The organism is Gordonia heveisoli, assembly GCF_030315745.1.
Lineage (GTDB): Bacteria > Actinomycetota > Actinomycetes > Mycobacteriales > Mycobacteriaceae > Gordonia.
In genome coordinates, this window is record NZ_JASXSH010000004.1 from 172,273 (window position 1) to 229,057 (window position 56,785).

Here is a 56,785-nt window from a genome sequence, read left to right on the forward strand (position 1 = left end):
GATCAGCTCACGGATGTATCCGTTCGGGATCTGCAGGTCGTCGAGGGCGTTGAGGGTGGCCTTCACCGCACCGCAGCTGTCGTGGCCGAGGATCACGATGAGCGGCGAGTCGAGTACACCCGGGCCGAATTCGACCGACCCCAGGACCGACGAGTCGATGACGTGACCGGCGGTGCGCACCACGAACATGTCGCCGAGGCCCTGGTCGAAGATGATCTCGGCCGCCAACCGGGAGTCGGAGCAACCGAAGAGCACCACGTTGGGCTTCTGCCCCGCAACGAGGCGTTCGCGATCCTCGATACCCTGACTGGGATGAATGGATTTCCCGGCGACGAATCGATCGTTACCTTCGCGCAGAACCTGCCACGCCTCTTTCGGGGTTACATCAGCCATGCCCACTAGTGTGCCACCGAGCATCCTGCTCGGCTGGTTCGATACCCACGAGCGGGATCTTCCGTGGCGGAATCCGGACGTCAGCGCCTGGCACATCCTCATCAGCGAGATCATGCTGCAGCAAACTCCGGTGGCCCGCGTCCTCGGCCCGTGGCGCGATTGGGTGCACCGCTGGCCGGTACCGTCGTCGATGGCCGCCGAATCTGCGGGCGAGGTGCTACGCGCGTGGGGCAAACTGGGCTACCCCCGTCGAGCTCTCCGCCTCCACGAATGCGCGAAAGTCCTTGCGCGCGATCACGATGATCAGGTTCCCGACGACGTCGAGGCTATGTTGGCGCTGCCCGGCGTCGGCGACTACACCGCCCGCGCGGTTGCCTGCTTTGCCTTCGGACAACCGGTTCCGGTGGTGGACACCAATGTTCGACGGGTGATCGCACGCGCGGTACACGGTCGCGAACATCCCGGCAATCCGTCGAAGGTCGACCTTCGAGAGGCCGACGACCTCGCTCCCCGCACTAGCGGCGGGTTGTATTCGTCAGCGGCACCGCGGTTTTCCGCGGCACTCATGGAACTCGGCGCACTGGTGTGCACCGCCCGCAATCCACGCTGCGACGAGTGCCCACTGTCGGCGTGCGAGTGGGTGCGGCGCGGCCGTCCGGCGTATGACGGGCCACCGCGCAAGACACAGAAGTTCACCGGCACCGACCGCCAGGTGCGCGGTCTGCTGCTCGATGTTCTGCGCAGCACGACGGGCTCGGTCGAACGGGCCCGGCTCGACCTGGCGTGGACCGCCGACGCCGCGCAGCGCGACCGAGCACTGGATTCACTTCTCGTAGACGGACTGATCGAGATCACCGCCGGCGATCGTTACTGCCTCGCCGGCGAATCGCCCCTCTCCGATCGCGACGCAGAGCGGCAGGTCAAACCCTAGAATCTGGCGGGCGCGCGGGATCGTTACCGCTCGAGAATGCGCGGGGACTTGCTAGTGTCTGGGTTCATGACGACTCCCCCTCCTCCGGACCAGTCCGACCCCACGGCCGGTGGCCCGCAACCCGATCCGACGCCGCCCTCGTACGGGCAGCAGACGCCGCCCCCGGCACCCGATTACGGTCAGGCGCCGCCCTCGGCGCCGGACCACGGGCAGGCTCCCCCACCGGGATACGGGCAGACGCCGCCACCGGCTTACGGACAGACGCCCCCACCGGGATACGGGCAGACCCCGCCGCCGGCGTACGGACAGACCCCGCCACCCGGCGGATTCGACGGGCCGCCGCCCGCGCCCGGATATGGTGCGCCCCAGGGGGGCTATCCGCCCGCCCCCGGTTACGGGACCGATCCCACCAAGGTCGACGTGGGACAAGCCTTCAACTGGGCGTGGTCGAAGTTCAAGAACAATGTCGGCGCGATGGTCCTACCCGGTCTGGCCGCGCTGGCGCTGATCATCATCCTGACCGTCGTAGCGGTGGTGGGCGCCGGATTGTCCTCGACCGAGAAGACGATCGAAGGGCCATACGGCAGCTACACCGAGACCGAGTTCAGCTTCGGTGGCACAGTTCTACTGTTCCTGCTGTACCTGGTTTTCATCGTCGCGCTGTTCTATCTCCAGGCCAGCATCATCTCCGGCGCGGTCCGCGTGGCCAACGGTGAGCCGGTCACCGCGAGTTCGTTCCTGGTGCCCACTCGGTTTGGTCCGGTGCTGATCACCGCGATCATCGTCGGCGTCATCACCTCGATCGGCATGGCACTCTTCGTGATCCCCGGCCTGATCGCGATCTTCTTCCTGCAGTTCGCAGTGGTCGCGACCATCGATCGCGGCCTGTCACCGATCGACGCGATCAAGGCATCCTTCGACGTGGCCAAGTGCAAGGTCGGCGACTCCCTGGTCACCCTGATCCTGACCTGGCTACTGACCGCCGTCGGCGCCATCGTCTGCTACGTCGGCCTGATCGTCTCGGTCCCGTTCGCCCAGTTGTTCTTCGTGCACTGCTGGCGTCGCCTCAACGGTGCGCCGATCGCTCCGCCAGATCCCGCCTGAGCCCCTTCCTCCGACCAGCAGCGGCCGGTCCGTCACACCAGACGGGCCGGCCGTCGCATGTGGTCTGGGCGCTAGAGGTACGACGCGTCGGCAAGGCACGATCAGCCCTTCTCCTCGACCATCGCGCAACGGGTTCAGCGCCAGACGGGTTCAGCGCCAGACGAATTCCGGCCCGGACAGAAATGCCTCCACCGCTCCGCGATACAGCTGCGGGGCGTCATCGTGCACCAGGTGTCCGGCACCGGGGACGTGGAGGTATCGGGCAGCGTCGTTGATCGCACACATCTTGCGCATCTGCCCGGGCGGGGTCACGGTGTACTCGGCCTCGATCACCAGCGACGGGACCTGTACCTGCGACCACTGCGTCCAGAAATCCCGGGTCCCCCATTCCTCTGCGATCGCCGCCCAGATCGACAGTTTCCCGTGCAGGCGACCGTCGTCGAAGGCCTCGAAGAAGTAGCGCCCGGCGACCGGCCCGAACATGTCTGTCGCCTGCTCCAGGTCGGTGAATCGTTCCGGCCACGAGTCGAACCACGGCGTCCAGCTCGTCGTGGTCCGGCCACGAAAGTCGGGTGCCATATCTTCGACGACGACCGCCGAGACGAGTTCGGGATAGGCGGCCGCCGCACACCACGCGTGCAGCGCACCCATCGAGTGGCCGATGAGGACCGCCGGGCCGAGATCGATCCAGGTGAGGATCTCCCCCAGATCGGCGACAAAGCGTTCGGTCGCCAATTCTGCTGGGTCGTCCGGGAATTGGGTGTCGGCGCCCAGATGGTAGGCGGCATCGAAGGTGAACACCCGGCCGTAGCGGCGCAGCCAGGGAATCTGCCTGCGCCAGGTGCGCCCGCGGCCCATCAGCCCGTGCAGCAGGACGATCGGACCCACGCCGAGGTCGTCGGCGCTCTCATGCGCCGTATGCAGTTCGTCGACCGGGACAGGGCCGCCATGATCGCGTAGCCCGAGGTCGGCGTGGGTCGAAACGAAACGATTCGTCACCGCGTAACCATATTCCTCCGGCGGTCGCACCGCCTATGGTGGACGCATGTCTGTTGTGAAGATCAACGCCATCTCCGTGCCCGAGGGTGCCGGCCCGGAACTCGAGAAGCGATTCGCCCACCGCGCCCACTCCGTCGACGGCTCCAAGGGTTTCCTCGGCTTCCAGCTGCTGCGCCCGGTGAAGGGCGACGATCGCTACTTCGTGGTCACCCATTGGGAGTCCGACGAGGACTTCCAGGCCTGGGCCGCCGGCCCCGCCCGCGAGGCCCACGCCGGTGAGCGCGCCAAGCCGGTGGCCAGCGGCGCCGACCTGCTGGAGTTCGAGGTCGTGCTCGACGCCAAGCCGAGCGCCTGACGTAGGCGACCCCCTGACCGACCATCCACCCGGCGAGGCCTTCGTCTCGCCGATGTTCCCGCTCGGCACGGCTCTCCTTCCGGGAGAGCCGTTGCCGTTGCGCATCTTCGAGCCGCGCTATCGCGAAATGCTCAGCGACTGCCTCGATTCCGACGAGCCACGCGGCTTCGGTGTCGTCCTCATCGCCCGCGGGTCGGAGGTCGGCGGAGGCGAGGTTCGGCACGACGTCGGCACCTTCGCCCGCATCGAGACCGTCGATCGCGAGTCCGACGGCCGCGCTGCACTGATCTGTGTCGGCACCCGACGTCTGCGGGTGCTGGACTGGCTGCCCGACGATCCCTATCCCCGGGCCCGGGTCGTCGCGCTGCCCGAATCGGAGTTCACCGCCGAGGACCATGCCGTGCTCGGGCCGCTGGCCGGACGCATCCGTGATCTCATCGGCCGCATCGGCGCCTCGCGGGGTGTCGACCCGACCGAGCTGCAGACCGTCTTCGACGCCGACCGGCTCCACCGACCGGACGGCCCGGCCGAGTTGTATCGCTGGGCGGCACATCTGCCGGTCGGCGCCCTCGACCGGCAGTATCTCCTCGAAGCCACCGATACCGCCGCCGCGATCGCGGTGCTCACCGACGCCGTCGACGGTTTCGCCGCCCGCGTCGAATTCGACGTCTGATCGTCGGACTCAGTCGCGCGCCTGCTTGGTGATCATCGGTGGCCAGTACATATCCCGATTCAGCTGGGATTTCGGGAAACAGGGCGACCATGCCGACAGCGAGATATCGCCCTCAGCGTTGACAGTCGCGTCACGTCCGAATCCGTCACGATTGCCGACCGCCACGCTGTCGTGGTCATCTCGCCGAATCTCCCAGCCACCAGCCATCAACGTTGATTTCACTGCACTCCAAGCAGTCTTCGTATCAACATCGGGTGGCGTCAGCAGCCACATCGAGTACGACCAGGAATACGGCTGCTCTGATTCACCATCGTTCATATCGCAGGGCTCGATCCGCAGCGCCCCCCTCCGGCAACCCTCGACAGCGCCGATCCGCTCAACCCGGCCACCAACGGCGCAAACAGCCCGTCGAAGTCGATCTCGCGGATATCTCCCGCCAAGCCCGTCAGCTGATCATCACGTGCGTGAATCGCCGCCTTGTCGAGCGCAACAACTGGCGCCATTCTCAACCCCCATGTTCGACGCGAATGTGCCGGGCGCTACCAGAGCGAGTTGCTCGAGTCGCCAGCGCGCGACGCACACGAGCACACCTCGCCGCAATACCCACCCCTGGCGGCAAACTTAGAACGTGTTCTAGTATCGGGTGTGCGGTAGTTCACACCGCTGTCCGCGCCACGCGCGGCCCCCGAGACCTTCGTAGCTGACCTCGAAGACACAGGAGCACACGATCATGACCGAAACCGTGGAGACCGGCGTCGCCCCGATCATCGGCGGCGGCGACCAGCCCCAGCTGTACATCGGCGGGACCTGGGTCGACCCCCACTCGACGCAGACCCTCGAAGTGTTCTCCCCGGCCACCGGCGAGCGCGTCGGTACCGTGCCGCACGCCGACGAGGTCGACGTCGACACCGCAGTCCGCGCCGCGCGAGCCGCATTCGAGTCCGGCGTGTGGAGTTCGAAGTCGCCTGCCGAACGTGCCGACGTCATCGCGAAGGTCGCCGACCTGATCGATGAGCGCACCGCCGAGATCACCGCCCTGGTCTCCGCCGAGATGGGCGCCCCGCCGAGCGCGGTACAGACGCTCCAGCAGCTGTCGGGTACCGGCATCCTGCGCGGCTACGCCGAAGCCGCCCGCAACTATCCGTGGGTCGAATACCGGACCGGCATGTTCGGCAGCACCCGCATCACCCGTGAGCCGATCGGCGTCGTCGGCGCGATCATCGCCTGGAACGTGCCGCTGTTCCTGTCCTGCAACAAGCTGGGTGGCGCGCTGGCCGCGGGCTGTTCGGTAGTTCTCAAGCCGGCCCCGGAAACCCCGCTGACCGGCAACTACATCGCGCAGCTCTTCGTCGAGGCGGGTGTTCCCGAAGGTGTCATCTCGGTGGTTCCGGGCGCCACCGAGACCGGGCAGGCACTCGTCTCCCACCCGGAGGTCGACAAGGTCACCTTCACCGGTTCCACCGCGGCCGGCAAGGCCATCGGCGCCGCCTGCGCCGAGTCGCTCAAGCGGTGCTCACTGGAACTGGGTGGCAAGTCCGCGGCCATCATCCTGGACGACGTCGACATCGCCGCCAACGCCTTCATGATCGCCTTTCTCGGTCTGTTCAACACCGGCCAGGCCTGCGTCGCGCAGACCCGCGTACTGGTACCGCGCAGCCGCCACGACGAGATCGTCGGTGCACTCGTCGAAGCCGCCAAGCTGATGAAGGTCGGCCTGCCCAGCGATCCCGAAGCCCAGCTCGGACCGCTGATCTCCGAGCGTCAGCGCGCCCGGGTCGAGGGTTACATCGAATTGGGTAAGAAGGCCGGTGCCACCGCGGTGCTGGAGAGCGAGCGGCCGGCGGGTCTCAACGACGGCTACTTCCTCACCCCGACGATCTTCACCGGCGTCACCAACGACATGACCATCGCCCAGGAGGAGATCTTCGGCCCGGTGCTCTCGGTCATCGCCTACGACGACGTCGACGAAGCCGTTGCCATCGCCAACGACTCCGACTACGGTCTGGCAGGCACCGTGTGGACCGGCGACGTCGAACGCGGCATCGCGATCTCCGAGCGGATCCGCACCGGCACCTTCGGGATCAACTTCTACGCCATCGATCCCGGATCCCCCTTCGGCGGATTCAAGAACTCCGGCATCGGCCGCGAATGCGGGCCGGAGGGACTCGAAGCCTTCCTGGAGCACAAGTCGACGATGCTGCCCGCCGGGTACGAGCCGAAGCAGTAGTTCCCGACCGAACAACCGGCGGCTCCCGTTGGGAGCCGCCGGTTGTCATGTCTGGAACCGTTGACGTGCGGTTGCGTGTTCCCTGAGGCGTCAGCCCGAGCCGCCACGGGCCGGTTCTGACGATCAGCCTAGTTCGATGACCTCGACGTCCAGATCGGCGGGCAGCCGATGGGTGACGACGACGACGTTCCGCTCCGGGCCGAACAGTCCGCCGTCCCCGTCCAGGATGGTGCGCAGCAGCGCATCTGCATCGGCCGCGTCGAGGTGTTCGGTCGGCTCGTCGAGTAGCACCACCGGAGCGGGGTGGACAAGGGCCCGGGCCAGCAACAGACGCCGCCGCTGGCCCCCGCTGAGGGCGTCGGCGCCGCCCGTCAGGACGGTGTCCAGCCCGGCAGGAAGACCGCCGACCCAGTCCGACAACCCAACTGCGGCCAGCACCACCGACGCTTCCGCCGCCGACACATCACCGCGTGCGACACGCAGATTCTCCAGCACCGACGTCGAGAAGATGTGGCCGTCTTCGGCGAAATAGCAGGTTGCCGAGCGCAATTCGAGTTGCTCGCCGCCCCCGACGACGCTCACCTCCCCGACACGCGGTGCGAGCAGACCGGCCAGCGTCAGCAGGAGCGTCGACTTTCCGCTGCCGCTGGGTCCGACGACGGCGAGTCGTGAGCCGGGGCGCAGCCGTGTGCGCACACCATTCGCGGGCCCCAGGACCGCCGCCGACGACCAACCCCAACGCATGTCGTCGATGTCCACGGTGACCGGGCCCTGGCGTACCGCGACGTCGACGACGCCGTCACTATCCGCGTGCGAACCATCGACGAGTGCCATCACCCGTGCCGCACTCTGCCGACTGCGTTCGAGTTGGATCCCAGCCTCGGTCAGCGGGGCGGTCGTCTCGAACGAGGACAGCGGCAACAGGATCAGCACCCCGATGATCATCGGGGTCAGACCATGTCCGGAGGCCACATCGGCGAGCGACCCCGACACCTGCCCGGCCAGGTCGATGGCGATCAGGCAGGCGGCGAGCAGCGACACACCGAGTGCCAGTGGCGTTGCCGCGGCGGCCGCGGCCTGCCATCGGAAGCCGCGGTCCGCGGCGATGATGGCGTCGGCGTCGGCGCGGCCGACCGCACGCAAGACGACGCCCCGACGGCGTGCGACGATCAGTTCGGGTGCATGCCAGAGCGCCGTCGACGCCGCCTGCGCGACCTCCGTATTCGCCTGCGCCGCATCGGCGATCGCCTGCGCCGACCCGCGGGCGGCCAGCCAAGGCGCGAGTACGCCGCTCACCAGCAGGGCCACCGCGAGGACGATCGCCGCAGATGTCGACACCAGGGCCATCACCGCCACCGCGGCAGCCGAGGTGGTCAGCCCGACGCCGATCGGGATCAGGCCGCGGATCAGTGCGTTGCCGATCTCGTCGATGTCTTCGCCCGTGCGGGTGAGCAATTCCCCGCGGCGCAGCGTCACCGAATAGGCCGGCGACCCGGAAGCCAATGCGCGATAAACCCGTTCGCGAGCGGTGGCCATCGCCCCGAGCGCAAGGTCATGGGTGGCCAACCGTTCGAGGTAGCGGAACACGCCGCGGGAGATGCCCAACGCACGAACCGCGGTGATCGCCACCGAGAGATACAGCACCGGCGGCGCCTGCCAGGCCCGGGTGATCAGCCACGCCGACAGCGCCGCCAGCCCCAATGCCGACAGCGCGCCGCACACCCCGAGGAACAGCGACCAGAACACGGGGCGTCCGCGCAGGCCGAGAAATCCCAGCGCACGCAACAGCGGATCGTCGCGCCACCGCGATCCGACCGGCGCGGGTGCGTGCCTGGAGTTCGCCATCTCAACCGACACCGACGACCTCCGGGAAATACACGACCCGATCGGCGAAATCGCGTGCGAGGTGACGATGCGCCACCACCAGCACGGTGTCACCGGCGCGGGCCCGTTCGCGCAGCGCCGCCAGCACCGTCGTCTCGGCGGTGGCGTCGAGGTGGGCGGTGGGTTCGTCGAGCAGGAGCAGTGGTGCCGGAGCCGCCAATACCCGGGTCAGGGCCAATCGCTGCCGCTGTCCGGCCGACAATCCCACCCCGCCGGCCCCCAGCACCGTATGCGTACCGTCGGGAAGCTGTGCCAGCACCTGGTCGAAACCCGTTGCCACGCAGGCACGCTGCAAGGCGTCGGGATCAAGGGCACCGAACAGTGCCAGGTTGTCGGCGACCGTTCCGGGCACAATCACCGGATGCTGGGGCAGCCAGGCGAGTTGTTCGTGGAAGGCTTCGGGTTCGAGCTCGGCTACCGAGACCGAACCGACGAGCACCGACCCGTCGTCGGGGGCGACGAGTCCCATCACCGTGGCGAGGGCGGTCGATTTGCCTGCGCCGTTCGGCCCGGTGAAAACCGTCACCGCGCCTGGGTCGACGACGGTCGACAACTGATAGGGCGCCCAGCCATCGCGTCCGTGTACCCCGACGTCGAGCAGGCGGATCTGCTCGCCCGCAACGGAGATCGTCCGATGGGACCCGGTGGGGTGCAGATCAGTTCCCGGCCGGCCGATGAGGTCGAAGACCTCGCCGACCGCCGTCAGTCCGTCCTCGGAGTTGTGGAACTGGGCGCCCACCCGCCGCAGCGGGAGATAGGCCTCCGGCGCGAGGATCAGTGCGAACAGACCGGCATAGAGCTCCATGCTGCCGTTCACCAGGCGCAGTCCAATGCCAACGGCGACCAGCGCGACGCACAGGGTGGCGATGAGTTCGAGGACCGCGCCGGACAGAAACGCCACCCGCAGCGACGACATCGTGCTGCGTTTGTGTGCCGCACCGAGTTCGGCGACCCGCCCGGCCGGGGCCTGCGCTCGGTTGAGCGCACGCAACGTCGGCAGCCCCGAGATGAGGTCGAGCAACTGGCTCGACAACTTGGTCATCGTCGCGAGTTTGCGTTCGGTGCGGTCACGGGTCATCAGACCGACCAGGATCATGAACACCGGGATCAGCGGCAGGGTGATCAGGATGATCAGGGCCGACGGCCAGTCGACGAATCCGATGACGATGACCACGACCGGCGTCACCACCGCCGAGACGATCAGCGCCGGTACATATCCGGAGAGGTAGGGGCCGACACCGTCGAGGCCCCGCAACACCACCGTGGTGGCCCGCTCCCGCAGGCCGACCAGTCCACGCGGTGTGTGCCGCGTCGGATCGGTCAGGGTGTCCAGGACTCGTGCGCGGAGTTCGGCGATGGTCTTGGCCGCGGCCCGGTGCGCATACCGTTCCTGACCGAAGGTCATCGCGACCCGGACGATCAGCGCGAATGTCAGCATCACCAGGTGCACACCCTGATCGCCGATGCTCCGACGACCCGGTTCGGTGATCAGTTCGGCGGCGATCGCGGAGACCATCCCGGCCGAGACGATGATCGCGACCGCTTCGACGACGGCGAGGAGAACACCGACGCCGATGTAGGTCCGGGCCGTCGGCGAATACCGCAGCAGCCGTGGGTCCAACGGCGGCCGCGACCGCGGTCGACTCACTCGGACCGCACGCGCAGCGACGGCAGTCCGACCGGATCGGGGATGTGTTCGACCGAGATCCGCTTGCGGAACACCCAGTAGCTCCACGCCTGGTAGCAGATGACCACCGGGGTGATGAACACCGCCGCCCAGGTCATGATGGTCAGCGTGTAGTGACTCGACGACGTGTTGTCGATGGTGAGGTTGAAAGCCTCATTCGTGGTGGACGGCAACACATTCGGATACAGGACCGAGAAGAGGGTGGCCACCGTACCGGCGATCGCGATCGAAGTGGCGGCGAAGGCGATGCCCTCCCGACCCGCCGCAGTGGCCGCGACCATCACGACTGCGGCCGCCGCCGCGATGAGTACCGGAATCCACGTCCACCCGTTGCCGTAGGCCAGTTGGGTCCACAGCAGGAAGGCCGCCGCGACCACGAGTGTCGGAATGGCCAGGCGGGCGGCGAGTTTCATCGCATCCTGCTGCAACACCCCGGCCGTCTTGAGCGCCAGGAAGACCGCGCCGTGGGTCAAGAAGGCCAGCAGCGTGGTGGCCCCGCCCAACAGCGCATACGGGTTGAGCAGATTGAAGAAGCCGCCGGTGTACTGCGCATCGGCGTCGATCGGCAGACCACGCACCACGTTCGCGAACGCGACGCCCCACAGGAGCGCGGGGATCCACGACCCCAGCCCGATGCCGATGTCGGCCCAGCGGCGCCAGGTCGGGTCGTTGATCTTCCCGCGCCACTCGATCGCGCACACCCGCACGATCAGCCCGATCAGGATCAAGAAGAGCGGCAGATAGAACGCGCTGAACATCGTCGCGTACCAACCGCCGAACGCGGCGAACAACGCGCCACCGGCGGTCAGCAACCACACCTCGTTGCCATCCCACACCGGGCCGATGGTGTTGAGGATGGCCCGCCGGCGCTTGTCCGGGTCGGCGAGATCCGCGTCGGCGGAAACCTTGTCGTCGCCACCGGTGTGCGTGCGGCCGAGGAAGGGCATCAGCATGCCCACCCCGAAGTCGAAGCCTTCGAGAACGAAGTACCCGACGAAGAGCACCGTGATGATCAGAAACCAGAATTCGGGCAGTCCCATGGCGATCCTCCTCAGTACGCGAACGAGAGTTCGCCGGACTTCTCGTCGTCGGACGGTTCATCGGGTGGCGAGGCATCCTTGAGGGCAGGTCCCTCGATGACGTAACGGCGTTGCAGCATGAACCAGATGACGCCCAGGGCGCCGTAGAGCAAGGTGAAACCGATGAGCGTCACCCAGACCATGCCCGCCGAGTGTCCGGAGACACCGTCCTGGACGAGCATGTGGATCCGAAGCGGATCGAGGTCGTCCTGCCAGTTGGGTGCGACCACCCAGGGCTGGCGGCCCATCTCGGTGAAGATCCAGCCGGAACTGTTGGCCAGGAACGGGGTCGGGATCATCAGGAGTGCGATCAGCCCGAACTTGCGGGACACGACCACCCGTTTGCGTCGGGTCAGCCACAGGCCGCCGAGAGCGACGACGACCGAGCCCAGCGCCCAGGTGATCATGGCCCGGAAGGCCCAATAGGTGACGAACAGGTTCGGCGCGAAGTTCTGGCCGGGCATGTTCAGTGCCTGCTGATACTGCTCCTGCAGCTGGTTGACGCCCTGCAGCGGGGTGTCGAACCGATGGTCGGCGAGGAAGGACAGCATGCCCGGGATCTCGATGATGTGATCGATGTTGTCGCAGTTGTTCTGCCGGCCGACCGACAGCACCGAGAACGGGGCGCCGCCGGTGGTGGAGTCGCACAACGATTCCGCGGCAGCCATCTTCACCGGTTGCTGCTTGAACATGATCTGCGCCTGGAAGTCGCCGGTGATGATCACCGCGATACCGGCGGCGATCGTCACCCACAACGCGAATCTGGTCACCGGACGCCACAGTCGACGGGCATCGTCCTCCAGATCCTCGGGTGTGGCGTCGATATGGCTGGGCGACACCGACTTCGGCAGATCGGTGGTGTCGCCGGTCTCGATGGCCGCACGTAGTTTGCGGGCACGCCAGGAATTGCGCGCCATCCACCAGATGCCGATCGCGGCCACGAAAGTCCCCGCGGTGAGCAGCGCGCCCGCGACCACATGCGGGAAGGCGGCCAGAGTGGTGTTGTTGGTGATGACGGCCCAGAAGTCGTTCATCGCCGGCCGGTTGCGCGTCTCGTCCCACACCACCCCGACCGGATGCTGCATCCACGAGTTGGCGGCGATGATGAAGTAGGCCGATGCATTGACGCCGATGGCGGCCAACCAGATACAGGCCAGGTGGACGCGCCGCGGCAGTCGTCCCCAGCCGAAGATCCACAGTCCGATGAAGGTCGACTCCAGGAAGAACGCGACCAGCCCTTCCAACGCCAGCGGGGCACCGAACACATCGGCGACGAAGCGGCTGTATTCACTCCAGTTCATGCCGAACTGGAATTCCTGCACGATGCCGGTCGCGACCCCGAGCGCGAAGTTGATCAGGAACAGTTTCCCGAAGAACTTCGTCGCTCGTAGCCATTGCTCATTGCCGGTGACATGCCACACCGTCTGCATGACCGCGATCATCGGCGCGAGACCGATGGTCAGTGGGACCAGGATGAAGTGATAGACCGTGGTAATCCCGAATTGCCATCGGGCCACATCCAGTGCGTCCATGTCGCCTCTAATCGAGTCGCGGCAGCCCGTGGGCTGTTGGAACCGGTAAGAATTCATACCTACTACTTGACGTAGTAGGTATGCGGGCGACGCTACGCCTGGTCGCAGACGGCATCAAGCGACCAAGGTCCCACCGCCCACGGATCACAGTGTGGGTTGCATCTCACTTGGTCAACGCATTGTCAGTCAACAGAAATGGCGCGGTCCACCAAATCGGCAAATCGGTGCTCATCGGCGTCGTCCGGCATCACATACCGGTTGATCGCGGTGACCCGCGCGGCGAGCGTCACGCTGCTGACCAGCCACACGGCATCGGCCGCGATGAGGTCCGCCGGGAGCAGGACCCTCGTCTCGGTCTTCCACCCTTCCTGCTCGGCGAGCTCGAACACCGCATTGGTGGTGGTGCCGGGCAGGATGCCGATCTCGACCGGCGGGGTGACCAGGGTCTTGTCGTACACCGCGACGACCGTCGACCGCGGCCCCTCCAGGACCGCCCCCTCCGCGCTGGTGAAGATGACGTCATCGAAACCCTGGTCGGTCGCGTGCCGCAACGCGGCCATATTCGTCGCGTAGCTCAAGGTCTTCGCGCCCAGCAACTGCCACGGGGCATTGGCGGCGAGGTCGATGGAGTAGCCGCGTTCGAGTGTGACGACCGAAACACCGTCCCGACGCGCCTGTGCGATCCGGGCGGGCAGTTCGGTGATCGTCGCATAGGCGGTGACCGACCCCGGCCTACTCTCGCGGCCACGGGAGTACACCAGCCGCAGCAGACCTTCCGGGCCGGAGTCGCCGACCGCGTCGCGCCACTGTTCGGCAGCGATGTCGATGACCTTGTCCCACGCGGTCAGATCGGGCGCATCCAAGCCCATCGCGGCGGCGCTGTTGGCGAAACGCTCCAGGTGGCGGCGCACCTTGCGGGGCCGCCCGCCGCGCACCAGCAGAGTGTCGAAGATGCCGTCTCCACGCACCGCCGCCAGATCGTCGGCGTGTAGCAGCGGGGCGTCGAAATCATGCACTTCGCCGTCAAGGGTGACCAGAACCGACTTCGTCATGACACCAACCTAATGTGAGCGCCGGGCGGGCGGCGGCCGCCCACCCCTCGACGTGTCGCCCCGTAGAATCGGTGCGTGGCCCCCTCCCCCATCCTGACCAGGTATTCGACCGCCGGCGCCGTGCCCGGACCGGGCGGCGCGACACCCCCTGATCTCGCCTGGCACCACGGCGACCCCTTCGGGGAGCAGCGCGCGGCAACCACCGGCGTCATCATCGTCGACCGCTCCGATCGCGCGGTGATCGAACTGTCCGGCCCCGAGCGACTCACCTGGCTACACACGATCTCCAGCCAGCATGTCAGTGGCCTCGCCGACCGGCAGAGTGCGGAGAACCTGTCCCTGGACGCGAACGGCCGCGTCGAAGAGCATTTCCTCCTGACCGACATCGACGAGGTCACCTGGATCGACACCGAGGCACAGCGAGGTACGGCACTGCTGGATTTCCTCACCAAGATGGTCTTCTGGGCCAAGGTCACCACCGGCCCCCGGCCGGACATGTCGGTGATCACCCTCGTCGGCCCGGCGGCGGTCAGCGGCCCGGTCGCCGACCTCCTCGAGATCGACGCGGACGCCCCCGTCTACTCCGCAGGCGATCTCCCCGAGGTCCACCACGACGACGAACCACTGGGCTTCTGGCGTCGGATGCCGCCGATCGGTGAGGGCCGCGACCTGCCCGTCGTCGACCTGGTCATCCCCGCACACATTCTCGACACGTGGTGGAGCAATCTCGTCGACGCCGGCGCACGGATGGCAGGCACCTGGGCCTACGAAGCCCACCGCGTCGCCGCCCACCGACCTCGGCTCGGCGTCGACACCGACGACCGCACCATCCCCCACGAGGTCGACTGGATCGGCGGCCCCGCCGAGGGCGGCGCGGTCCACTTGGACAAGGGGTGCTACCGCGGCCAGGAGACGGTCGCACGCGTGCACAACCTGGGTAAGTCACCGCGCAGGCTGGCGCTGCTGCACCTCGACGGCAGCAGCGAGGAACGCCCGGCCACCGGCGACCCGGTCACCGCAGGCGGACGCACCGTCGGCCGGGTCGGCTCGGTCGTCGACCACTTCGAGTTCGGGCCCATCGCGTTGGCACTGGTCAAACGCAATGTCGGCGCCGATGTCGATCTGGTCATCGGCGCCGATCACCCCGTTGCCGCCCGCATCGATCCCGATTCCCTCCACGCCGACGATCAGCCGCAGGCGGGTCGCGCGGCCGTCGAACGCCTACGCCGCGGACCGTCGACCCCGGCGGACGCCGAGTGAGCACCACCGGCCGCATCCTCGCGGTTTGTGCCGCCCACGACGACGTCATCCTCGACGGCGTAGGTGCGTCGGCCATCGACAAACGTCCGCTTTCCGGCCCGGTCGAGGTCGGCGAGCTCGGCCTGGCCACCGACCACGTCTGCGACACCAAACACCACGGCGGACTCGACCAGGCCGTCTACGCCTACGACGACGCCGAGGCGAGACGCTGGGCCGACGAACTCGGGCGTGATCTCCCGCACGGTTGGTTCGGCGAGAACCTCCGCGTGAGCGGACTGCTGGTCACCGACGCGATCGTCGGCGAACGCTGGCAGGTGGGTACCGACGGGCTACTGCTGGAGACGACGATTCCCCGCACCCCATGCCGCACCTTCGGCGCCTGGGCCGGCGAACCACGTTGGGTGAAACGGTTCATGGAACGCGGCGATACCGGCGCCTACCTGCGCGTTATCTCACCCGGCCGCGTCCAGCCCGACGACGAGATCCGCGTCGTCCACCGTCCCACCCACGGCGCAACGGTGCGCGATCTGTTGTTCGGCACCAACCCCGACGCGCTGCGTGCCCTGCTCGACTCCGGGAACCTGCCACCGAAGGTGCACCGGGAGGCCACCCGCCATCTGTCCCGGGCCAAAACCAGCTGAACCGATCCCTCGCGGCATGCCAGAGCAGGGCATTGGCGCAGAAACGGTATCTGCGCGCTAGACTGGTCAGCACGACAGAATTACTCCAAGAGAACGGGGCCGCCAAAACTTTGGCCGCCCCGTCATTGTGCGAGGGGGTCCCATATGGGCCGCGGCCGGGCGAAGGCAAAGCAGACGAAGGTTGCTCGTGAGCTGAAGTACTCAAGTCCCCACACGGACTTCGACAGCTTGCAGCGCGAACTGTCCGGGTCGGAGGATGCGGCCGAGCGCCGTAACCCGGTGGACCAGTGGGCAGATGAAGAGGAGTGGCGACGCGCTTGACGCGCCTGCCCTCAACCCCCTGACCCCACCACGGGTCTCAGCTACTCAAAGCGGGCCAACCGCTGTTCGAGTCGATCGCATCGATCCGAGCAGCGGTTGCCCGCTCTGCTGTGCCGCCGATCAGCCATCTTTCCACGGTGGGTGACCGACGATTCTGGCGCGAACCAGATAGCCACGAAATGACATCTCCCCCGGGCGGGCACCGATGGCGCCGCACTCACCCGGGGGAGATCGTCTTTCTGGAAAGCTCTCCGGCGCTCAGAAGCGCGGGTGCTCGCCGACCAGCTCGACGCGGTCGGTGTCGGCGTCGGCGGCGCGTTTGATGGTGCCGAGTACCCAGTTGTCGACGTGCCGGGCGGTCAGCACCGCCTGGGCGCGATCGGTGTCCTCGGGCGCGACGACGGCGACCATGCCGACACCCATGTTGAAGGTGCGTTCCATCTCCAGTTGGGCGACACGGCCCCGATGGCCGATCAGCGAGAAGATCGGCGCAGGCGTCCAGGTACTGCGTTCGAGTTCGGCGGTGAGACCGGCCGGGATGACCCGCGCGAGGTTCTCGGCCAGCCCACCACCGGTCACATGGCAGTAGGTTCGGACGTCGGCCTCCGCGGCCAACGCCAGGCAGTCGCGCGCGTAGATGCGGGTCGGTTCGAGCAATTCCTCGCCGAGGGTGCGGCCGAATTCCTCCACATGGCCGAACAGGTCCATGTGGCCCCACTCCAGCAGCACCTTGCGGGCCAGCGAGTAGCCGTTGGAATGCAGACCCGACGATCCCATCGCGATGACGACGTCGCCGGCACGCACCTTCTCCGGCGACAGCAGGGCGTCGGCCTCGACGACACCGACCGCGGTGGCGGAGAGATCGTAGTGGTCGTCGCGCATCAGGCCGGGGTGTTCGGCGGTCTCCCCGCCGAGCAGTGCACAGCCGGCCTCGACGCAGCCGTCGGCGATGCCACCGACGATCTCGGCGACTGTCTCCGGGATGACTTTGCCGATGGCGATGTAATCCTGCAGGAAGAGCGGTTCGGCACCACAGACGACGAGGTCGTCGACACACATGGCGACCAGATCGCGGCCGACGGTGTCATGTTTCCCGACCGCCTGCGCGACAGCGAGCTTGGTTCCGACGCCGTCACTGGCGGCGGCCAGGATCGGCTCACGATAGTTGCCCTTGAGGGCGAACAATCCGGAGAATCCGCCCAGACCACCCAGGACCTCGGGGCGGGTGGCGCGCTTGGCGTGCGAGCTGATCAGCTCGACGGCGCGCTCACCGGCGTCGATGTCCACGCCGGCCGCGGCGTAGGACAGTCCTTCCGCGGGATTGTTGGTGTTCTCGGCAGCCGAATCCGGTTCGTTCACGCATGACACGGTACCCGAGTGCCGCCCCCCGGACTGCATCACAGCCGGGGACAGTGACCTAGGCCCCTCATACCGTCGTGCGGGCGACCGTCAGGGCCGCATCACCGCGCTGACGTTGTCATTCGCCTGGGTGAGCGGATCCACGCGCGGCTCCGACGCGGCGTTGGCCAGCATCTGTTCCAGGACCGCCTTGCCCATCGAGGTTTCCTCGGGCAACTCGATCGGATACTTGCCGTCGAAACAAGCCGAACACAGTGCACCGGCGGGCTGTTCGGTTGCGGCGATCATCTCGTCGATACCGATGTAACCGAGCGAATCGGCGCCGATAGCCTGACGTACGCCTTCGACCATGCCCTCTTCGGATTCCATGCCGTTGGCGATCAGCTCGGCCGGCGAGGCGAAGTCGATGCCGTAGAAGCAGGGCCACCGCACCGGCGACGACGCGATACGCACATGGATCTCGGCGGCACCAGCCTCCCGAAGCATCCGGATCAGAGCGCGCTGGGTGTTTCCACGCACGATCGAATCGTCGACGACGACGAGGCGCTTACCCCGGATGACCTCTTTGAGCGGGTTGAGCTTGAGGCGGATACCGAGCTGACGGATGGTCTGCGACGGCTGGATGAAGGTGCGGCCAACGTAGGCGTTCTTCATCAGGCCCTGCCCGTAGGGGATGCCCGATTCCTGCGCGAAGCCGACCGCGGCGGGGGTACCCGATTCCGGCACCGGAATGACCAGATCACCCTCGGCGGGATGTTCCTTGGCCAGCCGCCGCCCGATCTCGACACGGGCGGAATGCACCGAACGGCCGTGGATCACACTGTCCGGACGGGCGAGGTAGACGTATTCGAAGACACAGCCGCGGGGTGTCGCGTCGGCGAACCGGGTGCTGCGGACACCGTCGGCGTCGATCGCGAGCAGTTCGCCGGGTTCGATGTCGCGGACGAAGGAGGCGCCGACGATGTCGAGGGCGGCGGTCTCCGAGGCCACCACCCAACCACGGTCCAGACGGCCCAGCGACAGCGGTCGGACGCCGTGCGGGTCGCGCGCCGCGTACAGGGTGTGCTCATCCATGAAGGTCAGACAGAACGCGCCGCGCAGCGTCGGCAGCAGTTCCATCGCGGCCTGCTCGATGGTGCTGTCGGCAGCACCGTGCGCCAGCAGCGCACCGACCAGGTCGGAGTCGGAGGTGGCCGCCGAGCTGAGCACTCCGACCTCGCGGGCGCGCCGGGCCAGTTCAGCCGTGTTGACCAGGTTGCCGTTGTGTCCGAGTGCGACGCCGGAACCGGCCGCGGTGGTCCGGAAGATCGGCTGGGAGTTCTCCCAGGTCGTGGAGCCGGTGGTCGAGTAGCGGCAGTGACCGATGGCCACATGCCCCGACATCGCGCTCAGGTTCTGCTCGTCGAACACCTGGCTGACCAGTCCGAGGTCCTTGAACACCAGCACCTGGCTGCCGTCGCCGACCGCGATACCGGCCGCCTCCTGCCCGCGATGCTGGAGGGCATAGAGGCCGTAGTAGGAGAGTTTGGCGACATCCTCGCCGGGCGCCCACACACCGAAGACGCCGCATTCCTCACGCGGCTCGTTCTCCGGTTCGTCCGTCGGCGGGGCCGGCGGACAGCCGTGCGTAGGTGCCAGCAGATTCTGGCTGTCAATCGACAAGTCGGTCATCAACAAGCTCCCTGGGGCTGCAGAGACGGGGCCAACACACTCGGTGGGCTGGGAGACACCGCCAAGTTTACGGGTCGCTTGCCGCCGATTGCGAATCATGCAGCGGTGGCGAGGCCCAGGTTGTTCCGGAGACGAAGACCGAAGTGACCCGACTCACCCGACCGATGTACCCCTCCCGCGGTCAGCGGCCGCCGATGCCGGTCCCGCTCATGCGTTCCGTTGCCGCTTATTGGATCCAATAAGCGGCAACCAGAAAGATGAGCGAAAGTCAGGTCGACATTCACCGCAACGGCACGATCGGCAGCCATTGGGACACCGCACCCGCCCGATGCCCCGACGCGTCCACCCGACCGTCGGCGACCGCGTCGTCGAAGTCGAGTAGCCCGGTGGCCAGCAGCAACCACACCCGCGGCGACATCTCGACGACATTCGGCGGGGTGCCTCGGGTATGGCGCGGACCTTCGACGCACTGCACCGCCACGAAGGGCGGCACCCGAACCTCGACGGAATTGCCGGGGGCGACGGTCTCCAGTGTCCGGGCCGTCAGCCGCACCGCGGCTGCCAGCGCGGGGCGGGGCGGGGTCGGCTGCGACTGGTCATCGAGCCAGTCCGCGATCGCGAGCACAGCAGCGCGAACCTCGGCGGGGTCGACGTTCTTGCGGGCTGACACGACAGCCATCTTGCAGCACCCGGCCCGCCGCCCAGGGTGCGGCCCGGCACGGTCGGTCGCAACCGCCCCCTCCAGCGATACCGATCAGGCACAATCGGGGCATGGGCACGGATGTGACCAGCCAACAGTTCACCGGCGCGGACCGAGTGCGGTTCCGCCAGCAGGTGTCGCGCGGCACCGAGGCCATCGCCCGCATGCTGTCGGACGGACTGTTCACCGACCATGGACGCAAACCCGAACCGTTGCTGGGTATGGAGGTTGAACTCAACCTCGTCGACGACGCGATGAACCCGGCGATGGCCAACGCCGAGGTGCTCGACGCAATCGCCGACCCCGACTATCAGACCGAACTCGGCCAGTTCAACATCGAGATCAACGTCGCGCCAAGACCATTCGTCTCCGACGACACGATCTCTCTGGAACAGGCACTGCGCACCTCCCTCAACCGTGCCGAGGAGCGGGCCGCCGCCACCGCCAACCATCTCGTCATGACCGGGATGCTGCCAACGCTCAACACCGAACACTTCGCACACCAGTGGATTTCGGCCAATCCTCGCTACGACCTGCTCAATCAGCAGATCTTCGAAGCACGTGGCGAGGACATCGAACTCGACATCACCGGACTGCCGCTCACCGAACACGGATACGGCGAACGACTGCACACCTCGACCGACTCCATCCTCGCCGAAGCCGCATGCACCTCACTCCAACTTCACCTGCGCGTGGCACCGGAAGAGTTTGCCGCACATTGGAATGCGGCTCAGGCGGTCGCCGGTATCCAGGTTGCTCTGGCGGGCAACTCCCCATTCCTGGCCGGAACTGCACTGTGGCATGAGAGCCGGATCCCCGTCTTCGAACAGGCGACCGACACCCGACCGCTGGAGTTGAAGAATCAGGGGGTGCGCCCGCGAGTGTGGTTCGGCGAACGCTGGATCAACACCATCTTCGACCTGTTCGAGGAGAACACGCGCTATTTCCCGGCCTTGCTGCCGGTGACGTCGGACGTCGATCCACTCGAGGAACTCGACGACGACCGCATCCCCACGCTCGACGAACTTCGTCTGCACAACGGCACCGTCTACCGATGGAACCGCCCCGTATACGAGGTCGTCGACGGCCAGGCCCACCTTCGCGTCGAGAACCGGGTGCTGCCGGCCGGCCCGACGGTCGTCGACATCCTCGCCAACGCGGCCTTCTACTACGGCGTCGTCCGCGGCCTCGTCGAGGCAGACCGACCACTGTGGTCGCAGATGTCCTTCAACGCCGCAGCCGAGAATCTGCAGGTCGGTGCCCGGATGGGTATGGATGCGCAACTGTACTGGCCGACTGTCGGCTGGGTGCGGCCGGACGAGCTGACGCTGCGGCGCCTGCTGCCGCTGGCCGACGAAGGTCTGCGATCCTTCGGACTGTCGTCGAAAGCCCGTTCACGCTACCTGTCGGTGATCGAGGGCCGCTGCCTCAACCGGCAGACCGGCTCGGTATGGCAGCGCACCGCCGTCGCGGCCCGCGAGGCCGCGGGCGAATCCCGCACGCGCGCACTACATGGCATGCTCCGCGACTACGTCACCCACATGCACGAAGGCGAACCGGTCCACATCTGGGAGCACTGAACCGCAGCGCCCTGCACCATCTCCACCCAGGGTTGGTTGACCGTGTCGCAAAGTAACTGTAACTTCGCCACACATATATCTATGTCAGACGGCATAGATAGCTTCGCTGGGGAACGTGGGGGCGGGTATGGCACAGGGGCAGAGTCGGTCGATGAAGACCGTGGGTAGCTGGATTCATCGACACGCCGCGGTGATCCTGCTCGGCTGGATCGCCGTCGCCGCTGTCCTCAACGTCGCGATCCCACAACTCGAACAAACGGTGTCCACCAAGTCGGCCGACTTCCTCCCGCGCGACCTACCGGCCAACCGGAGTCTCGAGCGGATGGCCGACGACTTCGGTGTCTCCCGATCGAACGCGGTCAGCAGCGTCGTGCTGGTCAACGAGAACGGCATCGGCAAAGCCGACGAAACCTACTACCGCGCACTGCTTTCCGCGCTCTTATCCGACAAGGAGGATGTCGCCTACGTCCTCGACACCTTCGGTAACCCGGTGACCAGAGACATCGCGCTGAGCCGAGATGGCAAAGCGGTCAATCTCATCGTCGCAGCGCAGGGTTCGGTGGGGTCGACGCGGGCACATCACAGCACCATCGGGATTCGCGAGCGCATCGACGCGATCGACAAACCCGAGGGCCTGACGGTCCATTACAGCGGCCCGACGGCGACGCTGTCGGATCTGTTCGCGGCGATCGACGTCTCGCTGCTCATCATCACGGTGGTGTCGGTCGCGCTGATCACCCTGCTGCTGTTCGCGGCGTACCGAGACCTGGTCACCGCACTGATTCCGCTGGTCACGATCGGCCTCACCCTGGCCGTCGTGCGCCCGGTCATCTCAGCGCTCGGGGCCACCGGGTCCCTGTCGATCTCCAACTTCACCATCGCGATCATGACCGCACTGGTGCTCGGCGCCGGCACCGACTACGCGATCTTCAGCGTCGCCGGCTATCACGAGGCCCGACGCGCCGGCCTCGACGTCGGCGATTCAGTGGCCCGTGCATCCGGACGCACCTCCCCTATTCTCATCGCCTCCGCCCTGACGATCGCGGCCGCCTGCGCCTCGATGGCCTTCACCAAGATCGGCATGTTCGCCACCGCCGGGCCGCCGACCGCCATCGCCATCCTCGCCACTCTGCTGGTCGCACTCACGGTCCCGACCGCACTCCTGTCGTTGGCCGGCCGCCGAGGCCTCGCTGAGCCACGTCACGCCAACGACCGCCGCTGGCAACGTCGTGGGGCGCGTGTCATCCGGCATGCGGGTGTGTACACCGTTGTGGCGCTGATCTTTCTGACCGGAACAGCGCTGATCACCGTCACCTTCCGCCCCAACTGGGACGAATCCGCGATGCCCATCTACCCGACCGATTCCACCCGCGGATACGACGAGGTCATCGACCACTACGGCAACAACGAGATAGCCCCGGAGTATCTGACCTTCCGCAGTGATCACGACCTGCGCAACACCGCCGACCTCGCCGCCCTCGAGCTTGCGGCGATGTCGGTGTCGAACCTTCCCCAGGTCGCCCTCGTCCGATCGATCACCCGCCCCGACGGCAAGCCGCTCGCCGAGGCATCCACCGGCTACCAGGCCGGCGTCGTCGGCGCCCAACTCGGCGATGCCGGGCGCCAGATGGTCTCGGCCACACCCGAACTCCGCAGACTCGCCGAAGGGGTGACGCAGTTGTCGGCGGGTTCCGACGATGCCGTGGCACAGATGCCGCAACTGGTCGCCGGGACCACCGAGGTCGTCACCATGGCCAACACCGTGCTCGACGGACTCGGTCAGGCGAACCAGATCATCACCGGGTTGACCGGCAGCGGCGACCTGGCCTCGTCACTGCCTGCGATGCGCGCCGCGCTCGCCTCCGTCTCCAAGCTCCTGATCGCCCTCAATGCACAGGATGCGGCGGCCGGGTCGGCATTGCGCGACATCAGCACCGTGTTCGGCCCGCTGATCAGCGCCACCCCCACTCGACAGTGCGCGACCGACCCGAGTTGCATGGCAGCACGATTCGCATTCTCCCAGCTCAATCGGGCGATGGGCGGCAAACCCGGTGCCGCGCTACACGCCGCCGACGCCTTCGCCGGCGTATCGCCCGCAGCGCTGAGCCGGGTCACGGCGGTGCTGCCACAACTGCGCGCCGCGCTGACCACGGCCGAAACCCTGATGGGCCAACTCAACGGACGCTCACCCGAGCAGGTCCGCACCGACCTCACCCGCCTCACCGGTGGCGTCCGCCAGTTGTCGACCGGTATGACCCAGTTGGCCGACGGTCTGCGACAGGTGAAGGCCGGTACCGACCAGACGGTGGCGTTGACCGCCAAACTCACCGACGGACTGCGACGCGCGTCGGACTATCTGACGTCGATGGCCGCGGCCACCCGAACGGGCGCCGGGTCGGGCTTCTATCTACCTCCGGAAGGCCTGGCGGACAAGCGTTTCGTCGAAGGCAGCAAGTTGCTCATCTCCCCCGACGGCAAGACCGCCCGGATGCTCGTCACCTGGCGTATCAACCCCTACTCGCAGGAGGCGCTGCACACCGCTCGCGACCTGCCGGTGGCGGCCGCCCGCGCGCTGACCGGGACCATACTGGCCGACGCTCAGATCTCCACCGCGGGACTGGCGTCGCTGTCGGCGGATATGAACGATCAGTTGATCCGCGACTTCTTCGTGTTCGCCACGGTCGCCGCGATCGCGGTGTTGTTGATCCTGATGGTGTTGTTGCGCAGCATCCTGGCGCCGCTGCTACTGGTGGCCACCGTCCTGCTCTCCTTCGCCTCGGCCGCCGGCGTGAGCATCCTGGTGTGGCAGCATCTGATCGGGATCGACCTCGACTGGTCGGTGATACCCGTGTCGTTCATGGCGGTGATCGCCGTCGGCGCCGACTATTCGATGCTGTTCGCGGCCCGAATTCGTGAGGAGTCGGCCCGGGGCGGCATGGTTCGGGGCGTGATCCGCGGCTTCGGCAGCACCGGGGGTGTGATCACCACCGCCGGAATCGTCTTCGCCGTCACCATGTTCGCGTTGATGAGCGGCACCGTGCTCAATCTGGTGCAGATCGGTTTCACCATCGGCGTCGGCCTGCTGCTCGACATCGCCATCGTCCGCACGATCCTGGTCCCTGCGGCGATGACCGTGATCGGCGACCGGATCTGGTGGCCGGCCACCACCCGGTAACGACATCCGCCCTAGTCGGCGGCGACCAGCCCCCGCCCGAAAACCTGCGGAAGGTCGAGTGCCGTGATCAGCCCGGGCGGCGCGTCGACCACGGCCGCAACGGAATTGACCAGCCGCATGGCGGTCACGATCATGCCGGATACGTTGTGGTCGCCGTTCTCGCCGTGATGGCTGAATTCGACCTGCATCTGGGGTTCACCGGAGACGACGATCCGATAGCATCCGTCCCCCTCCGCCGGCTTGGGCCAGTCCGGACACTGGTCGGGGTGGGTGCGGGTGTAGTGCTCGAGCACCACCCGATCGACGCCGCCGACCTGCCCGACGACCTCGAAACGCAGTGCCGCCATGGTCCCTTCGGGAATCTCCACCGACACCGTCGAATAGTCCCGGTCGGCCGCGACCCGCTCCACCCGCTCCACCAGCGGCTCGTCGAGCGTGACGTCGAGTCCGGCGGCGATCTGCCGCACCACCGACCCCCAGGCGAGTGACAGCACCCCGGGATTGAGCAGCACCGGCGTCGCATCCATCGGCTGCCCGAAACCGAACAGCGTCGACATCACCACCGGCTGGTAGTAGGTCGAATAGTCGGCGATCTCCAGACACCGCACCTCGTCGATACGCTGTGACAGACTCGTCATCGACAGCGGCAGAACATCATTCGCGAAACCCGGGTCGATGCCGTTGACATGCAAGCTTGCCCCGCCTGCTCGCGCGGCGGCCTCGATGCGGTCGATCATCTGCGGAGGCAGGATGCCATGCGGGAACTGCAGTACCACCGGCCCACTGGAGACCACGTTGATGCCGGCCGACAGGAAGAAGATGAGGTCCTCGATGGCCTCGACCACCCGATCGTCGGTCATCGCGGTGTGCACGATGGCGTCCGGCTTCAACGCGATGAGCGCATCGCGATCGTCGGTTGCGGTCACCCCGAGATCTCGGCCGAGTCCGGCGAGGTCACCGGCGTCCCGACCAACCTTCGCCGGATCGGACACCCAGACACCGACGAGTTCCAGATCCGGCCGGGCGTCGATCCCGGCGATGGCGTGCTTGCCCACGGTTCCGGTCGACCACTCGACCACGCGTAGAGTCATACCATCCAAAGTAGAACACGTTCTAGGTTTCTGTCTCGCGCTTCCACAACCCGGCGGTCGGACTAATCTTGCGGCGATGCCCCGACCACCCGAAATCGATACCGCTCCGCGCGAACTCACCTATGCCGGCCACCGCACCCGGCTCAAATGGCATCGTGCACGCCGCCGCGCCGACGACCCGCCGTTCACCGGCTCGCGGATCGCCGAAGGGATGCGGGTTGGGGCCAGCGTCGAGGTCGACCTGCTCATCCATGCCGACCGCGGTTTCGCGGTGCTGCACGACCGCGACGTCGAGGGCGGCACCACCGGCACCGGGCTGGTCTCGACGCTGTCCACGGACGCCTTACGCAGCCTGTATCTGCGTGATGCGCGCGGCCGCCCCCTGGCCGAACCCGTTCTGCTGCTGGAGGATCTCGCCGATCTGCTCGCCGACGTTGACATCGCCGACGATGCGGTGCTGCAGCTTGATTTCAAGGAGGATGCTGCCGCCCTCGACGACACCGCGCTGAGCACCTTCGAGCGGGCGGTGAAACCGCTTGCCCGCCACCTGATCCTGTCCTGCGGCGACGCCACGGCAGTGACGATGCTGACCGACGCCGCACCCGGTGTTCGCGTCGGATACGACCCCTGCCACCAGGGCGCCGCGGCAGAAGTACTGCGCACCAGGGATTTCGACGCATTCGTGGCCCGTGCGGTCGCCGCGTCACCCCGCGCCGAGATGATCTACCTGGAGAACCGGCTGATCATCGGCGCACGAGACAACGGATACGACCTGATCGCGGCCTTCCACGCCACCGGGCGACAGGTCGACGGCTACACCGTGACCCGCGTCGACCGGTCATCGACCCGGCTGGTGCGCCGACTGCTCGAGCTGGGGATCGACCAGATCACCACCGACGACCCCGAAGGACTGCAATCCCGGTTCCGGCGGAGGTCCCGAGGTTCGGCCCGCCGACTACGACGGCCCAGGCCTCCAAACCCCGGCCCGCTGAGGCGCGGCGACCGCTAGCCGAACAGCTTGGGCAAGGTGCCCTCGTGCACGGTGCGCAGTTCGTCGAGGGTCACCTCGAAGTGGTCCTGCACCTCGACCGAGTCGCTCCCCTGGTCGACGACGCCGATACGCGTCCACGGCACCTGGCGGGCGTCGAGCATCGCCGAGAAGCGCGACTCCTCGGTACGCGGCACCGCGACCAACACCCGGCCGGCCGACTCGGAGAACAGCCACACGAAGGGATCGGCGTCCTCGGGCAGCAGAATCCGGCAGCCCGTCTCCCCGGCCAGCGCGGCCTCGACGACGGTCTGGATCAGTCCACCCTCGCTGAGATCGTGTGCGGCCGAGATCATTCCGTCCCGGGAACCCGCGACCAGAATCTCCGACAGCAGGCGTTCGTGCTCTAGGTCGACCTGCGGCGGGACCCCGCCAAGGTGATCGTGGGCAACCTGCGCCCAGATCGAACCGTCGAACTCGTCGCGGGTCTCGCCGAGCAGGATCAGGGTCTCCCCCGGCTCGGTGCCGATCCCGGTCGGGATGCGGCGCCGCACATCGTCGATGACGCCCAGGACGCCGACCACCGGCGTCGGAAGGATCGCCGTCGACCCGGTCTGGTTGTAGAACGACACATTGCCGCCGGTCACCGGGATGCCCAACTGTGCACATCCGTCGGCCAGTCCGCGCACCGCCTGCTGGAACTGCCACATCACCGCGGGATCCTCCGGCGAGCCGAAGTTGAGGCAGTTCGTGACGGCCTTCGGGGTGGCACCGGAGACGGCGACATTGCGGTAAGCCTCGGCCAGCGCGAGCTGCGCACCGCGATAGGGATCGAGGAAGGTGTAGCGGCCCGACGCGTCCGTGGCCAGCGCGATACCGCGGTGGTTCTCCTCATCGATGCGGATCATTCCCGAATCGGCATGTTCGGCGAGCACCGTGTTGCCACGCACGTAGCGGTCGTACTGCTCGGTGATGAATCGGCGACTGCACAGTGCAGGCGAGGCCAGCATGGTGAGCAGGGTCTCGCGCAGTTCAGTCGGCGTACTCGGCCGAGCCAGGGGTGCGGTGGTCGAGGCGACGACGTCGTCCTGCCAGTCCGGTCGGGCGACCGGCCGCTCGTAGACCGGGCCGTCGTGGGCCACGGTGCGCGGCGGCACGTCGACGACGGTTTCACCGTGCCAGGTGATGACCAGACGGTCGCCGTCGGTGACCTCACCGATCACGGTCGCGAGCACATCCCACTTCGCGCAGACCGCCAGGAAGGCGTCGACGTTCTCGGGGGTGACCACGGCGCACATGCGTTCCTGCGACTCGCTGGAGAGCACCTCGGCCGGGGTCATCCCCACGGCGCGCATCGGCACCTGCTCCAGGTCGATGTGCATGCCGCCGTCGCCTGCCGCGGCCAGTTCCGAGGTGGCGCACGACAGTCCGGCGCCGCCGAGATCCTGGATGCCGACGACGAGGCCCGCGTGGTACAGCTCGAGACAGCACTCGATGAGCACCTTCTCGGTGAACGGATCGCCAACCTGCACGCTCGGCAGCTTCTTACGGTTGGGGCCGCCCTCGCCGCTGTCGTCGAAGGTCTCCGAGGCGAGGACGGACACGCCGCCGATGCCGTCGAGGCCGGTGCGCGCACCGAACAGGATGATCTTGTTGCCGGTGCCGGACGCGAATGCCAGGTGCAGGTCCTCGGTGCGCAGCACACCCGCGCACAGCGCGTTGACCAGCGGGTTGCCCTGGTAGCTCGCGTCGAAGACGGTCTCGCCGCCGACGTTGGGCAGGCCGAGCGAGTTGCCGTAGCCGCCGACACCACGCACCACACCGTCGACGACGCGCCGGGTGTCGGGGGCATCCGCGGCACCGAAGCGCAGCTGATCCATGACCGCGATCGGGCGGGCGCCCATCGCCATGATGTCGCGGACGATGCCGCCCACGCCGGTCGCCGCACCCTGGTAGGGCTCGACGTAGCTCGGGTGGTTGTGCGACTCGACCTTGAAGGTGACCGCCCATCCGTCGCCGATGTCGACCACACCGGCGTTCTCGCCGATGCCGGCGAGCATGCCGGCGCGCATCTCCTCGGTGGTGGTCTCGCCGAAGTAGCGCAGGTGCACCTTCGACGACTTGTAGCTGCAGTGCTCGGACCACATCACCGAGTACATGGCCAGTTCGGCGTCGGTGGGACGACGTCCGAGGATCTCGCGGATCCGCTCGTACTCGTCGTCCTTGAGGCCGAGTTCACGGAACGGTTGCGGATTGTCCGGGGTCTGGGCAGCGGTCGCGACGGTATCCACCTGTGAGCTCACGGCTCAAGTCTAGGCAACGGTGTGACATCGCGGCGAACTGGCGTTCGCGCGATCACCCGAATGTGGATTACGGCGGGCCGGTTGCGCTCTAATCTGGTCTCCTGGCATACGGGGATTGTGCTGAGGCTGCGCTGACGCGTTGGGGGGACGATGGGGGACATCCGTAAGGCGCGAGCGCTGTTCGAGCTCGGTGTGCTCTCGCTCGGCATCGCCGTCGACGGCCAGCAACCCGTCGACGACCCGGCGCAGGCCACCAAGGCCTTCACCCGAGCGAGCGAATGGGAACCCATGCTGGGCGATGCCTGGCTGGGCCGCCTGACCTGCGGGGACACCTCCGACGAAGTGTTGCTCGGCCTCTACCGCACCCGTGCGGGCATCGGTGCCGAACAGCGCCGTCTCGGGTTGCCGCCCCGCACCTTGGTGGGCCGCTGGTACACCGGCATGTTCATCGACTACCCGTGTTCGGACGGTAGGGAGGCGACCGTCGCCTACGCCGCGAGTCTGATCCGGGGCGCCGATCACGCCGGGGCGGAAGAGATCCTCGACTCACTGGGCCCCGGCACCGGCGCGATCGCCGACTTCGTGCGCGCTGTGCTTCACTTCACCACTCAGCGCTGGCCCGATGTGCTGTCCGCGCTGACACGTTCGGATTTCTGGGGCGACACCTATATGCAGACCGTCGCCGACTACCTGGCCGGGAGCGCCTGCCTGCAGTTGGGCATGCTCGACGAGGGCATCCGTCGCCTGCGATCGGCGATCGACGGCCCGATCCCGGCCTGCTCGACCCGCGCGCTCTACGCGTACGGCCTGGCGTTGCGCGAACAAGGTCATGAGGACCGGGCCCGATCCACCTTCGAGCAGGTCTTCGCCCGCGACCCGTCGATGTCTTCCGCGTCGGCGGCCCTACGGTCCCCGACGGTCCGCCTGCACATCACCACACCCGAGCGGATCGCCGAACGCACCGACCGGTGGGATCCGGCATCGGTACCGGTTCCCGGCGCCCAGTTGGTCGGCGGCGACGACGATCCGGGTGCCGCCACCGACCTGGTCGCCCAAGCCCAGTCCGAGCTCGACGCGCAGATCGGTCTGGCCTCGGTGAAGGACCAGGTGGCGAAGTTGCAGTCGGCGTCCACCGTCGCCCGGCTGCGGGCCGAACACGGATTGTCGACCGCGGCGCGAACCCTGCACCTGGCCTTCACCGGACCGCCCGGCACCGGCAAGACGACCATCGCGCGCATCGTCGCCAAGATCTACTGCGGGCTCGGTTTCATCAAGACCGACAAGGTGGTCGAGGCCACCCGCCGGGACATGGTCGGCGAACACCTGGGCAGCACCGCGATCAAGACGTCGGCGCTCATCGACTCGGCGATGGACGGGGTGCTGTTCATCGACGAGGCCTACACCCTGGTCCAGCAGGGACTGTCCGGCGGCGACGCCTTCGGCCGGGAGGCGGTCGACACCCTGCTGGCGCGGATGGAGGACGACCGCGACCGGCTGATCGTGATCATCGCCGGGTATGAGGGTGAGATCGACCGGTTCCTCGCCGCCAACGACGGTCTCGCCTCGAGGTTCGCGCGGCGTATCCGGTTCGCCTCCTACGAACCCGCCGAGCTGGCTCGGATCGGTGAACTCATCGCCGCCACCCGGGATTCGGAGCTGACCCCGGAGGCCCGACACGAACTCGAAACCGCGTGCACACCGCTCTATCTCGATATCCAGCACGGCCCCGACGGCATACGTCGGGCCACCGACCTCGCCGGCAACGGACGCTTCGTCCGCAACATCATCGAAGCGGCCGAGGAGGAACGCGAACATCGTCTGACGACCACCGGCGACCTCGGAGCGGTGTCCCAGGCCGACCTGATGCGGATCGAACCCGAGGACGTACGCGCCGCGCTGTCGACGGTGCTCTCCGGACTGAACCGGACGCCCATCGCCGTCGAGTGGTCGGCACCGTGAGGCAGGCTACCCCCGGCCTGCGGTCACCCCGATGATCACCTCGGTCAGCTCGGGGCGACAGATCACCAGGTCGGGCAGGTAGGTGTCGTCGCGGTTGTAGAGCAGCGGTGAACCGTCGATGCGCCCGCACCACAGCCCCTTGGCCTGTGCCACCGCCACCGGTGCCGCCGAATCCCACTCGTACTGACCGCCCGCGTGGACATAGGCGTCCGCCTCGCCGCGCACGACAGCCATCGCCTTGGCCCCTGCGGAGCCCATGGCGAGGACCGACCCACCCACCGCGTCTGCGACGTCCTGGGAGAACGCCGGTGGCCGGGAACCGCTGACCACCACCCGTGGTTGGTCCCCCCGGGGTTCGACGGCGAGTCCCGCGGTCGGCGTGACCACGGAGTCGTCGTCGACGTAGGTGATGCCCAGGGCGGGCAGCGCGACGGCGCCCGCGACGAGACCATCGGCGGCCGACCACAGCGCCACATGAACGGCCCAGTCGGTGTGCCCCTCGGTGCCGTACTCGCGGGTGCCGTCGACCGGATCGACGATCCACACGCGTGCCGCCGTCAGCCGCGCCTTGTCGTCGGTGGATTCCTCGGACAGAATCGCGTCGTCAGGTCGGGCTGCGCGCAGACGTTCCAGCAGGAACTCGTTGGACCGCAGATCGCCTGCACGGCCCAACTCCTTGCCTGCCAGGCCACTGCCTGCCCGGATGTCGAGCAGCAGTTCCCCTGCCGCCGTGGCCAGTTCACCCGCAAGGGTCCGGTCGTCGGTCATGCGCTTCCACCTTTCACCTGCAGTTGCACCACATATCCGCCGCTACAAACCCAGATTACGGAGCACCGACTCAGCGACCTCGGCGGGTCCGCCGTCGGCCGGGGTCACGACGATATCGGCGTCGGCGGGCCGTTCGTAGGGCGAGTCGATCCCGGTGAACTGGCTGATCTCACCACGGCGGGCCTTGGCGTACAAGCCTTTCGGGTCGCGCTGCTCGCAAAGCTCGAGCGGGGTGTCGATGAACACCTCGTAGAAGGGCAGCCCGCGTTCGGCATGGATCTCCCTGGCACGTTCACGCTCGGAGGCGAACGGGCTGATGAGCGAGACGATCGACACCGATCCCGAGTCGGCGAACAGTGCGGCGACCTCACTGGTGCGGCGGATGTTCTCGCGCCGATCGTCGTCGGAGAAGCCGAGATCGGAGTTCAGTCCGTGCCGCAGATTGTCGCCGTCCATCAGGTAGGCCGGCCGCCCCTCGGCGACGAATCGTCGTTCGAGTTCGACGGCGAGCGACGACTTCCCCGAACCGGACAGCCCGGTCAGCCAGATGGTGGCGCCCTGGTGTGGACGCTGGTCGCGGGTGACCTTGCTGGACTGCCATACGACGTGGCTGTCGTGGGTCACCGGCGCGGTGATCATCCCCGCGCCGACCGTCTTGTTGGTCGCCTCGTCGATCAGGATGAAACTGCCGGTCTCCCGGTTGCGTTGATAGGCGTCGAACATGACCGGTTCCTGCGTGCGCACCGACAAGCGGGCGATCTCGTTGAGTTGCAACGAATCAGCCGTCTCCTCCCGGTGCAGGGTATTGACGTCGAGCCGGTAGTTGAGTCCGGAGATCTGGGCGCGGGTGGAGCGGGTGCCACACATCATCTGATACCGGTTGCCCACCCGCAGTGCGGTGTCGTCGGCGAACCAGCAGACCATCGCATCGAGGTCGCGGCCGACGTAGGGGCGATTGTTGGGCCGGGCCAGCATGTCGCCACGCACGATGTCGATCTCGTCGGCGAGCTCGACCGACACCGCCATCGACGCGAACGCCTCGTCGACCTTCTCCCCGCCGGGGCCCCAGATGGCGGAGATGGTGGTCTCGAATCCGCCGGGCAGCACCACCACCTCGTCGCCCCGCGAGAAGACCCCGCCGGCGACGGTGCCCGCATACGCCCGATGATCGGCACCGTCGGCCCGCTGTGGGCGGATCACATACTGCACCGGCATCCGCGCATCGATCAGATTGCGATCCGATGCGATGTACACGTTCTCCAGGTGACCGAGCAGGGGGCGCCCGGTATACCAGGGCATCGACGTCGACGGCTCGACGACATTGTCCCCGCGCAGCGCCGACATCGGGATGAAGGTCAGGTCGAGGACGTTGAGTTTGGTTGCGAATCCGCTGAATTCGGCACAGATCTCCTCGAACCGCGACTGCGACCAGTCGACCAGGTCCATCTTGTTGACGCAGACGGTGAGGTGCGGGATCCCGAGAAGTGAAGACAGGAAGGCGTGGCGGCGGGTCTGCTCCAGCACCCCCTTGCGAGCGTCGATGAGGATCATCGCCAGGTCGGCGGTCGACGCCCCGGTCACCATGTTGCGGGTGTACTGCACATGGCCGGGGGTGTCGGCGATGATGAATTTTCTTCTCGGCGTGGAGAAGTAGCGGTAGGCGACGTCGATCGTGATGCCCTGCTCGCGTTCGGCACGCAATCCGTCGGTCAGCAGCGCGAGATCGGCGTACTCGTCGCCGCGTTCGGCGCTGGTGCGTTCGATCGACTCCAGCTGATCGGTGAAGATCGACTTGGAGTCGTAGAGCAGGCGTCCGATCAACGTCGACTTTCCGTCGTCCACCGAACCCGCGGTGGCCAGCCGCAGCAGTTCCAGCGGAGCGCCGCCGGCAGGGACGGCCCCTATACCCGGCGTCATCAGAAGTAGCCCTCTTTCTTACGGTCTTCCATCCCCGATTCGGAGATCCGGTCGTCGGCGCGGGTGGCGCCGCGTTCGGTCAGACGGGTCATCGCGACCTCCTCGATGACCTTGGCGACCGTGTCGGCGTCCGACCGCACGCATCCGGTACAGGTGGCGTCGCCGACGGTGCGGAACCGAACCGTCTCCTCGTGGGACGCCTCGCCGTCGTAGATCTCCAGGAACCGGGTCTTGGCGAGCAGCATGCCGTCACGCGGAACGACCTCCCGGCGATGGGCGTAGTAGATGGATGGGAGTTCGATGTCCTCCTCGGCGATGTACTGCCAGATGTCGAGTTCGGTCCAGTTCGACAATGGGAAGACGCGGATGTGCTCGCCGCGGTGGTGGCGGCCGTTGTAGAGATGCCACAGTTCTGGGCGCTGCGCGCGCGGATCCCACGCACCGAACTCGTCCCGGAAGCTGAATACCCGCTCCTTGGCCCTCGCCTTCTCCTCGTCGCGGCGCGCGCCGCCGAAGACCGCGTCGAAGCGGTTCTCGGTGATCCCACGCAATAGCGCGGTGGTCTGCAGACGGTTGCGGCTGGCACCGGGTCCGGTCTGCTCGACGACGCGGCCGGCGTCGATGTCGTCCTGTACCGAGCTGACGACCAGCCGCACTCCGGTCTGTGCGACCACCCGATCGCGGTAGTCGATGACCTCGTCGAAGTTGTGTCCGGTGTCGACATGCATCAGCGGGAAGGGCACCGGGGCGGGCCAGAAGGCCTTGCGTGCCAGGTGAAACATCACCACCGAGTCCTTGCCGCCGGAAAACAGCAGCCCCGGACGCTCGAAGGTGGCGGCGACCTCGCGGAAGATGTGCACCGCTTCGGCTTCGAGCGCTTTGAGGTGGCTCAGCTCGTAGTGCGGGGCTGGGGCCCCGGCCGCCGGAGTCGGTCCCATCGGCGAACCTCCTTGACATGTCGACTATTCGACACTGACTATTGGCTATGTGACACAGACGGTAGGCGGCGACACGGCGGAGGGTCAACACCGACGCGCGCCGTCGCCGCCCACCGCGCGCGTGATCACCATCGTCGAACTACTCACGCGGACCGCGCCGGACACGCTCACCCTCGCTGAGATTGTCCGCCGCACCGGGCAATCTCGCGCGACGGCCCACGCGGTACTCGCCGAGATGGTCGATCGCGGCTGGGCCACCCGTCTCGCCGACACCGGGACGTTCGGCCTCGGGCCGGCATTCGTGTCGTTGGCCCAGACCGCGCAGCAGACCGACCTACTGGCCCAGCAGATCGGCCCGGCGGTCCGTGATCTCGCCGTCGCAGCAGGGACTGCCTGTTTCGCGGCGCGTCGCCTGCATACCGACATGATCACCGTCTCCGACCACGCGGCGGCCCCGTCCGCACCGCCCTCCGACGACACCGACGCCGACCCCGCGCGCTGGTTCCGGCTCGGCAGGCAAATCCGCCTGCGCCCGCCGATCTGCCGGGAGTTCATCGCCTGGGCTCCGCGGACGCGTCGTGAGATCTGGATCGGTGACGCCCCCGCACCGACCCGGACCCGGCTGCGCGTGGTGCTCGACGACATCTGCGAGCGCGGCTACGCGGTGGAACGGATGACCGCCGACCACGTCGCGATGATCGAGGCGCTCGGGTCGCTGAATTCGATGCGCTCGGATGTGCGAGCCCGGATCGGTGCACTCCTGACCGAACTCAACGCCATCGACTACCTCGACACCGAACTGATCGGCGACGTCGGCGCGGTGACCATCGGTGCCCCGATCTTCGGCGCCGACGGCGAGGTCGTGGCCTCGATCGTCACCTGCCCCAACCGCGTACTGCCCGCCACCGATCTCCGCGCACTCGGCGTCACCACCCGCATGGCGGCCGATCGGGTGACGGCGCATCTGGGCGGGCGGGCGCCAGCCGATCTCAGATGACGCCGAGCGCCAGCATCGCGTCGGCGACGTGGGTGAACGCCGCGATATTGGCGCCGGCCACATAGTCGCCGGGTAGGCCGTATTCGTCTGCGGTCTCCAGACAGCGGGCGTGGATGGCGCCCATGATCTCCGACAGCCGGTCTTCGGTGTGGGCGAATGTCCACGAGTCGCGAGACGCATTCTGCTGCATCTCCAGCGCGCTGGTCGCGACACCGCCCGCGTTGGCCGCCTTGCCGGGCGCGAAGGTCACCCCACCGGCCGCCAGGATCTTGATGGCCTCGGGCGTCGTCGGCATGTTCGCACCCTCGGCGACGATGCGGCAGCCGTTACCGACCAGGGCCCGCGCGGCGTCGGCGCCGAGTTCGTTCTGCGTCGCACAGGGCAGGGCGACGTCGGTCGGCACATCCCAGACGCTGCCTCCGGTGATCAGTCGCGCGTTGCCGCCACGCGCCGCGACGTAGTCGGCGATCCGGCCCCGATCGCGCAGCTTGATCTCCTTGAGCAGCTCGAGATCGATACCGGCCTCGTCGACGACATAGCCTGAGGAGTCCGAACAGGCCACCACCTTGCCGCCGAGTTCATGCACCTTCTCGATGGCGTAGATCGCCACATTGCCTGATCCCGAGACCACGGCCCGTCGGCCTTCGAAGGACTTGCCCTGTGCGGCCAGGATCTCCCGTACGAAGAAGACCACGCCGTAGCCGGTGGCCTCGGTGCGCACCTGCGATCCACCCCAGGCCAGGCCTTTCCCGGTCAGCACACCCGACTCGTACCGGTTGGTGATGCGCTTGTACTGCCCGAACAGGTACCCGATCTCCCGTCCGCCGACCCCGATATCGCCTGCGGGGACATCGGTGTACTCACCGATGTGGCGATAGAGCTCGGTCATAAACGACTGGCAGAACCGCATGACCTCGGCGTCCGAACGTCCCTTCGGATCGAAGTCGGCGCCGCCCTTGCCGCCACCGATGGGTAGCCCGGTCAACGCGTTCTTGAAGATCTGCTCGAAGCCCAGGAACTTCACGATCCCGAGGTAGACGCTCGGATGGAACCGAAGCCCGCCTTTGAACGGTCCCAGCGCCGAATTGAACTCGACCCGGAATCCGCGGTTGATCTGCACCTGGCCCCGATCGTCGGTCCACGGCACGCGGAAGATGATCTGACGTTCGGGTTCGCAGAGGCGCCGGATGACCTCGGTATCGAGGTAGTGCGGATGTTTGGCGACGACCGGGCCCAGACTCTCGAATACCTCGCGGGTGGCCTGATGGAACTCGGCCTCACCCGGATTCCGCGCGATCACCTCGTCGAACAACCCGCCAAGTTCCGGGACCATCTCCGCCATCGTCAACTCCTCCACGTCACCATCGACACGATTGCCGCCACCCTATCGGTCGACAGAAATGACAGATTTGCGCCTCTTGCCCGGGTCACGATCCGGCAACGAGTTTGTCCGCATGACTAACGATCGTGAGCCCGCCCCCGACAGTGCAGAGAGAAGTACTCCACCACATCTGGCACGCGAAACAGCTTCTACCGACCAGGAGATCCGCATGTTCACCTCGATCCGCACCCGTATCGCCGCCACCGTGCTGACCGCCACCGGAGCAGCCGCCCTGCTCGTCGGAGGCACCGCCGGGCCCGCCGCCGCCGCACCCGGAGGCGTGTACCCGCTACACAACTGCATCAACCTGAGCCCGAATATCGTCGACCTGCCGTACAACCCGTCGCGCGTGATCGTCAGCCAGTACCGTGACCGCACCTATCTGGCCATCGACTACACCAGCGTCTGGATCGGCGCGGGCTACGACTCGGTGGCCCGGATCGACTGGCACAACCTGAACACCCACAAGCGCGGCGTCATCGTCGGGCGCAATCACGTCTCGCCGCCGTATCAGGGCACCCATCAGGTCGACGTCCCCACCGCTTCGATCGGCCGCGGCAAGGTGGCACTGCGGCTGACGACCACCAACCGCAACGCGCTGTGGGCAGTGCCCGCCCGGACCTGCGGCGGCACCATCGTGGTGCCGTAACCACGGGTCGGACCCCGACAGCGCGAGCCACGCAGGTCCGGTCCACACCCCCCAGGACTACCAACCAAGCACTTGCTAGGTTAGGCTCGTGCCCATGAGTGACGCCGTCATCCCTCCCGCACTCGGCACCGACGACCTCGGCCCGGACACGACGCCGGTGGCGTACGAAACCGGTGGCCCCGAAGGCGCGGTCGCCTACGTGACGCTGAACCGTCCCGAGTACCGCAACGCCCAGAACTCGGTGATGACGTATTCCCTCGACGCCGCCTTCCGCAAGGCCGTCGACGACCCGACGGTCAAGGTGATCGTGCTGCGGGCCAACGGCAAACACTTCTCGGCCGGTCACGACATCGGCACCCCCGAACGCGACTTCGGCACCTACTACGACAATGTCGCGACCCTGCACTGGGATCACACCGGTACCGACGCGGACGCCGACGGGACCGCACTGTCGGCCGATCAGCGCCTGGCCCGCGAGATCGAGGTGTACATGGGGATGTGCCGGCGCTGGCGGGACATGCCCAAACCCGTCGTCGCCCAGGTACACGGCGCCTGTATCGCCGGTGGCCTGATGCTGGCATGGTCGGCCGACTTCATCGTCGCCTCCGACGATGCGTTCTTCTCGGATCCGGTTGCCCGCATGGGTATTCCGGGTGTCGAGTACTTCGCACACGCCTTCGTCCTCGGCCCCCGCCGAGCCAAGGAGATCCTGTTCACCGGTGAACGCTTCTCCGCCGTCCAGGCCGCCGACTGGGGCATGGTCAACCACGTCGTCCCGCGCGACGAGCTGGCCGCGAAGGTCGACTCGATCTGCGAGGCGATGGTCGCGATGCCGATGCAGGGCCTGTTCCTGAGTAAGAAGGCCGTCAACATCTGCGAGGACCAGATGGGACTGCGCAACGCGATGGATTCGGTGTTCGGCTGGCATCACTACGCCCATTCGGCCAACGCCGAGGCGGGTGACTCACTCGGCGGTATGGACGCCAAGAGCATGAAGTCGTCCGCGGCGAAGGCCGGGAGCTGACATGGATCTGCTCTTCGACACCGAGGCCGACGACTTCCGCACCGAGGTGCGCACCTGGCTCGCCGATCATGTTCCAGCCCAGCCGCTTCCGTCCATGGATACGGCCGAGGGATTCGAGGCCCACCGGCAGTGGGAGGCCACCATGGCCGCCGACCGCATGTCGGTGGTCAGCTGGCCGGAAGAGTTCGGTGGTCGCGACGCCTCACTGCTGCACTGGGTGATCTTCGAGGAGGAGTACTACCGGTCCGGCGCTCCCGGACGGGTCAGCCAGAACGGGATCTTCCTGCTCGCCCCAACCCTTTTCGAGCACGCTCACCCCGAACAGCTGGCCAGGATCCTGCCCCGGATGGCCCGCGCCGACGACATCTGGGGCCAGGCCTGGAGTGAGCCGGAGGCCGGGAGCGACCTGGCCTCGCTCCGGTCCACCGCGACCCGCACCGAAGGTGGCTGGCTACTCAACGGCCAGAAGACCTGGAGCTCACGGTCGAGCTTCGCCGACTGGGCCTTCGGCCTGTTCCGGTCCGACAAGGACGCCCAGCGCCACAAGGGCCTCACGTACTTCATGTTCGACCTGCGCAGCCCTGGCGTCACCGTCCGCCCGATCGCACAGCTCGACGGGGAGGCAGGTTTCGCCGAACTGTTCCTCGAGGACGTCTTCGTCCCCGACGATCCCACCAACCCCGGCGACTCCGGCGTGATCGGAGAGGTCAACAACGGGTGGCGGGTGGCGATGAGCACCGCCGCCAACGAACGCGGGCTGTCGCTACGCGCCCCGGGTCGTTTCCTGGCCACCACCGATCGACTCCTCGCATTGTGGCGTGAGGCCCGCGACGACGTACCGTCGACCGCCAACGTCGATGGTCGGGTCGCCGACGCCTGGATCGGTTCTCGCGCCTACGAATTGTCCACCTATCAGACCGTCAGCCGGCTCGCCGCCGGTGGCGAACTGGGGATGGAATCGTCGATCAACAAGGTCTTCTGGTCACAGTGGGATATCGCCGCCCACGAGACGGCACTGGACCTGCAGGGTTACGCCGCCGAGGTCGACGACCCCTGGATGGACGGTTACCTGTTCTCGCTGTCCGGGCCGATTTATGCCGGTACCAACGAGATTCAACGCAACGTCATCGCGGAGCGGCTGCTCGGCCTGCCGCGTGGGGATCGGTGAGACACCATGGACTTCTTGCTCGCAGACTTTCACGATGATCTGTCGTCCACAGTCAACGCCATGCTCACCAAGGCCGACGTACCCGCCGTCGCCCGCGCCTGGGCAGCCGGGGACCGCAGCGCGGCGACGTCGATGTACGCCCAACTCGCCGATGCGGGCATCTGCGGCCTGCTGATCGATGAGGCGCACGGCGGCAGTAGTGCCGGTGCCGTCGAAATGGTGGTCGCCGTAGAACAATTGGGTCGCCACTGTGTGCCCGGTCCGGTGGCCGAGAGCATCGCGGTACTCCCCACCCTGCTGCGTGACGCCGACGTCACCGGCCCGCTCAGCGCGCTCGCCGAGGGCCGGCTCGCGACGTGTGCGATCGCACCACTCGCCCCGCTGGCCGCCGACGCCGAGGGCGCCGACATCTTCGTGGTGACCGACGGCGTTCTCGCCACCGCCGAGGTCGAGTCCACCGAGCGGTCGGTGGATCCCACCCGCACCGTGTCGAGGGTACGTCCGGTCAGGACGCTCGCCGAGAATGTGGATGTCGACGATGCCGTGGATGCGGGTGTACTGGCAACAGCCGCACAGCTGTTGGGCCTCGGCCAGGCGATGCTATCGATCGCGGCCGACTATGCGCAGGCACGTAAGCAGTTCGGCCGACCGATCGGTTCCTTCCAGGCGGTGAAACACCATCTCGCCGACGTCGCGATCGCCATCGAGATGGCGCGCCCGTTGGTCCACGTGGCGGCCCTGGGCATCGACGGCCAGGTCCCGGAGGACACCGACGTGCGCCGCGACGTCTCCGCCGCCAAGGTTGCCGCGGCCGAGGCCGCGAATCTGTCCGCGCGCCGCTCATTGCAGGTGCTCGGCGCCATCGGCTACACCGCCGAACACGATCTCTCCCTCTACCTCACCAAGACCCGCGCACTGCTCGGTGCGTGGGGCACCCCGGCCGCACACCGAAGCCGAATCCTGGAGTCACTGCGATGACCGTTCTGACCTCAACCGCCGCACCGGCTTCGGCGCAGGACCGGGAGGCGCTGGCCGCCTCGGTTCGTGATCTGATCCGCCGTCGGGGGGACAGCGCCTCGGTCCGGGCCGCCATGGCCGGCGACGGCCGTACCGACGCCGCCCTGTGGTCCACACTGTGCACCGAGATCGGCGTTGCCGCACTGGCCATCCCGGAGTCCTACGACGGCGCAGGCGCCAGCTTCGCGGAGACCGCCGCGGTTCTGGAGGAACTCGGTGCCGCCCTCAGCCCGGTGCCCGCGTTGGGTTCGGCGGTGCTGGCGACGGCGGCGATCCTGATCGCCGACGACCCCGACAGCTCCGCGCGGCTGCTGCCCGGAATGGCCGCGGGCGAACGCACCGCCGCCCTCTGCTGGGCCGGCGCCGGCGGCTGGGATACCACCGATGTCCGCGCAGATGCCGGACTACTCTCCGGCACCGCCCATTTCGTCATCGACGGCGAAGTTGCCGACACACTGCTGGTGATCGCGTCCGGCGGCGAGGCGATCACACTGCACGAGGTCGATGCCGACGCGGACGGAATCACCGTCACACCGCTGCCGACGATGGACCCGACCCGCCCGCTGTCGTCGGTGACCTTCGACGACGTCGCGTCCGTCGTCATCCCCGCACCGGCGGACCTCACCGCTCGGCTGCGTGCACTAGGCTGGGCGCTCCTCGCGTCCGAACAGGTCGGCGGTGCCCAGGCGGCACTCGACCTGACCGTCGACTACACCGGTTCGCGCAAGCAGTTCGGCCGCACCATCGGGTCCTTCCAGGCACTCAAGCATCGGATGGCCGACATGTACGTCCTGGTCGAGACCGCGCGCTCGATCGCGCGGGCGGCGGTCGACGCGGTCGTCACCGGTGCGCCAGATGCCGCGGACCTCGCCCGGGCCGCCCACGTCTACTGCTCGGAGGCGTACACCTCGGTCACCGGCGAGGCCATCCAGTTGCACGGCGGTATCGGCATCACCTGGGAGCACGACATCCAGCTGTACTTCAAACGCGCCCATGGCAGTGCCCAGCTGCTCGGTGCCCCGTCCCGGGCGGTCGCCGAGATCGCTGCGGAACTCCGCGCCTGAGTCACCTTCGCCGCCGCGTTTCGAGGCCCTCGACAATCACCCCGGCGCATCGGGGAACGGACTACGTGCCCGCCGCGAAGGCGGCGCGTACCCGGTCGGCGTCGAGCCCGTAGTCGGCGAGCTGATACCTGTGCCGGGGTTGGCGTGCACCGCTCTTCGACTCTTCGTCGAGCGCGGTCACCGCAGCCCGGGCCCGCGCGGTCAGCGGCGCGTCGAGAGCGGCATACACGCGTTCGACGGTCCCCATCGGGTCGCTGCGCAGATCGTCGAAGTCGACGTCGAGGAACTGTGCAGGGTCGTGCCGTGCGCGCGCCGCGGTGAATTCTCGTAAACCCCGTGACCACAATTCGAGCTGCGTGTCACCGATCGTCTCGCCGACGAAGGCCGTCGAATACCCGCGGGTGGCATGTTCGGCCAGGCTGCACATCGAGGCGATGATGGTCTCCGGCGCCCGATGGGTTTGGACGATCAGAGCGTCGGGATACACCGCGAGCAAAGCGTCGAGCGCGAAGAGATGACTCGGATTCTTCAGCACCCAGCGCTTGCCGACGTCGTTGGAACCGATCAGCTGCAGATTGCGACGATGTCGCGCGTAGGCCGGGACCCAGTCCTGTTCGGCCAACCACGACGAATAGCTCGGCACATAGGCCAGCGACTCGTAGCTGATCGACATCACGTTCTGTCGCAACAACTGCCAGCATTCCTCGACCTCGCCCGCATCCATGTAGTGCAACCCCATGAACTCGGGGTCTTCGATGTGATGCTGGGCGAAGGCCGAGCTCAGGTGTGCGAACACGGGATTCTCGGCCCAGGTATCACGTGGCGGGCGTGGTTGCGGAAACTCTGCCAACCACATCTGCAAACCCTGATGATCGGGGTCGGCGGTCAGCAGGCGGTGCAGGGCGGTGGTGCCGGTCCGCGGCAGACCGGTGACGAAGATCGGCCTGGTCACCCCGACATCGGCGTAGCCAGGGTTCGCCTGCCACGATGCCTCGCTGAGCAGCCGGGACACCAGAGCGCCCTTGAGGAAGAAGCGGAACATCTTGCTGCCGAGTTCGGTGAGTTCGGCCTCGGTCGCATAGGAGTCGAGCAGGACGGCCAGTCCCTCGCGATACTGGTCGTCGCCGAAGTCGTCGAGGCCGGTGGCCCGGGTCGCCGACGCGTGCAGGTCATCGACGGTGCCGACGCTGGTCACGCCACTAGTCATGGTATTCACCACAATTCACGTCGAGGGTGTGTCCGGTGACGGCTCGGGCCATCTCCGACGCCAGGAATACGACCACATCGGCGATCTCGTCGGGGGTCGGTAGTCTTTTGAGGTCGGACCGCGCCGCGGTCTGCTCATACACCTGCTCGGGTGTGATGCCGTACTTCTTGGCGACCTCGCCGAAATACCATTGCAGCTGATCGTCCCAGATGTAGCCGGGAGCAACCGAATTGATACGGATACCACGCTCGCCCAGCTCGGTCGCGAGACTCTGCGACATCGCCAGTAGAGCCGATTTCGCGATTTTATAGCTGCCGTACCGGGGTTCGGAGTGCCGGATCACCATCGAGTTGATGTTCACCACCGATCCGGCGTTCTCGGCGAGCGGATCGGTGAACGCCTTGATGACGCGCAGGGTGCCCAGCACGGTGAGTTCCACACTCTGGGTGATCTGAGCGAAATCGGTGCGGGCCAACGGTTTCATCGACGGCACCGCAAATGCGTTGTTGACCACGGTGTCCACCCGGCCGAATTCGGCCAGCGTCGCCGACACGAGGGCGGTCACCGCGTCGTCGTCGGTGATGTCGGTGGGCACCACGAGCGCCCGACCGCCGCCATCCTCGATCTCGCCTGCGATCTGCTTGAGGCGTGACTCGGTGCGCGCGGCGAGCACCACTCTCGCCCCGGCCTCCGCGGCACGCAGACAGATCGACCGGCCGAGTCCAGGACCTACCCCGGAGACCACGACCACCTTGTCCGCCAACAGCGCGCTCATCCAAGCATCCGATCCGCGAAGGATCGCTGGCGCGCCGCGATCCGCTGTGCCCAGCCGGTCTCGTCGATGCGGTTGTGCGCAGCGTAGGGCAGGTGCGTCGGCAGATCATCCAGGTCGATGACCTGCGCGGTCGGCCCCTGGTCGGCGGCGATCGGGGTGTCCACCCGCTGCCAGCGGAACTGCAGGATGCCCTGTCGTCGGCCGGTGGTCTCGATCCAATTGGCGACACCAGGATTACGTGCGGACACCACCATCCGAATCATCCCGTCCGGATCAGCTTGGGCCTGAGCGGTATTCAGGCTCGTCTGGTGGTTGATGTAGTCGAGCGAGATATACCACATGCTGCCCAGTTGGAAACCCTGGTACGGCGCATCGGATTTCGGCACGGTGATCACCATCGCCTCGTTGTCGGCCAACCGGTAGTGCCCGACCGCGGAGTACTGCGTACTCAACCCGCCCGGTGTCAGCCGAGGCGCGGTGAACGTGTTGACCGGTTCGTCCAGGTAGAACCATGTGGGAAAGTTGAACCAGGTGTTGATGCGGCCCAGCAGCATCTTGCCCGCGGTCGCGTAGCGGCGCCGGACCCGTTCCAGCGTCGGTTCCGGTGGAGCCGATCCGACGGTGTCCACACGTTCGATCGCGATCTCACCTTTGTGTGCGTTCCAGTCCGAGTAGACCTCACGCACTGCGAGCATCGAGGCCCCCTCGCCGAGCACGAAGTAGTCGGCACGAGGTTCGTCGAGCGCGGGTCCGAAGGTGATCTCGAAGGATCCGTCGGCGCCGATGGTGATACGCCGATCGTCGAAGGCGTCGTCACCGCCGGGAACATTCGTTGCCGTGTAGTCACCGCGCAGGACCTGAAAGCTCAGATCGGCTGTGGTTCCCCGCTTTCCACGCACCCGGTAGGTGGCACCGGCTTCGACGTCGGCGTGATAATAGAGGGTGTCCGGATTGTCGAGGCCCATCTTGGTGGCGGGCCCCGTCGACGTGACGAAACTCGGATGGCTGATCGACCGGGCACGTCCGAGCTGGATGATCGCCGCGATACTCCCGGCGAGGTAGTCGAACCCTTCCGCGAGATCCTGCTCGGTCTCGGCGAAGTCGGCGGCGGCGATGAGCCGTTCGGCTTCTGCGATCGCCTCGGTCAGCGGCCGTGTCACCCCCTCGCCGACGTCGCTGTCACGATCTGCGGCCTGCGGTTCTGTGCCGGACAGTTCTGTGCCGGACAGTTCGGTGCCGGACAGTTCGGTGCCGGACAGGTTGGGGGGTGTCGCGGTCATAGCCAGGTATCGCCTCCGGTCCAGGTGAGGAAATTCTCGAGTTCGGCCTGTGCGGGCGTCACCCGAGGATGTTCGGTGGACAGGTAGCCGCCGCGGTAGAACAGCAGGGGCTTGTCCTGCAGCACGTCACCGAGGGTGCGTGCCCGACCGATCACGATGTAGTGGTCGCCGCCGTCGGTGACCCGCTCGATGTCGCATTCGACCCAGGTCAGCGAGTGTCGGATGACCGGCAGACCGGCCGGCGACGGGTCCCAGTCGATGTGGGCGAACTTGTCCTCACCCGGCGCACCGAAGGTCGCGCTGACCTGCTGCTGGCGGTTGGAGAGCACGTTCACGCAGAACTTGCCGGTCTCCTCGATGACCTTCCAGCTGCGCGAGGTCTTCTGCGGGCAGAAGATCACCAGCGGCGGATCAAGGGACAGCGCCGCGAACGACTGGCATGCGAAACCCGCAGGCGCACCGTCGGCGTCGACGGTGGTGATGACGGTGACACCCGTGCAGAACTGCCCCATCGCGGTGCGGAACTGCCGGCTGTCGAAGTCTGCGGTGCCGTAGGGGCTGTGCGTCGAGCCCAGGGTGTCCGTCATGACCTCGTCCTCCTCAGCTCTTGAAGCCCACGGTGAAGTCGTGGCCCCACAGACTGACCGCGGTCGATTCGCGCGCCACCCACTTGTCGTCGTCGACCTCGCGTCCCTCGCAGCCGAATTCGACGTCGAAGCCGCCCGGCGTCTTCATGTAGAAGGACAGCATCAGGTCGTTCACATGACGTCCCAGCGACGCCGACATCTTGACCTTGCGACGCAGTGCGCGGTCGAGGCAGAGCCCGACGTCGTCGGAGTTCTCCACCTCCAGCATCAGATGCACGATGCCCGTGCTGTTGGGGATCGGCAGGAACGCCAGCGAATGATGGCGCGGGTTACAGCCGAGGAACCGCAGCCAGGGCGACTCGTCGCCCTCCTCACGACCGACGGCCTGCGGGGGCAGCCGCATCGAGTCGCGCAGCTTGAAACCGAGGACGTCACGATAGAACTCGAGCGCGGCCTTGTCGTCGTCGCAGGTGAGGACGACATGGCCCAGCCCCTGCTCCTCGGTGACGAAGCGATGCCCGTAGGGGCTGACGATGCGCCGATGCTCCAGCGCGACACCGTGGAAGACTTCCAAGGTGTTACCCGCCGGGTCGTCGAAGACGATCATCTCGACGACCCGACGATCCGCCAGTTCCTCGTCCTTACCCTCACGGAAGACCACCCCCGCGACCGCCAGCCGGTCGCGGACATCCTGCAGCGCTTCTGCATTCGCACATTCCCAGCCCGACGACGACAACCGGTCATGTTCACCCGGAACGATCACCAGTCGAGCGGGGAAGTCGTCCATGCGGAAGTACAGCGCGCCTTCGGTGGCTCCCTTCCCCTCGATGAGACCGAGCACTTTGAGCCCGTACTCGCGCCATGCGGCGATATCGGTTGCCTCGATCCGCATGTAGCCCAGCGAGGTGATCGGACACTGGTCACTCATCTTGATGACTCCTGTTGTGGCTGTGTATCTCTGGAGGGGAAGGGCCCGCGCGACGGGTGTCACACCATGGTGTCGCCGATGGGGATGCCGAACTCGCCGTTACCGAAGGCCACGTAGGCGCGTTCGGGATCGTTGGCGGCGTGCACCCGGCCGGCGTGTGCGTCGCGCCAGAACCGCTGGATCGGGGTGTCGATGTTCAGCGCACCGGCTCCCGAGTTCTCGAAGAGGCTGTCGATCGAGGCGATCGACCGTGCGGTCGCACGCACCTGGTCGCGGCGGGCGGCCAGGCGCAACTCCATCGGGATCTCCTCGCCGGCCAGGATCAGGTCGTACTCGGCCTGCAGATTGCCCGACACCTGACGCCACGCGGCGTCGATGTCGCTGGCCGCGCCCGCGATCCGCACCTTGGCGAAGGGATCGTCCTTCGACTTCTCGCCGGCGTAGGCGGCGCGCACGCGCTTGCCCTGATGTTCGACGTGCGCGTGATAGGCGCCGTAGGCCATCCCGATGATCGGGGTGGAGATCGTGCTGGGATGGATTGTTCCCCAAGGCATCTTGTAGACCGGTGCAGTGTTGCGCTCCAACCCCGGGCTGCGGTACTCGGCCATGGTCCGCATGCTCAGCACCCGATGGCTGGGCACGAAGGCATCCTTGACCTCGATGGTGTTGGATCCGGTGCCCTTGAGGCCGACGACGTTCCAGACGTCTTTAATCTTGTAGTCCTCACGCGGCAGCAGGAAGCTGACGAAGTCGACGGGCTTGCCCCGCTTGAACACCGGGCCACCGACGAAGGTCCAGTCGGCGATGTCGCAGCCGGAGGAGAAGGCCCAGTTGCCGTTCACCTTGTAGCCGCCGTCCACGACCTCACCCATGCCCATCGGAGCGTACGAGGAGGAGATACGAACGTTGGTGTCCTTGCCCCAGACCTCGTCCTGCGCCTGCTGGTCGAAGAGGGCGAGGTGCCAGTTGTGCACGCCGATGATGCCGGCCACCCAGCCGGTCGAGCCGCAGGCGGTCGCGAGCCGACGAACCGCCTCGTAGAAGGTCACCGGATCGGCCTGGAGTCCACCCCACTGCTCGGGCTGCAGCAGCTTGAAGAAGCCGGCGCCTTCAAGGCTGGACACGGTCTCGTCGGGAATGCGACGCAGATCCTCGGTCTGCTGCGCGCGCTGTTCGATCTCGGGCAGCAGCGCGTTGATCTTCTCCAAAACCTGCTCAGCGGCTTCGCTGCGCTGATTGCCGTTCTGTGCTGGCATTCACCCGCTCCTACTCGTTCATCGGCGGCCACGGTGGCCGCCCTGATTCGACGTCTGGTCTGAGATTAGAACACGTTCTATTTTTTGTCGAGCAGCGGGACTTTAGGCCCGCATGCTGCCCCAACCTTGCGTCCGACCACCGAAACAGCCACCATTATTGGAACGTGTTCTAGTATGGGCACATGCGACGCGGTCTGGAACCGGGATCGCGAGATCACGTCATCGACATGACAAGGAGACGCGGATGTCCCCGACACCCGACACGACCACCCGCTCGGCAGCCCCCGCCGGTGAACCCGCCGTGCGCGAGATCGACACCGGGACGCCACCCACCCGTTTCGCCCGCGGTTGGCACTGCCTCGGCCTACTCGGGGAGTACGAGGACGGCAAACCGCATTCGGTACAGGTATTCGGCACCAAACTCGTCGTCTGGACCACCCGTGACGACGCAGGCGATATCTCGGTGAATGCCCTCGACGCGTACTGCCGCCACATGGGCGGAGATCTCTCGCAGGGCAGTATCAAGGAGGACGGCAACGTCGCCTGCCCGTTCCACGGCTGGCTGTGGAAGGGTAACGGCCGCTGCGCCGGTGTCCCTTACGCCAAGCGCAATCCCAAGCTGGCCAAAACCCGATCCTGGCCGACGATGGTGCGCAACGGCCAGATCTTCGTCTACAACGATCCCGAGGGGAATCCGCCGCCCGAGGAGTGCATCATCCCGGAGCTGGATGAGGTCGGGTCGTCGGAGTGGACCAACTGGACGTGGAACACGCTGGTCATCGAGGGCTCCAACTGCCGCGAGATCATCGACAACGTCGTGGATATGGCGCACTTCTACTACGTGCACTTCGCCTTGCCGGACTTCTTCAAGAACGTCTTCGAGGGTGAAACCGCAGCGCAGTACATGAATTCACACGGTCGGCCGGATGTCACGTTGGGCACCAACTACGGCGATAGCCGGCTCGAATCGATCGCCGCGTACTACGGACCGTCCTACATGTTGAACCCGATGGTGCAGTACTACGGCGGTTTCGCGATCGAGACGATCCTGACCAACTGCCACTACCCCATCGACGAGAACTCCTTCGTCCTCATGTTCGGTGTGATGGCGAAGATCCCCGAAGGACTCACCGCCACCCAGGCCGAGAAGATGGTCAAGAAGATCACCGAGGGCATCGAGGTCGGGTTCCTGCAGGACGTCGAGATCTGGAAGCACAAGACCCGCATCGACAACCCGCTGCTGGTCGAGGAGGACGGGCCGGTCTACCAGTTGCGTCGCTGGTATGAGCAGTTCTACGTCGACAAGGCCGAGGTCACCGACGAGATGACCCAGCGTTTCGAGTACGAGATCGACACCGCGAAGGCGCTGGAGAGCTGGGGTGTGGAGATCCAGGAGAACCTGCGGCTGCAAGAAGAGGCCAAGGCGACCGCGGATGCCGCCGCCGACTCCTCGGAGAAGGCCGAGGTCTAGGCCATGACCAGCGCGGTCGACGAACCCGTGACGACGGCCGGACCCGACGACACCTCGTCGGGTCCGGCCCGCGGGCACGCGGCGAGTCAGTCCGGCTGGGCCAAGGCCCCCGATTTCAGCACGGACCCGCAGCGTCTGGCGGCCGTCCACGCGGCGACCGCCCGCGATCGCGAGCATTATCTGCGCGGCGGGATGACCGAGATCGAATGCCGGGCCTGCCATGCCTGCGTCCTGGTCAAGAAGACCAGCCCGTTCCACACCAGCGTTCAGTGGAACGGTGACGCCCGCGCGCGCTGCAACGAACTCGAACGCATCCGGACCGAGGGCGGCAACACCGCGATGATGCCGACCTGCCCGCGGCTGTCGGCGAGTATCGACCACGGTGTCGCCGAGGGCATCATTCCGGCGCAGTCGCCGGTCACCGACCCCGACGGCTACTGGTGACCGGAGAGGTCACAGCTTAGTCACACCTCTACCACTACTTGAGACTCGCGCACCAAGTTCGATCAGGCTGGAGCGCGTGACCATCCTGCGAAATTCGGTTCGACGCACTTCGGTGGCGCTGACCTGCGCCGCAGTACTGACCATCGGTTCGTCACTCATCGTCGGCGCACCCCCGGCCATGGCCGACACCGGGTCGTCGGGAACCTCCGGCAGCGGATCGTCGGGGTCCTCGGGCTCGGTGGAGATCTTCCTACCCGTACCGACACCGGCCGGTATGCAGGCACTGTCCGCGGCGATGACCCAGATCGGCAAGCCCTATCAATGGGGTGGCATCGGTCCGAATTCCTGGGACTGTTCCGGGCTGGTGCGCTGGGCGTTCGCCACCGCCGGTATCCGGCTACCCCGGACCAGCCAGCAGCAGGCTCTCGTCGGCCATGCGATCCCGGCGCGGGCGCTGGCCCCGGGTGACGCGATCGTCTTCTACCGGAATGCCAGCCACATCGGCATCTACGCCGGCTTCGGCCAGGTCTTCAACGCTTACGGCCCCAACGGCGTGCCGATCGGTTTCACCCCGCTCGACAAGATGCCACCCATCAAGACGGTCCGTCGGTTCGGCTGATCGTCGGATTCGCCTGGACACCATCAGGCCCCTCCCCCACACGACGGCCTGCGGCACCCCTCCCGACGGTCCATGTCGTGACGAGCCAGAACGCGACGACAGCAAGCAGGACACCGGCCACGCCGACCACGCCGACCAGCCCGTATCCGGGCTGGATATCCGGCAGGTCGAGGTCGAGCGCCTGGGTGAGACGGTCGGAGAACAAGTGTGCGGCCGGATCACGCACGGTTCGGATCCCGACCACCAGTGCGGTCACCGCTCCGATCCCGATCACCGCCATGGCCACCGGCCGCGCTGGTCGCTTCCACCATCCGACGAGCGCCGCGGCAGCGATGGCCGAGCCGGCGACCACGACGACCAGTCCGGGCCGGCGCGTCTGGCCGTCGAAGAAGTAGTCGACATCCTCGTCGGTGGCACCGGGCACCGAGACCCGGCCCAGGCCCGTGATCGACGGCCGCACCCCCTCGTCGGAGACGCCCCACCGGACCTGGGCGAATGCGACCAGGAGAAGGCCCGACACGAAGGCTACCGGCCACACCAGGGCGATAAGCCGGGCGAGAACCTCGGGTCGTTGGGTCATTCCTCCAGCGTGCCATGCGGCCAGAACGGATCCCGCCCGGCCAGTCCGGCCAGCCGATCCATCAGCGGCGCATCCTCGGGAACATCCACCACCGGGCCGAACATGCCCTCCCGCTCTTCCTGCGGACGAGGCGGATGGTGAAAGTCGAAGACGGTCTTGGCGATGGCGCCGTCGATCTCGTACTCCGCGCCGATCGCGCGCGCGAGATCCCAGCCGTGCAGCACCACCTCGCTCAGCGCGATGGTGCCCAGGATCTGGGCCGGAGCGTCGACGCCGCCCGCCCTGGTCATACCCTCCCAGGAGGCGTCGTCATCCCAGGCGCGGACGAGCGCGCGCAGCTCGCCGACGATGGCGGGCCGCCAGGGATCGGGCAGATCGTAGGCGGCCGGGTCCGGCGGGGTGTCGGTCAGCGGACCGAATTCCTTGCGTCCGGCCGCGGCGAACGCCTGCGACAACCCGACGACGTGCCCGAGTAGCCCGGCGACATCGACCCCGGCACAGGGGGTTGGCCGGATGAGCATGTCGTCGGTGACCTTGGCGGTGATGTCGATCAGGGTGGCGGCGGCGGTGTCTAGCTGAGCGTCGGACATGGCAGCACCTTCTCGCAATCGGGGGTTGGTTCCCGGGTGTAGACCAACGATGCGGAAAAGATTCATCGATTTTCCGCCGAATCACGCGATTGCCGATGAATTTCGGCGACGCTCGAGGTCTGACCCGCTGAGTTCACCGTGTCCCAATTCCCCATGTCTCAAATCCCCCATGTCCCAATCCCCATGACCCGAGAGGACCAATGTCATGTCCGAGTATTCCGCCCCGGTCGGCGCACCCATCTGGTTCGACCTGATGAGCAGCGATCCCGACAAGGCAGCCGAGTTCTACGGCGCGATCTTCGGCTGGGAGGCCGAGGAACCGCGCGCCGAGTTCGGCGGCTATCGCAATTTCGCCAAGAACGGGAAACGGGTTGCCGGACTGATGCAGGCGATGCCCGACGCCGGTCCGCCGAACGTCTGGTCGGTGTATCTGCACACCGACGACCCGCAGGCGACCGTCACCGCCGTCGAGGCGGCCGGCGGCAGCATCATGGTGCCGCCGATGGACGTCGGCGAAGAGGGCACCATGGTGGTCGCCGTCGACACGGCAGGCGCGGTGATCGGATTCTGGAAGCCGGGCAACCACCACGGCTATCAGGAGGTCGGCGAACACGGCACGCCCTATTGGTTCGAATGTCATTCCAAGGACTACGCGAAGTCACTGGACTTCTATCGGTCGGTGCTCGGCGCACGCATCGAGGAGGTCGGCACCGGCGGTGACCCGAATGCGGTCGGCCCCGATGCGTACGGCCAGGTGTTCATCGGAGATATGTCGTATTCGGGGATCATGGATGCCGCGAAGCTGCACCCCGCCGACGTCCCGTCCTTCTGGCAGATCTACATCACCGTCGACGATGTCGCCGCGACCGTCGCCCAGGTCGCCGAACTCGGTGGCACCGTGCTGATGGCGGGCGAGGACACCCCGTACGGAACGTTGGCCGCGGTCACCGATCCGCTGGGAGCAGTCTTCTGTCTGGGACATCCGCCGGCCGGTATGTGATCACCGGGGTCGGCGGAACGCACAGCCCGCCGCCGACCACCCCGTGCAGGCTGCGGGCCGCGACGGTAGCCCAGGCGAGTACCAGCACGCCGAAGGCGACGACCGCGACGCCGGTGAACGCCTGCCACCCGGTGGCGTCGGCGAGGGCGACCGAACCGGTGACGAAGGTACCCAGCGGGAAGGTGAACGACCACCAGGACAGCGTGAAGGCCAGACCGGCACGCGCGGTCCTGGTGGTCAGGCGCACGACGATGACGATCCAGAGCGCCGCCGCCACCCATACCGCCAGGCCGAAGCCGACGCCGAAGCCGTGGCACACGGCGGCGAGGCGATTGTCGAGAACCAGTCCGGCGCTGCGTCCCAGCAGGACCACCGCGGTGACCGACTGGCCGAGCGGGCCGAGGACGATCCACCAGGTAGGAACCATCGTCGACTCGCCGAAGCCATTGGTACGCAACCGAACCCACAGTGCCGCGAGTACCGGGGCCACCGCAACCACGGCGACGGCGAACATCGCGTATCCGACTCCGAGCACGATTCGACGCACGACGTCGCATCCCAGTTCCCCGACGAGCACGGCTGCCGCGGACGCCGCAACCATCGGCGGCACCACCGGCATCAGCCAGCCACCGAAGGCCTGAGCCCGCGGACGGCGGCGCGCCGTGATCGCCGACAACAGGCCGAGGACCGAACCGGCGATCCAGCACACGACGCCGACCCGAAGTGCCCACCGCTCGCCGATCACCGGCATCCCCGCCACCATCGTGGCGGTCCCGACGGTCAGCACCGCCATCGGCACCGCACCGTAGAAATGTGCGGTCACCGCATGACGGTGGTGGGCCCGCGCCAACGCCGGGTGACGCACCCAATGGGCGAGCGTCGCCGCCACCACCACGGCGAACAGCACACAGGTCAGCAGCCAGAACACCTCGGCGACAGCCGCGAGAACAGACGTGGTCCGGAGCATCAATCCATGGCAGGCGATGGCGACGACGCCGGTCCCCATCACGGCCGCAAACCAGTTCGGCGGTACGTGCGCGAGCCGCGACGACGGCACCGCGCCGCCGCCAGGACGCGCCGACCGGGCCATCGTGGTCGGGTCGGCAAAGCTGATACTGGTCATGCGTCAACCGTGCCCGCCACCCGATCTCGCCGGTAGAGGGCACAATCTTGCAAGGGCTACAACCAGGGGTTGTAACCTGGATTGATGGTGCTGAGCCCGCGCATGCCCGACCTGATGTCGCTGGAGACCCTGGCTGCCGTGGTCACCACCGGCAGCCTCAATGCCGCCGCGACCGAGCTCGGACTCTCCCAGCAGGCGGTATCCGCACGAATGCGTGCACTGGAGAAGCAGCTCGGCGTCGCGCTGCTCGCGCGTTCCCCGCGGGGTAGCACGCCGACACCGACCGGAACGCTCGTCGCCGAATGGGCCGACCGCTTGCTGACGATGGCCGGCGAATTCGATGCCGGACTCGCCGCACTGCGTCAGGAACGTCGGGACGAATTGCGGCTGGCCGCGAGCCTGACGATCGCCGAACATCTGCTGCCGCGGTGGCTGGTCACCTTCGCCGCGCAAACCAGCCCCAGCCCACAGGTGTCCTTCCGTGCGACGAACTCCAATCAGGTGTGTGCGCTGGTCCGCGATGGCGATGCCGAACTCGGCTTCGTTGAGGGACCGCGGGTCGCCCCCGGCCTACGCAGCCGCGTCGTCGCGCACGACCGGCTGATTCTGGTGGTACCGCGCGAGCACCCATGGGCCCGCCGACGACGGCCGGTCGACGCCGCCGAACTCGCCCGCACCCCCCTGGTGACCCGCGAAACCGGTTCGGGTACAAGAGACTTCCTCGACAGCGCTCTCACCGGGACACTCGGCCCCGATCGGTCGCGGCCCGCCCCGGTGCTGGCGATGTCGACGACGGCCGCGGTGCGCGCCGCCGTGATCGCGGGCGCGGGCCCCGCGGTACTCAGCGACCTGTCCGTGGCCGACGATCTCGGCCACCGCCTGGTCGCCGTCGAGATCGACGGACTCGATCTCCGGCGGTCGTTGCGGGCGGTCTGGCTGTCCGGTACCGAGCCCGGCGCCGGGGCGGCCCGCGAGTTCCTGGCACACATCGTCCGCAGATGACACTCTTCGACCGCGGCCGGGAGAACTGTCTGGATACGATGCCGAGATGAGCTCGGACACGACTGGACCCGACCACGTCCTCACCTCCTTCGTCGACGGCGTCGCCCGGCTGACGTTGAACAACCCGAGGCGCAAGAACGCCATCGACCTGGCGATGGCCGAGCAGATCGGCACCTTCTGCGATCGCGTGGAGTCCGACCATGCCATCGGCGCGGCCGTCATCGACGCGACCGGACCGTACTTCTGCAGCGGCGGCGACACGCGCGACCTGGCCGCATCCTCCGACGACCCGGCCTCTCCGGAGGCGGTGAGCCGCACCTCGGCGGTCTACAGCGCATTCGTGCGGATCGGCACCCTCCCGGTCCCGACCATCTCGGTTGTCATCGGTGGCGCCGTCGGTGCGGGCCTGAATCTGGCGCTGGCCACCGACATCCTCATCACCACCCCCGATGCCGTTCTCGACAGCGGATTCTCGGCACGCAGCATCCATCCCGGCGGGGGCCATCTGTCGTTGCTCGGTCGCGCGGCCGGATGGTCGGACACCATCGCGATGGCGGTGTGCGGCGCCACGGTGACCGGCGCCGAAGCGCTCGCACGTGGGATCGCCTACGCCGCGGTGGACGAGGGCGAGATCACCGCCACCGTCGACGGCCTAACCGGACCAGCCGCCCGCGACCCGGAACTCACCCGGCGAATCATGGCCAGCGCCCGACTCGAGCTCGGCCCACCGGCGGTGAGCTGGTCGTCCGCACTGGAGATCGAGCGCGGCGTACAGATGTGGTCGATGTCCCGAAAGGGTAAGCAGGCGTGGTCATCCCGCGGACCACAGCACTCGTGAGCACACCCGGGCAACCAACCACGGACCTCGACACGCTCCGGGCCGACGTTCGCGCATTCCTGCGGGCGGAGATCGCCGCCGGGACCTTCAGTCCCGCTTCCGACAGTTGGATGACGGGTTTCGACCCGGCCTTCAGCGCGGCGCTCGCTGCCCGCGGATGGGTCGGGATGACCATCCCCACCGAGTACGGCGGCCACGGCCGCACCGCCGTCGAACGGTTCGTCGTCACCGAAGAACTGCTGGCGCACGGTGCGCCGGTGGCCGCGCATTGGATCGCCGACCGCCAGATGGCGCCGAGCATCCTCGTCCACGGATCGGACACCCAACGGCGCCGGCATCTTCCCCGGATCGCCTCCGGCCGATCGGTTTTCGCCATCGGGATGAGTGAACCCGACGCGGGATCGGATCTCGCCTCGGTGCGCACCCGGGCCACCGAATCCGATGGCCACTGGATCCTGTCAGGTACCAAGGTCTGGACGACCGGCGCCCATGTGGCGAATGCGATGGTCCTGCTCGCCCGCACCGACGGCCGTCCCGAGGACCGTCAGCAGGGTCTGTCCCAATTGCTCATCGAGTTGCCCCATCCCGATGTCGAGATCCGGCCGCTGACGAGTATCGACGGTCAGCAGCATTTCAACGAGGTCGTCTTCCACGACGCCGCAGTCCCCGCCGACGCCCTGTTGGGCAGGCGCGGTGATGGCTGGGCCCAGGTGATGGGTGAGCTTGCCTTCGAAAGGTCGGGCCCCGAACGCTATCTGTCCACCATGCCGCTGTTGCGCGCGTGGACCGACCAGCTACGCCACAGTGGCGCCGACGCATATGAACGCGAGGTCGCGGGCAGGTTGACCGCCCGCGCATGGGCGTTACGCCAGATGTCGCTGAGGGTGGCGACCGAGTTGTCCACCGGGTCGAACCCGACAGGAGGCACCGGGTCGAACCCGACAGGAGGCACCGGGTCGAACCCGACAGGAGGCACCGGGTCGAACCCGACAGGAGGCACCGGGTCGAACCCGACGGTACTCGCCGCGATGGTCAAGGACCTCGGCGCGCAGTTCGAGGTCGATGTGGTGGAGGCGATCCGCGCGTCGACCACAGTGGGGCCCCGACGCGACGGTGGCGATGCCTTCGCCCGCATGCTGGCCCAAAGTCTTTTGCACACACCGGTATTCACCCTGCGCGGTGGAACCACCGAGATCCT

51 protein-coding genes (2 of these 51 running past the window's edge) are annotated in these 56,785 nt (G+C 67.1%); 25 read left to right on the forward strand and 26 right to left on the reverse strand.

The window, feature by feature from the left end; all coding sequences use genetic code 11:
- A protein-coding gene (locus tag QSJ18_RS05325; RefSeq protein ID WP_286325232.1) for a carbonic anhydrase crosses the window boundary here: on the reverse strand, positions 1–393 show its 5' portion. The gene continues 237 nt to the left of window position 1, outside the view; only the first 393 of its 630 coding nucleotides appear in the window; it begins with the start codon at positions 391–393; the stop codon falls past the left edge of the window.
- Between QSJ18_RS05325 and QSJ18_RS05330 the strand changes: the two genes are divergently transcribed.
- Both QSJ18_RS05330 and QSJ18_RS05335 read left to right on the forward strand, forming a co-directional pair.
- Entirely contained in the window at positions 392–1,324 is a 933-nt protein-coding gene (locus tag QSJ18_RS05330; RefSeq protein WP_286325233.1) for an HhH-GPD family protein, read from the forward strand. The genes QSJ18_RS05325 and QSJ18_RS05330 overlap by 2 nt on opposite strands.
- 66 nt (positions 1,325–1,390) lie before the next feature.
- Positions 1,391–2,428 (forward strand): YciC family protein, encoded by a 1,038-nt coding sequence (locus tag QSJ18_RS05335; RefSeq protein ID WP_286325234.1) that lies wholly within the window; start codon positions 1,391–1,393, stop codon positions 2,426–2,428.
- A gap of 150 nt (positions 2,429–2,578) precedes the next feature.
- Here the strand turns inward: QSJ18_RS05335 and QSJ18_RS05340 are convergent, their stop codons facing one another.
- On the reverse strand, positions 2,579–3,427 hold the full coding sequence (locus QSJ18_RS05340; protein ID WP_286325236.1) for an alpha/beta fold hydrolase: 849 nt from the start codon (positions 3,425–3,427) through the stop codon (positions 2,579–2,581).
- A gap of 46 nt (positions 3,428–3,473) precedes the next feature.
- Here QSJ18_RS05340 and mhuD point away from each other — a divergent pair, with 46 nt between their 5' ends.
- Complete coding sequence (gene mhuD / locus QSJ18_RS05345) at positions 3,474–3,782, forward strand: mycobilin-forming heme oxygenase MhuD (RefSeq protein WP_286325237.1); 309 nt, start codon at positions 3,474–3,476, stop codon at positions 3,780–3,782.
- 52 nt (positions 3,783–3,834) lie between these two features.
- Positions 3,835–4,455 (forward strand): LON peptidase substrate-binding domain-containing protein, encoded by a 621-nt coding sequence (locus tag QSJ18_RS05350; protein WP_286325238.1) that lies wholly within the window; start codon positions 3,835–3,837, stop codon positions 4,453–4,455.
- A 9-nt stretch (positions 4,456–4,464) separates the two neighbouring features.
- Here the strand turns inward: QSJ18_RS05350 and QSJ18_RS05355 are convergent, their stop codons facing one another.
- Positions 4,465–4,773: a hypothetical protein gene (locus QSJ18_RS05355; RefSeq protein WP_286325239.1), complete on the reverse strand. Its 309-nt coding sequence runs from the start codon at positions 4,771–4,773 to the stop codon at positions 4,465–4,467.
- Between the two features lie 412 nt (positions 4,774–5,185).
- Between QSJ18_RS05355 and QSJ18_RS05360 the strand changes: the two genes are divergently transcribed.
- Positions 5,186–6,682, forward strand: coding sequence for an aldehyde dehydrogenase (locus tag QSJ18_RS05360; protein WP_286325240.1), 1,497 nt, complete (start codon positions 5,186–5,188; stop codon positions 6,680–6,682).
- 123 nt (positions 6,683–6,805) lie between these two features.
- On the opposite strand, the gene cydC is transcribed toward QSJ18_RS05360, so the two are convergent.
- The 5 genes from cydC to QSJ18_RS05385 all read right to left on the reverse strand — a co-directional run bounded on the left by cydC (position 6,806) and on the right by QSJ18_RS05385 (position 13,916).
- Positions 6,806–8,527, reverse strand: a complete 1,722-nt coding sequence (cydC, locus tag QSJ18_RS05365) for a thiol reductant ABC exporter subunit CydC (protein ID WP_286325241.1) — start codon at positions 8,525–8,527, stop codon at positions 6,806–6,808.
- Position 8,528: 1 nt separating this feature from the next.
- On the reverse strand, positions 8,529–10,214 hold the full coding sequence (cydD, locus tag QSJ18_RS05370) for a thiol reductant ABC exporter subunit CydD (protein ID WP_286325242.1): 1,686 nt from the start codon (positions 10,212–10,214) through the stop codon (positions 8,529–8,531).
- Positions 10,211–11,293: a cytochrome d ubiquinol oxidase subunit II gene (gene cydB / locus QSJ18_RS05375; protein WP_286325243.1), complete on the reverse strand. Its 1,083-nt coding sequence runs from the start codon at positions 11,291–11,293 to the stop codon at positions 10,211–10,213. The genes cydD and cydB overlap by 4 nt, the downstream gene beginning before the upstream one ends.
- Positions 11,294–11,304: 11 nt before the next feature.
- A complete protein-coding gene (locus tag QSJ18_RS05380; RefSeq protein WP_286325245.1) occupies positions 11,305–12,864 on the reverse strand; it encodes a cytochrome ubiquinol oxidase subunit I in 1,560 nt (519 codons plus the stop codon).
- A gap of 182 nt (positions 12,865–13,046) precedes the next feature.
- Positions 13,047–13,916: an aminodeoxychorismate lyase gene (locus QSJ18_RS05385; RefSeq protein WP_286325246.1), complete on the reverse strand. Its 870-nt coding sequence runs from the start codon at positions 13,914–13,916 to the stop codon at positions 13,047–13,049.
- A gap of 75 nt (positions 13,917–13,991) precedes the next feature.
- Between QSJ18_RS05385 and ygfZ the strand changes: the two genes are divergently transcribed.
- The 3 genes from ygfZ to QSJ18_RS05400 all read left to right on the forward strand — a co-directional run bounded on the left by ygfZ (position 13,992) and on the right by QSJ18_RS05400 (position 16,138).
- Positions 13,992–15,176, forward strand: a complete 1,185-nt coding sequence (gene ygfZ / locus QSJ18_RS05390) for a CAF17-like 4Fe-4S cluster assembly/insertion protein YgfZ (protein ID WP_286325247.1) — start codon at positions 13,992–13,994, stop codon at positions 15,174–15,176.
- Positions 15,173–15,817 carry an MOSC domain-containing protein gene (locus QSJ18_RS05395; protein ID WP_286325248.1) on the forward strand — a complete coding sequence of 215 codons (645 nt, stop codon included), beginning with the start codon at positions 15,173–15,175 and terminating at the stop codon, positions 15,815–15,817. Before ygfZ ends, QSJ18_RS05395 begins: the two co-directional genes overlap by 4 nt.
- A 144-nt stretch (positions 15,818–15,961) precedes the next feature.
- Positions 15,962–16,138: a DUF3073 domain-containing protein gene (locus QSJ18_RS05400; protein WP_286325249.1), complete on the forward strand. Its 177-nt coding sequence runs from the start codon at positions 15,962–15,964 to the stop codon at positions 16,136–16,138.
- 258 nt (positions 16,139–16,396) lie between these two features.
- On the opposite strand, the gene purM is transcribed toward QSJ18_RS05400, so the two are convergent.
- The 3 genes from purM to QSJ18_RS05415 all read right to left on the reverse strand — a co-directional run bounded on the left by purM (position 16,397) and on the right by QSJ18_RS05415 (position 19,847).
- Positions 16,397–17,497, reverse strand: a complete 1,101-nt coding sequence (gene purM / locus QSJ18_RS05405) for a phosphoribosylformylglycinamidine cyclo-ligase (protein ID WP_286325250.1) — start codon at positions 17,495–17,497, stop codon at positions 16,397–16,399.
- 90 nt (positions 17,498–17,587) lie between these two features.
- Positions 17,588–19,168 (reverse strand): amidophosphoribosyltransferase, encoded by a 1,581-nt coding sequence (gene purF, locus QSJ18_RS05410; RefSeq protein WP_286325251.1) that lies wholly within the window; start codon positions 19,166–19,168, stop codon positions 17,588–17,590.
- A 280-nt stretch (positions 19,169–19,448) separates the two neighbouring features.
- A complete protein-coding gene (locus tag QSJ18_RS05415) occupies positions 19,449–19,847 on the reverse strand; it encodes a sterol carrier family protein (RefSeq protein ID WP_286325252.1) in 399 nt (132 codons plus the stop codon).
- Between the two features lie 92 nt (positions 19,848–19,939).
- Between QSJ18_RS05415 and QSJ18_RS05420 the strand changes: the two genes are divergently transcribed.
- Positions 19,940–21,448 carry a glutamate-cysteine ligase family protein gene (locus tag QSJ18_RS05420; RefSeq protein ID WP_286325253.1) on the forward strand — a complete coding sequence of 503 codons (1,509 nt, stop codon included), beginning with the start codon at positions 19,940–19,942 and terminating at the stop codon, positions 21,446–21,448.
- Positions 21,449–21,575: 127 nt separating this feature from the next.
- Positions 21,576–24,623 carry an MMPL family transporter gene (locus QSJ18_RS05425; protein ID WP_286325254.1) on the forward strand — a complete coding sequence of 1,016 codons (3,048 nt, stop codon included), beginning with the start codon at positions 21,576–21,578 and terminating at the stop codon, positions 24,621–24,623.
- 11 nt (positions 24,624–24,634) lie between these two features.
- Here QSJ18_RS05425 and QSJ18_RS05430 read toward each other — a convergent pair whose 3' ends face one another.
- The gene (locus QSJ18_RS05430) at positions 24,635–25,714 is read right to left on the reverse strand and encodes an NAD(P)H-dependent amine dehydrogenase family protein (RefSeq protein WP_286325255.1); all 1,080 of its coding nucleotides are present in this window, start codon (positions 25,712–25,714) and stop codon (positions 24,635–24,637) included.
- A 76-nt stretch (positions 25,715–25,790) separates the two neighbouring features.
- Between QSJ18_RS05430 and QSJ18_RS05435 the strand changes: the two genes are divergently transcribed.
- Positions 25,791–26,723: a glycerophosphodiester phosphodiesterase gene (locus tag QSJ18_RS05435; RefSeq protein ID WP_286325256.1), complete on the forward strand. Its 933-nt coding sequence runs from the start codon at positions 25,791–25,793 to the stop codon at positions 26,721–26,723.
- Here QSJ18_RS05435 and purL read toward each other — a convergent pair.
- A complete protein-coding gene (gene purL, locus QSJ18_RS05440) occupies positions 26,720–29,005 on the reverse strand; it encodes a phosphoribosylformylglycinamidine synthase subunit PurL (protein ID WP_286325257.1) in 2,286 nt (761 codons plus the stop codon). The genes QSJ18_RS05435 and purL overlap by 4 nt on opposite strands.
- Positions 29,006–29,155: 150 nt before the next feature.
- Between purL and eccA the strand changes: the two genes are divergently transcribed.
- Positions 29,156–30,964 (forward strand): type VII secretion AAA-ATPase EccA, encoded by a 1,809-nt coding sequence (gene eccA, locus QSJ18_RS05445; protein ID WP_286325258.1) that lies wholly within the window; start codon positions 29,156–29,158, stop codon positions 30,962–30,964.
- A 6-nt stretch (positions 30,965–30,970) separates the two neighbouring features.
- Here the strand turns inward: eccA and QSJ18_RS05450 are convergent, their stop codons facing one another.
- The 3 genes from QSJ18_RS05450 to cysD are packed head-to-tail and all read right to left on the reverse strand — an operon-like array spanning position 30,971 to position 34,587.
- Positions 30,971–31,732, reverse strand: coding sequence for a 3'(2'),5'-bisphosphate nucleotidase CysQ (locus QSJ18_RS05450; RefSeq protein WP_286325259.1), 762 nt, complete (start codon positions 31,730–31,732; stop codon positions 30,971–30,973).
- Positions 31,733–31,774: 42 nt separating this feature from the next.
- Positions 31,775–33,649 (reverse strand): adenylyl-sulfate kinase, encoded by a 1,875-nt coding sequence (gene cysC, locus QSJ18_RS05455; protein WP_286325260.1) that lies wholly within the window; start codon positions 33,647–33,649, stop codon positions 31,775–31,777.
- Positions 33,649–34,587, reverse strand: a complete 939-nt coding sequence (gene cysD / locus QSJ18_RS05460) for a sulfate adenylyltransferase subunit CysD (protein ID WP_286325261.1) — start codon at positions 34,585–34,587, stop codon at positions 33,649–33,651. The genes cysC and cysD overlap by 1 nt, the downstream gene beginning before the upstream one ends.
- 49 nt (positions 34,588–34,636) lie before the next feature.
- Between cysD and QSJ18_RS05465 the strand changes: the two genes are divergently transcribed.
- Entirely contained in the window at positions 34,637–35,584 is a 948-nt protein-coding gene (locus QSJ18_RS05465) for an IclR family transcriptional regulator (RefSeq protein WP_286325262.1), read from the forward strand.
- On the opposite strand, the gene gdhA is transcribed toward QSJ18_RS05465, so the two are convergent.
- Complete coding sequence (gene gdhA, locus QSJ18_RS05470; RefSeq protein WP_286325263.1) at positions 35,577–36,926, reverse strand: NADP-specific glutamate dehydrogenase; 1,350 nt, start codon at positions 36,924–36,926, stop codon at positions 35,577–35,579. The two genes, QSJ18_RS05465 and gdhA, sit on opposite strands and share 8 nt — an antisense overlap.
- Positions 36,927–37,134: 208 nt before the next feature.
- Between gdhA and QSJ18_RS05475 the strand changes: the two genes are divergently transcribed.
- The 5 genes from QSJ18_RS05475 to QSJ18_RS05495 all read left to right on the forward strand — a co-directional run bounded on the left by QSJ18_RS05475 (position 37,135) and on the right by QSJ18_RS05495 (position 41,887).
- Positions 37,135–37,614 (forward strand): hypothetical protein, encoded by a 480-nt coding sequence (locus QSJ18_RS05475; RefSeq protein ID WP_286325265.1) that lies wholly within the window; start codon positions 37,135–37,137, stop codon positions 37,612–37,614.
- 94 nt (positions 37,615–37,708) lie between these two features.
- Positions 37,709–38,638, forward strand: coding sequence for an enoyl-CoA hydratase (locus QSJ18_RS05480; protein ID WP_286325266.1), 930 nt, complete (start codon positions 37,709–37,711; stop codon positions 38,636–38,638).
- Position 38,639: 1 nt separating this feature from the next.
- Positions 38,640–39,806 carry an acyl-CoA dehydrogenase family protein gene (locus QSJ18_RS05485; protein ID WP_286325267.1) on the forward strand — a complete coding sequence of 389 codons (1,167 nt, stop codon included), beginning with the start codon at positions 38,640–38,642 and terminating at the stop codon, positions 39,804–39,806.
- 6 nt (positions 39,807–39,812) lie between these two features.
- Positions 39,813–40,784, forward strand: coding sequence for an acyl-CoA dehydrogenase (locus tag QSJ18_RS05490; protein WP_286325268.1), 972 nt, complete (start codon positions 39,813–39,815; stop codon positions 40,782–40,784).
- Positions 40,781–41,887: an acyl-CoA dehydrogenase family protein gene (locus tag QSJ18_RS05495; RefSeq protein ID WP_286325269.1), complete on the forward strand. Its 1,107-nt coding sequence runs from the start codon at positions 40,781–40,783 to the stop codon at positions 41,885–41,887. The genes QSJ18_RS05490 and QSJ18_RS05495 overlap by 4 nt, the downstream gene beginning before the upstream one ends.
- Positions 41,888–41,948: 61 nt before the next feature.
- Here QSJ18_RS05495 and QSJ18_RS05500 read toward each other — a convergent pair whose 3' ends face one another.
- Genes QSJ18_RS05500 through hsaA form a run of 6 tightly spaced genes read right to left on the reverse strand, consistent with a single transcriptional unit; the run spans position 41,949 to position 47,920 of the window.
- Positions 41,949–43,094 carry a sulfotransferase family protein gene (locus tag QSJ18_RS05500; RefSeq protein WP_286325270.1) on the reverse strand — a complete coding sequence of 382 codons (1,146 nt, stop codon included), beginning with the start codon at positions 43,092–43,094 and terminating at the stop codon, positions 41,949–41,951.
- Entirely contained in the window at positions 43,087–43,869 is a 783-nt protein-coding gene (locus QSJ18_RS05505) for an SDR family oxidoreductase (RefSeq protein ID WP_286325271.1), read from the reverse strand. The genes QSJ18_RS05500 and QSJ18_RS05505 overlap by 8 nt, the downstream gene beginning before the upstream one ends.
- Positions 43,866–45,149 carry a hypothetical protein gene (locus QSJ18_RS05510; RefSeq protein WP_286325272.1) on the reverse strand — a complete coding sequence of 428 codons (1,284 nt, stop codon included), beginning with the start codon at positions 45,147–45,149 and terminating at the stop codon, positions 43,866–43,868. The genes QSJ18_RS05505 and QSJ18_RS05510 overlap by 4 nt, the downstream gene beginning before the upstream one ends.
- Positions 45,146–45,736, reverse strand: a complete 591-nt coding sequence (gene hsaB / locus QSJ18_RS05515; protein WP_286325273.1) for a 3-hydroxy-9,10-secoandrosta-1,3,5(10)-triene-9,17-dione monooxygenase reductase subunit — start codon at positions 45,734–45,736, stop codon at positions 45,146–45,148. The genes QSJ18_RS05510 and hsaB overlap by 4 nt, the downstream gene beginning before the upstream one ends.
- Before the next feature lie 13 nt (positions 45,737–45,749).
- Entirely contained in the window at positions 45,750–46,664 is a 915-nt protein-coding gene (hsaC, locus tag QSJ18_RS05520) for an iron-dependent extradiol dioxygenase HsaC (protein ID WP_286325274.1), read from the reverse strand.
- Positions 46,665–46,723: 59 nt separating this feature from the next.
- Positions 46,724–47,920 (reverse strand): 3-hydroxy-9,10-secoandrosta-1,3,5(10)-triene-9,17-dione monooxygenase oxygenase subunit, encoded by a 1,197-nt coding sequence (hsaA, locus tag QSJ18_RS05525; protein WP_286325275.1) that lies wholly within the window; start codon positions 47,918–47,920, stop codon positions 46,724–46,726.
- 244 nt (positions 47,921–48,164) lie between these two features.
- Between hsaA and QSJ18_RS05530 the strand changes: the two genes are divergently transcribed.
- The 3 genes from QSJ18_RS05530 (at position 48,165) to QSJ18_RS05540 (ending at position 50,454) form a co-directional block, all read left to right on the forward strand.
- Entirely contained in the window at positions 48,165–49,391 is a 1,227-nt protein-coding gene (locus tag QSJ18_RS05530) for a Rieske 2Fe-2S domain-containing protein (RefSeq protein ID WP_286325276.1), read from the forward strand.
- A 3-nt stretch (positions 49,392–49,394) separates the two neighbouring features.
- A complete protein-coding gene (locus QSJ18_RS05535; protein WP_286325277.1) occupies positions 49,395–49,835 on the forward strand; it encodes a hypothetical protein in 441 nt (146 codons plus the stop codon).
- A 178-nt stretch (positions 49,836–50,013) separates the two neighbouring features.
- Complete coding sequence (locus QSJ18_RS05540; RefSeq protein ID WP_286325320.1) at positions 50,014–50,454, forward strand: C40 family peptidase; 441 nt, start codon at positions 50,014–50,016, stop codon at positions 50,452–50,454.
- On the opposite strand, the gene QSJ18_RS05545 is transcribed toward QSJ18_RS05540, so the two are convergent.
- Positions 50,429–51,034: a hypothetical protein gene (locus QSJ18_RS05545; RefSeq protein ID WP_286325278.1), complete on the reverse strand. Its 606-nt coding sequence runs from the start codon at positions 51,032–51,034 to the stop codon at positions 50,429–50,431. The genes QSJ18_RS05540 and QSJ18_RS05545 overlap by 26 nt on opposite strands.
- Positions 51,031–51,624 (reverse strand): TIGR03086 family metal-binding protein, encoded by a 594-nt coding sequence (locus QSJ18_RS05550; RefSeq protein ID WP_286325279.1) that lies wholly within the window; start codon positions 51,622–51,624, stop codon positions 51,031–51,033. The genes QSJ18_RS05545 and QSJ18_RS05550 overlap by 4 nt, the downstream gene beginning before the upstream one ends.
- 205 nt (positions 51,625–51,829) lie before the next feature.
- On the opposite strand from QSJ18_RS05550, the gene QSJ18_RS05555 reads away from it, so the two are divergent.
- A complete protein-coding gene (locus tag QSJ18_RS05555; RefSeq protein ID WP_286325280.1) occupies positions 51,830–52,624 on the forward strand; it encodes a VOC family protein in 795 nt (264 codons plus the stop codon).
- On the opposite strand, the gene QSJ18_RS05560 is transcribed toward QSJ18_RS05555, so the two are convergent.
- On the reverse strand, positions 52,569–53,747 hold the full coding sequence (locus QSJ18_RS05560; RefSeq protein WP_286325281.1) for an SLAC1 family transporter: 1,179 nt from the start codon (positions 53,745–53,747) through the stop codon (positions 52,569–52,571). The genes QSJ18_RS05555 and QSJ18_RS05560 overlap by 56 nt on opposite strands.
- An 84-nt stretch (positions 53,748–53,831) precedes the next feature.
- Here QSJ18_RS05560 and QSJ18_RS05565 point away from each other — a divergent pair, with 84 nt between their 5' ends.
- The 3 genes in view from QSJ18_RS05565 to QSJ18_RS05575 are tightly spaced (at most 46 nt apart) and all read left to right on the forward strand, a layout consistent with a single transcriptional unit that may run on beyond the window.
- Complete coding sequence (locus QSJ18_RS05565; protein ID WP_286325282.1) at positions 53,832–54,749, forward strand: LysR family transcriptional regulator; 918 nt, start codon at positions 53,832–53,834, stop codon at positions 54,747–54,749.
- Positions 54,750–54,795: 46 nt separating this feature from the next.
- A complete protein-coding gene (locus tag QSJ18_RS05570) occupies positions 54,796–55,587 on the forward strand; it encodes an enoyl-CoA hydratase-related protein (RefSeq protein WP_286325283.1) in 792 nt (263 codons plus the stop codon).
- On the forward strand, positions 55,584–56,785 hold the 5' portion of the coding sequence (locus QSJ18_RS05575) for an acyl-CoA dehydrogenase family protein (RefSeq protein WP_286325284.1). It continues 37 nt past the right edge of the window; only the first 1,202 of its 1,239 coding nucleotides appear in the window; the start codon lies at positions 55,584–55,586; its stop codon lies off the right edge, out of view. The genes QSJ18_RS05570 and QSJ18_RS05575 overlap by 4 nt, the downstream gene beginning before the upstream one ends.

What these genes read in the sequence shown, in the direction of transcription:
- QSJ18_RS05330 (WP_286325233.1), top strand. Translation starts at nt 392, where the DNA reads ATGCCCACTAGTGTGCCACCGAGCATCCTGCTCGGCTGGTTCGATACC.
- QSJ18_RS05570 (WP_286325283.1), top strand. Translation starts at nt 54,796, where the DNA reads ATGAGCTCGGACACGACTGGACCCGACCACGTCCTCACCTCCTTCGTC.
- QSJ18_RS05385 (WP_286325246.1), bottom strand. Translation starts at nt 13,916, where the DNA reads ATGACGAAGTCGGTTCTGGTCACCCTTGACGGCGAAGTGCATGATTTC.
- QSJ18_RS05510 (WP_286325272.1), bottom strand. Translation starts at nt 45,149, where the DNA reads ATGACCGCGACACCCCCCAACCTGTCCGGCACCGAACTGTCCGGCACC.
- QSJ18_RS05450 (WP_286325259.1), bottom strand. Translation starts at nt 31,732, where the DNA reads ATGACCGACGACCGGACCCTTGCGGGTGAACTGGCCACGGCGGCAGGG.
- QSJ18_RS05540 (WP_286325320.1), top strand. Translation starts at nt 50,014, where the DNA reads ATGGCCGACACCGGGTCGTCGGGAACCTCCGGCAGCGGATCGTCGGGG.
- QSJ18_RS05430 (WP_286325255.1), bottom strand. Translation starts at nt 25,714, where the DNA reads ATGACTCTACGCGTGGTCGAGTGGTCGACCGGAACCGTGGGCAAGCAC.
- QSJ18_RS05350 (WP_286325238.1), top strand. Translation starts at nt 3,835, where the DNA reads ATGTTCCCGCTCGGCACGGCTCTCCTTCCGGGAGAGCCGTTGCCGTTG.
- QSJ18_RS05550 (WP_286325279.1), bottom strand. Translation starts at nt 51,624, where the DNA reads ATGTCCGACGCTCAGCTAGACACCGCCGCCGCCACCCTGATCGACATC.
- QSJ18_RS05480 (WP_286325266.1), top strand. Translation starts at nt 37,709, where the DNA reads ATGAGTGACGCCGTCATCCCTCCCGCACTCGGCACCGACGACCTCGGC.
- cydB (WP_286325243.1), bottom strand. Translation starts at nt 11,293, where the DNA reads ATGGGACTGCCCGAATTCTGGTTTCTGATCATCACGGTGCTCTTCGTC.
- QSJ18_RS05485 (WP_286325267.1), top strand. Translation starts at nt 38,640, where the DNA reads ATGGATCTGCTCTTCGACACCGAGGCCGACGACTTCCGCACCGAGGTG.
- QSJ18_RS05335 (WP_286325234.1), top strand. Translation starts at nt 1,391, where the DNA reads ATGACGACTCCCCCTCCTCCGGACCAGTCCGACCCCACGGCCGGTGGC.
- QSJ18_RS05425 (WP_286325254.1), top strand. Translation starts at nt 21,576, where the DNA reads ATGGCACAGGGGCAGAGTCGGTCGATGAAGACCGTGGGTAGCTGGATT.
- QSJ18_RS05535 (WP_286325277.1), top strand. Translation starts at nt 49,395, where the DNA reads ATGACCAGCGCGGTCGACGAACCCGTGACGACGGCCGGACCCGACGAC.
- QSJ18_RS05530 (WP_286325276.1), top strand. Translation starts at nt 48,165, where the DNA reads ATGTCCCCGACACCCGACACGACCACCCGCTCGGCAGCCCCCGCCGGT.
- QSJ18_RS05505 (WP_286325271.1), bottom strand. Translation starts at nt 43,869, where the DNA reads ATGAGCGCGCTGTTGGCGGACAAGGTGGTCGTGGTCTCCGGGGTAGGT.
- QSJ18_RS05490 (WP_286325268.1), top strand. Translation starts at nt 39,813, where the DNA reads ATGGACTTCTTGCTCGCAGACTTTCACGATGATCTGTCGTCCACAGTC.
- QSJ18_RS05355 (WP_286325239.1), bottom strand. Translation starts at nt 4,773, where the DNA reads ATGAACGATGGTGAATCAGAGCAGCCGTATTCCTGGTCGTACTCGATG.
- cysD (WP_286325261.1), bottom strand. Translation starts at nt 34,587, where the DNA reads ATGGGACCGACTCCGGCGGCCGGGGCCCCAGCCCCGCACTACGAGCTG.
- QSJ18_RS05360 (WP_286325240.1), top strand. Translation starts at nt 5,186, where the DNA reads ATGACCGAAACCGTGGAGACCGGCGTCGCCCCGATCATCGGCGGCGGC.
- QSJ18_RS05415 (WP_286325252.1), bottom strand. Translation starts at nt 19,847, where the DNA reads ATGGCTGTCGTGTCAGCCCGCAAGAACGTCGACCCCGCCGAGGTTCGC.
- purF (WP_286325251.1), bottom strand. Translation starts at nt 19,168, where the DNA reads ATGACCGACTTGTCGATTGACAGCCAGAATCTGCTGGCACCTACGCAC.
- hsaC (WP_286325274.1), bottom strand. Translation starts at nt 46,664, where the DNA reads ATGAGTGACCAGTGTCCGATCACCTCGCTGGGCTACATGCGGATCGAG.
- QSJ18_RS05435 (WP_286325256.1), top strand. Translation starts at nt 25,791, where the DNA reads ATGCCCCGACCACCCGAAATCGATACCGCTCCGCGCGAACTCACCTAT.
- gdhA (WP_286325263.1), bottom strand. Translation starts at nt 36,926, where the DNA reads ATGGCGGAGATGGTCCCGGAACTTGGCGGGTTGTTCGACGAGGTGATC.
- QSJ18_RS05565 (WP_286325282.1), top strand. Translation starts at nt 53,832, where the DNA reads ATGGTGCTGAGCCCGCGCATGCCCGACCTGATGTCGCTGGAGACCCTG.
- cysC (WP_286325260.1), bottom strand. Translation starts at nt 33,649, where the DNA reads ATGACGCCGGGTATAGGGGCCGTCCCTGCCGGCGGCGCTCCGCTGGAA.
- QSJ18_RS05400 (WP_286325249.1), top strand. Translation starts at nt 15,962, where the DNA reads ATGGGCCGCGGCCGGGCGAAGGCAAAGCAGACGAAGGTTGCTCGTGAG.
- QSJ18_RS05475 (WP_286325265.1), top strand. Translation starts at nt 37,135, where the DNA reads ATGTTCACCTCGATCCGCACCCGTATCGCCGCCACCGTGCTGACCGCC.
- eccA (WP_286325258.1), top strand. Translation starts at nt 29,156, where the DNA reads ATGGGGGACATCCGTAAGGCGCGAGCGCTGTTCGAGCTCGGTGTGCTC.
- cydC (WP_286325241.1), bottom strand. Translation starts at nt 8,527, where the DNA reads ATGGCGAACTCCAGGCACGCACCCGCGCCGGTCGGATCGCGGTGGCGC.
- QSJ18_RS05495 (WP_286325269.1), top strand. Translation starts at nt 40,781, where the DNA reads ATGACCGTTCTGACCTCAACCGCCGCACCGGCTTCGGCGCAGGACCGG.
- QSJ18_RS05560 (WP_286325281.1), bottom strand. Translation starts at nt 53,747, where the DNA reads ATGACCAGTATCAGCTTTGCCGACCCGACCACGATGGCCCGGTCGGCG.
- QSJ18_RS05380 (WP_286325245.1), bottom strand. Translation starts at nt 12,864, where the DNA reads ATGGACGCACTGGATGTGGCCCGATGGCAATTCGGGATTACCACGGTC.
- QSJ18_RS05500 (WP_286325270.1), bottom strand. Translation starts at nt 43,094, where the DNA reads ATGACTAGTGGCGTGACCAGCGTCGGCACCGTCGATGACCTGCACGCG.
- QSJ18_RS05555 (WP_286325280.1), top strand. Translation starts at nt 51,830, where the DNA reads ATGTCCGAGTATTCCGCCCCGGTCGGCGCACCCATCTGGTTCGACCTG.
- hsaB (WP_286325273.1), bottom strand. Translation starts at nt 45,736, where the DNA reads ATGACGGACACCCTGGGCTCGACGCACAGCCCCTACGGCACCGCAGAC.
- mhuD (WP_286325237.1), top strand. Translation starts at nt 3,474, where the DNA reads ATGTCTGTTGTGAAGATCAACGCCATCTCCGTGCCCGAGGGTGCCGGC.
- hsaA (WP_286325275.1), bottom strand. Translation starts at nt 47,920, where the DNA reads ATGCCAGCACAGAACGGCAATCAGCGCAGCGAAGCCGCTGAGCAGGTT.
- QSJ18_RS05545 (WP_286325278.1), bottom strand. Translation starts at nt 51,034, where the DNA reads ATGACCCAACGACCCGAGGTTCTCGCCCGGCTTATCGCCCTGGTGTGG.
- QSJ18_RS05420 (WP_286325253.1), top strand. Translation starts at nt 19,940, where the DNA reads ATGGGCACGGATGTGACCAGCCAACAGTTCACCGGCGCGGACCGAGTG.